The following is a 56,566-nucleotide window of genomic DNA, read 5'->3' on the forward strand; positions in this document are numbered from 1 at the left end:
GCGGATGGGTTTCTGCAGTGCGAATGATCTGTTTAATTGTCATTGATACTGCTCCAGCAAACCAGGGATGCCTTCCGGCGTCAGATGCACATGCGTGTCTTCATCCACCATCATCGTTGGCCCCTTATCGCAGTTACCCAGACAGCAGGTTGGCAGCAATGTAAAGCGGCCATCGGCAGTGGTCTGACCCGGTTTGATATTCAGTTGCTGTTCCAGTGCTGACTGGATGCCCTGATAACCGGTGATATGACAGACCACGCTGTCACAGTAACGGATCACATGACGGCCAACCGGCTGACGGAAGATCTGGCTGTAAAATGTTGCCACACCTTCAACATCACTCGCCGGGATACCCAGTACCTCGGCAATCGCATTGATGGCGCCGTCCGGCACCCATCCGCGCTGTTTCTGCACGATCTTCAGCGCTTCAATCGAGGCTGCACGCGCATCTTCATAGTGGTGTTTTTCGTGCTCAATGGCGTGATGCTCTTCCGCGCTCAGCACGAAGACCTCGTTAGGGTCGATCGTTTTAATGGCAATGTGTTGATCGTGCATAATTAGCGGTCCACGTCTGACATAACAAAATCGATACTACCCAGATATACGATCAGGTCGGATACCAGGCTGCCACGGATTACTGAAGGAATCTGCTGCAGATGCGGGAAGCTCGGCGTACGCACGCGGGTGCGGTAGCTCATGGTGCTGCCATCGCTGGTCAGGTAGTAGCTGTTGATCCCTTTCGTCGCTTCAATCATCTGGAACGACTCATTGGCTGGCATCACCGGCCCCCACGAAACCTGCAGGAAGTGCGTGATCAGCGTTTCAATGTGCTGCAACGTGCGCTCTTTCGGTGGCGGCGTGGTCAGCGGATGATCCGCTTTAAACGGACCCTCTGGCATGTTGTTGAGGCACTGCTCAAGAATGCTCAGCGACTGCCACATCTCTTCCATTTTCAGCATGACGCGGCTGTAAGCATCGCTGATGCCGTCGCCGACCGGGATTTCAAAATCGAAGTTTTCGTAGCCGGAGTAGGGACGCCATTTACGTACGTCAAAGTCGAGACCGGTAGCACGCAGACCAGCACCGGTAGTGCCCCACGCCAGCGCCTCTTCCATGTTGTAAGCAGCAACGCCTTTGGAACGGCCAATCAGTACGCTGTTGCGCAGTGCCGCTTTGTCATACTCTTTAAGACGTTTTGGCATCCAGTCGAGGAAGTCACGCAGCAGACGTTCCCAGCCTCGCGGCAGGTCATGCGCGACACCACCGATGCGGAACCACGCCGGGTGCATACGGAAACCGGTAATCGCCTCAACCACGTCATAGATTTTCTGACGGTCGGTAAAGGCAAAGAACACCGGCGTCATGGCCCCGACGTCCTGAATAAAGGTGGAGATATAAAGCAGGTGGCTGTTGATGCGGAACAGCTCAGAGAGCATCACGCGGATCACATTAACGCGATCGGGCACCACGATACCGGCCAGTTTCTCCACCGCCAGTACGTACGGCATTTCGTTTACGCAGCCGCCGAGGTACTCGATGCGGTCAGTGTAAGGAATGTAGCTGTGCCACGACTGACGCTCGCCCATCTTTTCGGCACCACGATGGTGATAGCCGATGTCAGGCACGCAGTCGACAATCTCTTCACCATCCAGCTGCAGAATGATGCGGAATGCCCCGTGCGCCGACGGGTGGTTAGGCCCGAGGTTCAGGAACATGAAGTCTTCGTTGGTGGTGCTGCGCTTCATGCCCCAGTCTTCAGGCTTAAAGGTCAGCGCTTCCATCTCCAGATCTTCTTTCTGTTTGGTCAGCGTAAACGGATCGAATTCGGTGGCGCGCGCCGGGTAATCTTTACGCAGCGGATGGCCTTCCCAGGTCGACGGCATCATGATGCGCGTCAGATGCGGGTGACCATCAAAGGTGATACCAAACATCTCCCAGGTTTCACGCTCATACCAGTTGGCATTCGGGAAAAGGCGGGTGATGGTCGGCAGATGCATATCGTTTTCAGAGAGTGCCACCTTGAGCATGATGTCGCGGTTGCGTTCAATCGACAGCAGGTGGTAGAAAACGGAAAAATCCGCCGCAGGCAGGCCTGCACGGTGGGTACGTAAACGCTCATCCACGCCATGCAGGTCATACAGCATGACGTAAGGTTTGGGTAATTTACGCAGGAACTCGATAATTTCCAGTATCTGTTCACGCTTCACCCACACCACCGGAATACCGGTACGGGTTGGCTGAACAGTGAAGGCATCCGGCCCAAAACGGTTACGCAACTCGCCGATCACCGGGTCATCAAGGTGATCACGGGTTTGCCATGAAGGCTGAGCGAGATCTTGCGTGGTCAAATCTGTCATACGTTACTCACCATTCCGGCCTGGTCTCAGGCACTCAAATGAAGGCGTCAGGATGGGGCCATGCATTAAATTGTGATGTTCTGCTGCAGGCGCTGTTTTCCATCCATACGGTTTTAAACTTCGTCCGGGCTGCGCAGGTTTGTGACTGCAATGCGCTCGCCGCGTTTTCTTTCACGCTCAGATGGCATGTTGGCGCGATAAACGCCCTGATCGCCAACCACCCATGAGAGCGGACGGCGCTCTTTGCCGATCGACTCCTGCAACAGCAGCAGTGCCTGCATATACGCTTCAGGACGTGGCGGACAGCCAGGAATATAAACATCGACCGGCAGGAATTTATCGACACCCTGCACCACGGAATAGATGTCATACATGCCGCCAGAGTTGGCGCAGGCACCCATGGAAATCACCCATTTGGGTTCCAGCATCTGATCGTACAAACGCTGAATAACCGGGGCCATTTTGGTGAACGGCGTACCGGCAATGACCATGAAATCGGCCTGACGTGGCGAAGCGCGCATAACTTCGGCGCCAAAACGTGCCACGTCGTGGACCGCGGTGAACGATGTTGTCATCTCAACGTAACAACAGGACAGGCCAAAGTTATAAGGCCAGAGGGAGTTTTTACGCCCCCAGTTCACCATGTCATGCAGGGCATTTTCGAGTTTGCCCATATAAACGCTGCGATGAACGTGCTGCTCCAGCGGATCGCTGACGATTTCCTGCTTTTGCAGAGGATAACGGTCGTTCTCACCACCGTTCGGGTCTATGCGGGTGAGCGTATAGTCCATCTTATTGCCTCTCTTTTACTGCTTATGAGGATTGGTGTGGCTGACCGTAGTGGTTTTGACCACCACGCGACGGCGAGCTGGAGCCCAGTCCAGTGCGCCAATGCGTACCAGATAGACCAGACCCGCCAGGAGCACCAAAATGAAAATTGCGGCTTCCACAAAGCCGATCCAACCGCTTTCACGGATTGAAGTCGCCCATGCGTATAAAAAGAGGGCTTCGACGTCGAAGATGACGAAAAACATCGCAACCAGATAAAATTTCGCCGACAGGCGGATATGGGTATCACCAACGGATTCAATGCCCGATTCGAATGGCGTGTCTTTGTAGCGGGCGCGCGCTCTGCCGCCAAGCAGCCATCCTCCGGTCAGCATGAAAGCACACAGGCCAAAGGCAATAACGATAAATACGATAAACGCCCAGTGCTGAGCGATGATTTCGGTGGTAGTTGACATACTCATTGCTTACTCATCAAAAGTGGCGCTGGCATCCTGCACGCGTTTCCCGCAGCAAACTGACCACATCGATTCAAGGGAAGGATAAAACCCTTTCAAATGTCGCTGTTATTACGTAATAAGCAGCTATTTTATGGGGTTTTTTACTCCTTTCTATAACCTTTTGTCAACTTTGACAAAAGTATCCAAACATTATTTCACACCTGCATCATATTATTAACAAATGATGCCCCGCTTTCCAGCTAAATCGCTTCAGTCTGTAGGGTTAATTTTAGTGTAGCGGGTATTCACATGCATGGATCGTGCATTTAACAAACATATTTTGACAGGTATCACTGAATTTTCCCTCCCCTTTCCAGGGCTATTTTTTTGATCCAGAACACACTTTTGCCCTTTATGCGTTAATTTTCCCCACCTGAAACGGTGATTCGGAACAAAGCGTTCGGTTTTTTGGTCTGGAAATTTCAATTCAGTAGGTGGTGAAATTTTTTTAGTCGGGTCTGAAGAGGCAGATGAGTCAGTAAGGGACATCGGGCGGGGGTCAGGCATAAAAAAAGCCTCTCGTTCTTTTCAGGGAAGGAGAGGCTTATTTATAAGCGTTTATTAAGGCAATCACGCAGGTATTGAGTACAACACGTTAGCGAAATTACTCTTCGTCATCCAGCAACAGTGAACCGTCGGGATTATTGCTCAGGTTATAAGGATCATTGGTGGACTGCATGGCATTGAAGATGGCCAGCGCCAGCTCATTATCGCTGTCAGGATTACGGCACAGCAGATATTGCGTATCCGGCAGTACCGGCAGTCCTTCAGCTGCACCCATAACACGCAGTTCCGGGCTCATCATCTCGACCGGACGTGCCGTCACGCCCAGTCCCGCTTTCACCGCTGCGCGTACTGCAGCCAGTGTGGAAGCGACATAAGAGATACGCCACGGGATGCCCGCTTCGTTGAGATGATCGATTGCCATATCACGATAAGGACTTGGCTCATCCAGCAACACCAATGGAATGGCTTCGCCACGCTGGAAGATATAATCCGCTGCGCAGTACCACAAGGTAGGTGAAGTACGCAGTACCTGATAGGTAAAATTGCCCGGGCTGGAAGTGGTCACAACCAGGTCCACTTCACCCTGATTGAGCATTTCCATCATAAACGGATTACGTTTAACCCGCACATCGATTGCCAGTTTCGGATAAACCGAGGTCACCCGGTTTAGCAGGAACGGCAGAATAGTGTCAGAGGTGTCATCAGAGGCGCCAATAGTCAGCACGCCCTGAATGTTGCTGTACATCAGAGATGTGCAGGCTTCGTCGTTAAAACGAAGAATTTTTCTCGCATAGCCTAAAAGCTGGATACCGTGCTCTGTCAGAAGCTTATTACGTCCATGTCTGGCAAACAGCTCTTTACCTACCAATTGTTCCAGACGCTGCATCTGCTGACTGACTGCTGACTGGGTTCTGCAGACCGCTGCAGCAGCAGCTGCAAAGGTATTCAAATCCGCAACGGCAACGAAGGTTCTCAGCAGATCGAGGTCGAGATTCAGTATCGGACGATTTGCATTAGTCATGTTTTTTCTTCACTTATAAGATTTTTACGAACTACTACCCTGGTGTTATCACAAGCTTATCAAAGTGATAAGCAGTAATGGTGCTCAATGACAGTCCTGTGTGAAGACTGACACAAAAAAAGTTTATGTGGATCCTGCACTGTTGACTCCTCTGAAGGGTCATAGTGCTATTCAAGACAGATACAACTTCTGAACCGATGGCGCTGGGTGCGCAAATGCAGGAAGCTGCGTAGTTGTCTTATTCCCACCAGAAAGAATCGTGTGGGATTGAAAGCGCACTTTACGGGCTATCAAAGCGAAGCGGCAAAGTGCACTAAATAATAAATTATACTTAATCATTTTTGACTTCAAAATGGAAATGATTTTGTGAAAAGCGCTGTAAATTTTGTGCTAAAGGCATTTCCAGACCCTTATGCCACATTATTGATCACTTTTTAAGCCTTCAGCGTTCTGAAATTTAGTGAGGAAGTGTTAAGTACGGCTCACAATCCTGCAATAAAGGTGCCATATGAAGCTCTGCTTTTGGCACTTTTCCGGCGAACACAAGGCCTTAAACACGCCACTCTTAAGCAGCGTTAAGGCGTAATCTTCAGGCACGCTCTAAAATCGTCCATAATTTGAACATTTATAAAATATCCTTTAACTATTTCTCTAAGTGTATATTTCAGGTGCAAAGAAAAGTTCCATTTCAATAACTTCCAGATAGCGTTCATGATGCTAAAGCCATATGTCGGTTCAGCAGCGCTTTGGACAAGTTAAAATCCTGCATTAATGCCAATTTATGGTTTTATTAACCAGTTTACGCGACAACAAATATTTTTTACGCTGCGCACCGGGCAAAAAGTTGTTGAACCCGCCAAAACGGGGCGGCGCCCTTCTTTTGTGACTGTCAGGAGAGTACATTGTGCTGGTTGGATTTCTGTGGCAGCCAAAAGGATTCTGCCCATTAAGGCGGTAACAATGACTTTTCAAATTGATAAATCCGGAAAACTCGATAACGTCTGCTATGACATCCGTGGCCCGGTACTGAAAGAGGCTAAGCGCCTCGAAGAAGAAGGTAACAAAGTTCTGAAGCTGAACATTGGCAACCCGGCGCCGTTTGGTTTTGAAGCACCGGATGAGATACTGGTCGATGTTATTCGTAACCTTCCCAGCTCTCAGGGCTATTGTGACTCCAAGGGTCTCTATTCCGCCCGTAAAGCGATCATGCAGCACTACCAGGCGCGCGACATGCGCGATGTCACCGTAGAAGATATCTACATTGGCAACGGTGTTTCAGAACTCATCGTGCAGGCGATGCAGGCGTTACTGAACAGCGGCGACGAAATGCTGGTGCCGGCCCCCGACTATCCGTTATGGACGGCTGCGGTTTCCCTCTCCAGCGGTAAAGCAGTGCACTATCTCTGTGACGAATCAGCAGGCTGGTTCCCTGACCTCGATGATATCCGCAGCAAGATAACGCCTCGTACCCGCGGCATCGTGATTATCAACCCGAATAACCCCACTGGCGCGGTCTACAGCAAAGAGCTGCTGTTAGAGGTGGTTGAAATTGCGCGTCAGCATAACCTGATTATTTTCGCCGATGAGATCTACGACAAGATCCTCTATGACGATGCACAGCATCACTGCATCGCAGCGCTGGCACCCGATCTGCTGACTGTTACCTTTAATGGCCTTTCTAAAACCTATCGCGTTGCCGGTTTCCGTCAGGGCTGGATGGTACTGAACGGGCCAAAGAAACATGCTAAAGGCTATATAGAAGGACTGGAGATGCTCGCCTCGATGCGCCTGTGTGCCAACGTACCGGCGCAGCATGCGATTCAGACGGCGCTGGGCGGCTACCAGAGCATTAGCGAATTTATCATGCCGGGTGGTCGTCTCTACGAGCAGCGGCAGCGCGCCTGGGAGTTGATTAATGATATCCCAGGCGTCAGCTGTGTGAAGCCGCAGGGCGCGCTTTATATGTTCCCGAAAATCGATGCCAAAAAATTCAACATTTTCGACGATCAGAAGATGGTGCTGGATTTTCTGTTACAGGAGAAGGTGCTACTGGTTCAGGGCAGTGCCTTTAACTGGCCATGGCCCGATCACCTGCGCATTGTTACGCTGCCACGTGTGGATGATCTTGAGATGGCGATCAATAAATTTGGCCGCTTCCTGCAAGGCTATCGTCAATAATCGGGCCCGCGTATACTGACGCTATTTGGGGAGAGCCAGAGCCTGTCTCTCCCCCGCCAGCCAACAGGAACGCTCATGACACAAAGCCACTTCTTTGCTCATCTCTCCCGTCTTAAGCTGATCAATCGCTGGCCGCTGATGCGCAATGTGCGCACCGAAAATGTCTCCGAACACAGTCTGCAGGTCGCTATGGTGGCGCATGCCCTGGCCGTGATCAAAAACCTTAAATTCAACGGGTCGCTTAATGCCGATCACATTGCCATGCTGGCGCTTTACCACGATGCCAGCGAAGTGCTCACCGGCGATTTACCGACTCCGGTAAAATATTACAACGCGCAGATCGCCCACGAATACAAGAAAATCGAGAAGATTGCTCAGCAGAAGCTGATTGAGATGCTGCCTGAAGAGTTTCAGGCGATCTATCGCCCGCTGATCGATGAGCATCTGCACAGCGAAGAGGAGCAGGCGGTTGTGAAACAGGCGGATGCGCTCTGTGCATATGTAAAATGTCTTGAGGAGTTGTCTGCCGGGAACAACGAATTTTTACTGGCCAAAGCGCGGCTGGAAAAGACCCTGGCACTTCGGCGTTCACCGGAGATGGATTACTTCGTTGAGGTGTTTATTCCGAGCTTCAGCCTGTCACTGGATGAAATCTCGCAGGATACGCCACTCTAAGCCCGGCGGTCTGGCCGCCGGGCCAGCCCTTAAGCCTGCTGACGGAAGGTAAAGCTGCCGTCAGACTCGCGGGTTATCACCAGTGACGCCAGTGAGTCGAGCTGAAGCGCTACCTCATCCAGCCGGGGTGTCTCCGCCGGCGCATTGATGGCAATCACCGCACAGCCAGCATTCAGGCCGGATAAGATTCCGGCAGGTGCATCTTCTGCAACCACGCACGATGTCGCCGCTAATCCCAGCTTCTCCGCGCCAAGCAGGTAGGGATCGGGCTCCGGTTTACCTTTAGCCACCTGTTCAGCGGTAATAAACACGGCGGGCTTCGGTAATCCTGCGGCTTTATGACGTGCATGTGCGACCGGGACTGAACCGGAAGTGACAATCGCCCAGGGAATCTGCAGTTCGTTCAGCTGGTTCAGCAACGCGTTGGCCCCTGGCAGCGCCTGCACACCGTCGGTGTCCGCCGCTTCAGCCTGCTCAAGCGCAACAAACTCCGCCTGAATAGCCTCTTCCGACTGGCCTGCCATGAAATGACGCAGAGAGGTGATCGCCTGTTTGCCATGAATGAAATCCAGAATCTCATCAGCCGCGATGCCATGACGGGCACCCCACTGGCTCCAGGCTCGTTCAACTGCTGGCAGTGAATCCACCAGCGTGCCGTCTAAATCAAATAGAAAACCTCTGTAGGTCACGCGCTCCTCCTCATCAGGCATTAATCACTTGCGCAATTTCGTTTGCACTTAAATGGTACTGGCGCGGACAAGTCTGCCACAAAGCTAACATCCGTTGATACTTTTCCCACATCGGGGTCTGCGCATTAAAACCATGGGTGCCGGAATCGAAGTGGGTATAACGCCCTTCTGTATTGACCATAAAACGGACATAACCCAGCAGGCGCGCTTCCGTTGCCGCATCGAAGCCCAGAAAGGCCAGACGCCGCTCTTCAAGCTCACCTTTCTCTTTAAGGTTCGACCAGGAGACGTGGAGAGCGTGATGCATTTCCATAATATCGATCACCGTCCGGCAGATCGCTTCGCTGAGTTCGCCAAACTCTTTGTCCAGCTCCCGCATCTGCAGCGCATAACCGCGTTCGATGATGGTCTGGTAACGACGAAAACGTTCCGCATTTTCCGGCTCAAGCATGGCCATCATTTTGTACTGATTAGTGAGAATCAAACGCTGCGCATGGGTCATTTCCATCATTTACTCCCGGTCAGAGACCGCTCAGTTAATCGACAATGGAGAAATCATTGCACAGCGTTAGCGACACGGAAATCGCCGTATCACCATTCTTTGATTTGGCCGCAGGTTAGCGGTAAATATTTTACCGCCAGCCTGGGATGGGTCAGAGATCGTCGAGGAAAGTGCGGTCGAGTTGTTTGAACGCCCGCTTTAGCAGATCGGCCAGCGCCTGATAGGTCGGCTTGCCTTCTACTGGCGCTGTCGCCTGCCCCGCTTCTTCCAGCCGGGCACGAACTTCATGAAACCAGTTAAGCAGCGTCGGCGGCAGCGGCGTTACAGAACGCTTTCCCAGCCACCATAATCCCTGCATCGGCAGGGTACAGGCAAACAGCGCGGTCGCCACGGCCGGGCCTAACTGACCGCCCATCGCGATCTGCCAGGTCAGCGTAAAAATCGCCAAAGGTGGCATAAAGCGAATAGCAAAACGCGTTGCCGATGAAACACGGTTTTCCGGGAACATGGGTGCCAGGCGCTTATCAGCCGGCCAGGTCTTCATATAGTGTTGGCCGCGCTGAAACATCCGAAACCAATTGGTACTGCCAGATTCATTCGCCATGGCTCACCTCAACTAATGCTGTAAAAATTAAAAAATAGTTATAACTACACAACTTTACGTGACATCCTTCAATTATTTTTGTCTTTAAAGGTGACTCCAGCTATTCTGACGCCGTTTTATCCCCTTTCCGGAAGCGGATTGCGCTTTTGGGAAGAGGCCTGAGCCAGGTTCAGACGAGGCAATCTTCAAATTTTCGCGTAAGATTGCCGAAATTTTTTGCGGAAATGCAGAATTCTGTCTACCGCATGATGTTTGTCATTAATCTACCAGCTTTCATGGGCTACGCTGTTAGTCTGATTGCGTTTTATTTAGCCACTCTCAAAAAATAGGTAATTCCATGTCGAGTAAGTTAGTTCTGGTTCTGAACTGTGGCAGCTCTTCCCTTAAGTTTGCCATCCTCAACCCTGCCAGCGGTGAAGAATTCCTGTCTGGCCTGGCGGAATGTTTCCACCTTCCTGAAGCCCGCATCAAATGGAAGCTGGAAGGCGAAAAACAGGAAGCGCCTCTGGGTGCTGGCGCAGCGCATAGTGAAGCGCTGAACTTTATCGTTAAAACCATTCTGGCACAAAAACCTGAGCTTTCGGCACAAATTGCTGCAATCGGCCATCGTATCGTTCATGGCGGCGAGAAGCTGACTCAGTCAGTCATCATCACTGAAGAAGTGGTACAGGGCATCAAAGACGCCTCTTCTTTTGCACCGCTGCACAATCCGGCTCATCTGATCGGTATTGATGAAGCGATGAAAAACTTCCCGCACCTGTCAGATAAGAATGTCGCGGTATTTGACACCGCTTTCCATCAGACAATGCCGGAAGAGTCTTATCTCTATGCGCTGCCGTACAAATTGTATAAAGAGCATGGCGTTCGTCGCTATGGCGCGCATGGTACCAGCCACTTCTATGTGACCCATGAAGCGGCCAAAATGCTCAACAAGCCACTTGAGTCACTGAATATTATTACCTGCCACCTCGGTAACGGCGGTTCTGTCTCTGCCATTCGCAACGGCGAGTGTGTGGACACCTCAATGGGCCTGACCCCACTGGAAGGCCTGGTGATGGGTACCCGCAGTGGCGACATCGACCCGGCAATTATCTTCTTCCTGCACGATACGCTGGGTATGAGCGTCGATGCCATCAATAAACTGCTGACCAAAGAGTCTGGCCTGTTAGGTCTGACTGAAGTCACCAGCGACTGCCGCTACGTGGAAGATAACTACACCACCAAAGAAGATGCGAAGCGCGCAATGGATGTCTTCTGTCATCGCCTGGCGAAATATATCGGCAGCTACACTGCGCTGATGGATGGCCGCCTGGACGCCGTGGTATTTACTGGCGGCATCGGTGAAAACGCCGCGATGGTTCGTGAACTCTCACTGAAAAAACTGGCACTGCTGGGCTTTGACGTCGATCACGATCGCAACCTGGCGGCCCGTTTCGGCAAGTCTGGTTACATCAATAAAGAAGGCACCCGCCCGGCGCTGGTGATCCCGACCAACGAAGAGCTGGTCATCGCCCAGGACGCCGCGCGTCTGACTGCGTAAACACTTCTCTCCGTCAGCTCAGGCTGACGGAGTTGTTTTTGACACCCTGCCATTACTGAGAGGTTCAAACGTGTCACGTACAATTATGCTCATTCCGACCGGCACCAGCGTCGGCCTGACCAGCGTCAGCCTCGGCGTTATCCGCGCCATGGAGCGCAAAGGCGTTCGGCTCAGCGTCTTTAAGCCGATTGCTCAGCCGCGTACCGGCGGCGATACGCCGGATCAAACCACCACTATTATCCGTAAGAACTCTTCGATTCCTGCCGCTGAACCGCTGCAGATGTCACGTGTTGAATCACTGCTGGGATCGAACCAGCAGGATGTGCTGATGGAAGAGATCATCTCCCGTTACCATGCCAACACGCAGAATGCGGAAGTGGTGCTGGTTGAAGGTCTGGTCCCTACCCGTAAGCATCAGTTCGCCAACGCGCTGAACTATGAAATCGCGAAAACTCTGAATGCGGAAATCGTCTTCGTGATGGCGCTGGGCAATGACTCTCCGGCACAGCTGAAAGAGCGCATTGAACTGACGCAGAGCAGCTTCGGCGGTCAGAAGAATAAAAATATTACTGGCGTGATCATCAATAAACTCAACGCGCCGGTCGATGATCAGGGGCGTACCCGCCCTGATCTGTCAGAAATTTTTGATGACTCGTCAAAAGCCAGCATCGCCAATATCGATCCTAAGCAGCTGTTCTCAGACAGCCCGCTGCCGGTGCTGGGCTGCGTGCCGTGGAGCTTTGATCTGATCGCCACCCGCGCAATCGATATGTGCCGCCACCTGGATGCGCGCATCATCAACGAAGGTGAGATTCAGACCCGCCGGGTTAAATCGGTCACCTTCTGCGCCCGTAGTATCCCGCACATGCTGGAGCATTTCCGTCCAGGCTCACTGCTGGTGACTTCCGCGGACCGCCCGGATGTACTGGTCGCCGCCTGTCTGGCCGCCATGAACGGCATTGAGATCGGCGCTATCCTGCTGACCGGTAATTACGAGATTGACGATCGCATCGCGCGCCTCTGTGACCGTGCCTTCCAGACCGGCCTGCCGGTGTTTATGGTGAAAACCAATACCTGGCAGACCTCTCTGAGCCTGCAGAGCTTTAATCTTGAAGTGCCCGCTGACGATACGCAGCGCATCGAGAAAGTGCAGGAATATGTTGCCAGCTACATTAATGCTGACTGGATTGAGTCACTGACCGCTACGTCAGAGCGCAGCCGTCGCCTGTCGCCACCGGCCTTCCGCTATCAGCTGACTGAGCTGGCGCGCAAAGCGGGCAAACGCGTCGTGCTGCCAGAGGGTGACGAGCCGCGTACGGTTAAAGCGGCCGCTATCTGTGCTGAACGCGGTATCGCCACCTGCGTACTGTTAGGCAACCCGGATGAGATTCAGCGTGTTGCTGCGGCTCAGGGTGTCGAACTGGGCAAAGGGGTTGAGATTGTTGATCCGGAACAGGTGCGTGAAAACTACGTGCCGCGTCTGGTTGAGCTACGTAAGAGCAAAGGGATGACCGAAGTGGTCGCCCAGGAACAACTGGAAGATAACGTGGTGCTGGGCACCATGATGCTGGAAAGTGGCGAAGTGGATGGCCTGGTTTCAGGTGCGGTTCACACCACCGCCAACACCATTCGTCCGCCTCTGCAGCTGATCAAAACTGCGCCTAACAGCTCACTGGTTTCATCGGTGTTCTTTATGCTGCTGCCGGAGCAGGTGCTGGTTTACGGAGACTGCGCGATTAACCCGGATCCCACCGCTGAGCAGCTGGCTGAGATCGCAATTCAGTCAGCCGACTCTGCTAAAGCCTTCGGTATCGATCCACGTGTTGCGATGATCTCCTACTCTACCGGCACGTCAGGTGCAGGCAGCGACGTTGAAAAAGTGCGTGAAGCAACGCGTATCGCGCAGGAAAAACGTCCTGATCTGGTCATTGATGGTCCGCTGCAGTATGACGCCGCGATCATGGAAGATGTGGCGAAGTCGAAAGCGCCAGATTCACAGGTTGCCGGTCGCGCCACCGTCTTTATCTTCCCGGATCTGAACACCGGTAACACCACGTATAAAGCGGTACAGCGTTCAGCCGATCTGATCTCAATCGGGCCGATGCTGCAGGGTATGCGTAAGCCGGTTAACGACCTGTCGCGCGGTGCGCTGGTTGATGACATCGTCTATACCATCGCCTTAACCGCCATTCAGTCTCAGCAGGCTGAACAAGGCTAAGCGTCAGGTAAGAACGCAAAAGGCATGCCCCAGGGCATGCCTTTTTTTTGCCGGTAACAGAGCCGGAGGCTTTAATGCGAATCGCTGAGACGCGTTAAAGCGCCCGTTTTCAGGCCCGGTTATCGCCGTTGCGGCTCATCCACAGAGAGAGCGCTTTCAGCGAATCGTCAGTGAACTCATCACAACGTGCGGTGATCTCATCGGGCGTCATCCAGATAATCTCATCGACTTCCGATTCCTGCATGGCGAATGGCCCATGTGACACACAACTGAACAGTCCGCCCCAGACGCGACAGTGCTGATCTTCGAAGTAGAATTTGCCATGCTCAGCAAACGGCACCGCGGCAATCCCTAACTCCTCTTCCGCTTCACGTCGCGCAGACTCCAGCATATCTTCACCGCTCTGCACCACGCCGCCTGCGGTTGCGTCCAGTTTGCCCGGCATAAAATCTTTTATCTCAGTGCGACGCTGCACCAGAATCTTGCCCATACCGTCATGAACCACAATATAGGTAGCGCGGTGACGCAGGCACTCAGCGCGCATCTGCGCACGTGTTGCCTGAGCAACAACTTCATTCTCTTCGTTTACGATATCGACCCACTCGATGCCGTCACCCGCAGTTTGATCCACCATCCGTAACCCTTTCCTGTTTGGCGTACACTTGGGTACGCAGTTTGCCACGTCTTTATTTTTATGTGGCGTAAGGTAATCACTTCCGGCAGCCTGAGCAAGCCCTGGCTGTTACCGATTTTTACCACTTTCTGCTAACCACAGCTGTACTGAGGCTCGCTGCCACTGAAACTCAGCATAATCCCGCAGACGCGCGGGCAAAGGATCGCCATGCAATACCAGCCGGTTAAGCATCACCGCCAGATCGGTATCCGCAATTGACCACTCGCCAAACAGGTTCTGTTGCCCGTCCGGCAGCAGGCGATCGACGGCCATAACCAGTTTATCCACCGCCTGCTGCGCTGATGCGGTCAGCGGCGCAAAGCGCTCACCGGCAAACAGCACTTCTGTGGGACGCTCCTGACGTATCCACAGGAAGTCACTGCGCAGCCAGGCCTGGATCTCTCTGGCGCGGGCACGCTTCTCGCGGTCGCGGGGATAGAGGCGCTCAAATTCGGGCGCCGGAAAGCGCTCTTCAAGATATTCGGTAATCGCCGAGGATTCGCTTAACAGGAACGCATCAATCTGCAGGGTCGGGACCCGGCAGGTCAGCGACAGCTCGCGGTAAGCCGCGGCGTATTGCTGATTCTGCGACAAATCGACGCGCTTCAGCTGGAAAGGGATCCCTTTTTCGGTAAGAGCAACATAGGCCGACATGGCGTAAGGACTGAAAAATGATGAATCTGACCACAGGGTGATGGACGGATAATTCATCGGTTACCTCAATTGGCTGTCAGGGTTGCATCATGTTTACCGATTTTTATTTGGGAAGGCAACGCTGAGCTGATCCGATCTCTGCCTCCGGAATAAGAAAGCGCGACGCGACTCACGATAGAGTGGCTCGACTCTTCTATGCTGAAAGATGCAAATAACAAAAACATCAAGGGAGCCGCAACATGCACATTCTTATTACCGGTGGCACGGGACTGATTGGCCGTCACCTGATTCCGCGCCTGCAACAGCTGGGGCATCAGATCAGTGTGGTGACGCGTGACGTGGTCAGCGCGCGTGAAAAACTGGGCGAAGAGGTCGCGCTCTGGTCAGGGCTGGCGCAACAGTCGAACCTGGATACGATCGATGCGGTCATTAATCTGGCGGGAGAACCTATTGCCGACAAACGCTGGACGGAGCCGCATAAACAGCAGCTGTGTGAAAGCCGCTGGCAGATAACCGAGCAGATCGTCTCACTGATCAACGCCAGCGCCACACCACCGTCCGTGTTGATCTCAGGTTCGGCAACCGGCTTTTATGGCAACACCGGCGATCTGGTGCTGACTGAAGAGGATCAGGGTCAGGATGAGTTTACTCATCAGCTCTGCGCCCGCTGGGAGCAGCTGGCGCTCGCGGCTGAAAGCGAACGCACCCGCGTCTGCCTGCTGCGAACCGGCGTGGTGCTGGCGTCTGAGGGCGGCGCACTCAGCAAAATGAAGCTGCCCTTTAAACTCGGCATCGGCGGGCCGATTGGCAGTGGTAAACAGTACATGCCGTGGATTCACATTGATGACATGCTAAACGCCATTATCTGGCTGCTGGAGCATGATGATCTGCGGGGTCCGTTCAATATGGTCGCTCCCTACGCGGTGCGTAACGAGCAGTTTGCCGCCACCCTGGGCCGGGTGATGCATCGTCCGGCCTTTATGCGCACGCCTGCCAGCGCCATTAAACTGATGATGGGCGAATCGTCGGTGCTGGTGCTGGGAGGACAGCATGTGCTGCCAAAACGGCTGGAAGCCTCAGGCTTTGGTTTCCGCTGGTACGATTTGCAGGAAGCGCTGCAGGATGTCGCAGGATAAACATACGGCGGCCCTGGGCCGCCGTATGTTTCGTTAGTTACGCTGCTCTGCTACACGCGACTTCACTACCTTCTCTTCACGCGTATGCCCCGGTTGTGGCACACGAATAATAAAGGTCAGCACGCCAGCGAACACGTATAGCCCGGTATAGGCCCATACCACACCGACAATGTCGAAGAACGGCAGCATGACTGAGGCGATAGCCGGTGCCACAAAGTTACTGAGTCCTGCGGAGAGGTTGTAAATAGAGACCGCAGCGCCTTTATGATGCGGTTCCAGCGTGGGAAATACAGCGGTCATCGGTACAAACGCGGCGACAAAAATGCCCAGCATTACCGCAGGGATTAATGCGACCCAGAAGTTATGACCCGCATACAGCGGCAGATAATAAAAGGTCAGGCTGGAGATGGCCATCCCCAGGCAACCAAACCAGCGCACCTGACGGATCCAGCCCAGCTTCTCTCCCGTGAGGCCCCAGAAGATATTCGTAAATATAGTGACAAAGAAGAACACCGCCCAGATTTGTAGCCATTCAGAGATGGTAAAGCCGAGACGATCGACAAACAGCAGTGGCATGATAATGGCGAAACCAAACAGCGACAGCGTGTTGATGATGCGAATCAGGCAGGCATAAAACACATTCTGATTGGTGAACAGGATGGTCACGGCACGCGCCATCTCTGTCATCTTGTCACGCATCGGCAAATTCACACGAGAGCGATCCACCGGTACCTTGCGCAGGCTGAAGTATGCGAGGATCCCACCACAGGCCACCCAGATAATAGCCAGCCACAGCGTCCCCGTTTCCCCCAGCATCGGAATGGTGAGACTTGGCAGATAGCTGCCAATCACCCCGATGCCGACAGAATACATCGCCCAGAACCAGCCGGTCGCCGCCGCCAGTTTTTCGCGCGGTAAGACCTGCACCAGCATCATCATGAAAGAGTAGATAAACAGCGGATAAGCCAGCCCGCGAATGCCGTAGAACAGCACCATCAGCGGATAGTTGCGCAGGCCAAGCCCCAGCGACATAAACAGCGTATGCATCACGATCCATAACACAAAGCCAATCATCATCGCGCGCTGCGGTGTGATCAACTCGGCTACCACGCCAGATGCCCAGGCCGCCAGGGCTGCCGCTAAGCCATAGAAGGTGAATACGACTGCAGACTGCGCGGGCGTAAAGCCCATATCGGTGATATGGCGCGACAGAAACGCCATTTCAAAGCCATCACCCGCCATAAAGATTGCGATAGCGAGGAAACCCCAGAACATCTTTTTCGGTAAGCCAAACCAGTATTCGTTCGATTGCATCACAATTACCTTCTGTCTGGTTAGTCGTTATGCAGGCAGCAAACTGCGCACCTGTTGTTGCTGGACGTAGAGTTCCCGGAACAGACATAGCCGCTTTTGCAGCACGGCACCGCGCGTCTCGTCCGGTTGGTAGCACGCCTGCACAGCCGGCTTCAGACACACCTCATGCTCAAGGCCGCCATCAGCCAGCCACGCTAAACGTGCCGCACCCAGCGCGCCAGATGCGCTGGCGGGATGGGTAACAATGGGCAGTTGCAGCACATCGGCAATCAATTGAGCCCACAATGTGCTACGTGCGCCACCACCGGTCAGGCTGCACTGCTGAATGTGATGCCTGGCATCGCCGAGCACACTCAACCCATCAGCCAGCCCAAATGCCACGCCTTCAACCACCGCATAGCCCAGCAAGGCGCGCGGGGTTTCATGGCGCAGATTGAAGAAAGAACCGGATGCGTCAGGATCGTTATGTGGTGTGCGTTCACCAGACAGATAGGGCAGGAAAACCGGGGCGCTACGCACTTGCTCATCACTGAGCTGGACCATCTCCTCCATCAGCTGGCTTTCACTGACCGACAGCAGATTGCACAACCAGCGCAGACAACTGGCGGCGCTAAGCATCACACTCATCTGGTGCCAGCGGCCCGGTAACGCATGGCAAAAGGCGTGCACCCCGCATTGAGGGTCAGCCCGTAAGCGGTCGTTTACGACAAAAATCACACCGGAGGTACCCAATGAGATAAACGCATCACCGGGATTCACCGCCCCCACACCGACTGCCGATGCGGCATTGTCACCGCCGCCACCCGCGACAGTAACCGCAGTAGATAAACCCCACTCGCTCGCCAGCGTCGGCTGCAGGCGTCCACTTATGGCACTGCCTTCTACCAGTTCAGGCATTTGGGCACGCTTCAGTCCGGTGATGGCCAGCAGTTCTTCCGACCAGTCACGCCGGGAGACATCGAGCCACAGCGTTCCGGCAGCATCCGAAGGCTCACTGACAAAGCGCCCGGTAAGACGCCAGCGCAGGTAATCTTTCGGCAGCAGGACCTTATCGATGCGGCTGAAAATTTCTGGCTCATTTTCCGCGACCCAGTGCAGTTTCGGCAAAGTGAAGCCGGGCATAATCATATTGCCGCTAATTTCCATTATCCGGGGATTGCTCTTCCGTAGCCTTTCACACTGCGGTGCACTGCGCGTGTCGTTCCAGAGGATACACGGACGCAGCACCTTCCCCCCGGCATCCAGCAACACGGCCCCGTGCATCTGTCCCGATAATCCAATAGCGCGAATCGCGGCCCATGCCAGAGGAAACTGATGACGTAATCCCGCCAGAACCTCGCTGCAGGCTTGCCACCAGCATTCAGGATCCTGTTCAGCCCAGTGGGGATGGGGACGCTGCACGCTCAGCGTGGCGTGCTGAGCCGCCACAATCTCACCGTGCGTATTGATGATCAGCGCTTTAAGCTCTGAGGTACCAATATCAATGCCGAGATACATAATTACACCGCCGCCAGTTCAGGCTGTTTCAGCCACTGCTGCAAACTCGCAACACGGCGGGTGACTAACTCATGAAACGCCTTATCAGATGCCAGTTCCGCAAACAGCGCGCTATCACTCAGGTATGCATGGAGCGGATCGGCGCTGGCGAACTGCTTACGTAGCGTATCGACCTGTAGCGCACCGTCCTGATAGCAATAGGGTAAATTGTCATCGGCCCATCGCTGCATAAACAGGAAGAACAGTGCCGGAATCACCGCCGTTGCGGTGGGCTGCGCACCGCGCTGGTAGCACTGTTGCAGGGTTGGCGTCACCATGCCGGGAATTTTGGATAAACCATCGGCACCGACGCGCTGATTGGTATCTTTAATGTAAGGATTACTGAAGCGGGCCAGCACCACGTCACGATAATCCGCTAAATCAAGCGGGCTGGGAGACAGAGAAGGAATGACATCCTGGGTCACATAGTCGTGAGCCAGTTGATAAATCGCCGGATGGCTGGTGCTCTCATCGATATAGTTCAGACCAATCAGTGTGCCCGCCCAGGCAATCGCAGCATGTGTCGCATTGAGGATGCGAATTTTCGCCTCTTCCCACGGCAGTACCGATTCCACTAGTTCAACACCGACCTTTTCCAGCGCCGGGCGCCCGGCAATAAAATCATCCTCAATGACCCACTGAATAAAAGATTCGGCCATTACTGCTGCGCCATCCTGTTTGCCGGTCGCCGCCTGCACGCGTTCTGCCACCTCCGGAGTAGGACGGGGTGTAATGCGATCAACCATGGTATTCGGTGAACGGGTTTGCGTGCGCACCCAGTCGGCCAGCGCGGTATCGCCTTTGGCCGTAAGAAACGCCAGGAAGGCGTCACGGAAACGTTCACCATTGTGCCGCAAATTATCGCAGTTCAGCAGCGTAACAGGCGGACCGCCTTGCGCAACACGCTGTGTCAGAATATGGCTGAGTGCGCCGTAGAGGGTGCGGATATCTCCATCCAGATCGGCCTTCACATCTGCCTGATTGAGATCCAGGGTAAACGCGGGCGTCAGGTAGTAACCCGCTTCGGTCACGGTAAAGCTAATCACACGCGTTTCCGCACTGGCCCCCTGCTCGATCAACGCACTGATATCACTGTCCCAGGGCAAAATTTTGCGCAGCGAAGTGATGGTTTCGTAGTCGCGCTTACCTTCAGGCGTCACGGTTTCCAGCACATATTCTCCCTGCTGCGCCGCGAGCTGATTGAGCAGCGGCACTGCGTCATTACGGATATTGCCGAGCGCGATGCTCCAGCTTTCATCACCCTGCTCACGCAGTTTATGCAGATACCACGCCTGATGTGCACGATGAAAAGATCCCGCGCCGATGTGCATCCACACTGATTGGTTGTTCATAATCGCCTCATTTAAACATTTGCCACACCTAAGGGCATTTGCCCGATGACCTGTAGCATAGTGCCTATTACGAAGATCCTTCTGCGAGCTGTGTCACAAATAATATTTTTGCTCCCATTCTGGGCTTTTGCTCAGTTAGTGCTTTTCGACCCGCACGGCGTTAAGATGTCCCCTCACATTCGACGGAACATCGTGATGAGCAGAGAAGAAAAAAAGCAGGAGCTGGCCGCACGTGCCGCATGGATGTATTACGTCGCAGGCGTGACACAGCAGGAGATTGCGCAGGCATTGGGATTGTCACGACAGGTAGCGCAGCGGCTGGTATCCAGTGCACGTGAAATGGGCATGGTGAACGTAAAAATTGATCATCCCGTCACACACTGTCTGCAGCTGGCGCGTGAGGTACAGGCGAAGTTTGGTCTGGATTTGTGCCGCGTTGTGCCATCTGCCAGTCTGAATGATGAGGCTATTCAACAAATGCTGGCAGTTGAAGGCGCGGCGGTGATGACACAATTCATCAATGAGGAAACGCCTCAGGTGTTCGGTATTGGTTCCGGTAAAACCCTGCGCTCAATGATCGATGCGCTACCCTGGGTTGATCGCCCGCAGCATCATTGCGTTTCCATGATTGGTGCCATCGCGCGGGATGATTCCGGTACACGCTATGACGTACCGTTGAAGATGGCCGAAAAGATGCAAGGTAAGTATTTCTTTATCCCCGCCCCCTTATACGCCGACACCCCAGAGGATAAAGCGATGTGGGTGCAGCATAAGGTTTACCAGCGCGTCATTGATCGCGCATTACAGGCGGACGTGGCTTTTGTGGGTATTGGCGAAGTGATGCCGGGCTGTCCTTTGAATGCCGAGGGATTCATCACAGATGCGCAGGTCGAGGCGCTAAATGGGCGCGGCGTGGTGGGCGAAATGCTCGGTCACTTTTTCAATCAGCAGGGTGAGCGGGTATGGGGCGAAACGGATGAGCTACTGACCAGCGTGCGACTGGAAAGCCGGACTCAGCGTAAAATTATTGGCTTTGCGGGTAGCGAGCGCAAGTATCCAGCAATCCGTGCCGCATTACAGGGCGGCTGGGTATCGGGACTGGTGACCGATGAGGATACGGCGCTGAAGCTACTGCAAAAGTGATATCTCAGCATGGATGCAGAGTGCGAGGGCAGAACGCAGAGATGACGCAAAATCTCAAACGCGGCTCGCACTTATTCTGCGCAGGGCACGTTACGCCGGTGCCCTGATTCCCTCGCCTTAACTAACATCTAACCGTTACTTCAGCGATCCCTTGAGGAACTGCTGTAAACGCGGGCTTTTCGGACTGCCGAACAGTTCCGCAGGCGGTCCCTGCTCTTCGATTTTACCCTGATGCAGGAAAATGACATGACTGGAGACGTGACGGGCAAACTCCATCTCGTGGGTCACGACCACCATGGTTTTGCCCTCCTCCGCCAGCTTCTGCATGATGCGCAGTACTTCCCCGACCAGCTCCGGATCAAGCGCCGAAGTGGGTTCGTCAAACAGCAATACTTCTGGCTCCATTGCCAGCGCGCGCGCAATCGACACACGCTGCTGCTGACCGCCGGAGAGGTGAACCGGATATTTTGCCTGTGCCCGCGCATCAATCCCGACTTTATCGAGGTATTTGATGGCACGCTCACGCGCCGCCGCTTTACTCAGCCCCAGCACCTGAATCGGGGCTTCCATCACGTTTTCCAGCACGGTCATGTGACTCCACAGATTAAAATGCTGGAACACCATGGTCAGGCTGGTACGTAACGCGCGCAGCTGCTCTTTGTCAGCCACTTTGAGCTGACCATCTTTGTCACGGACTAAGGTGATTTGTTGGTTATTCACCATGATGCTGCCTTCACTCGGTTTTTCGAGGAAGTTGATGCAGCGTAAAAAGGTACTTTTCCCTGAGCCGGACGATCCAATGATACTGATCACATCGCCCGCTTTAGCAGTTAACGAGACCCCTTTCAGCACTTCATGTTCACCGTAACGCTTATGCAATTCGGTGACGCTTAATTTATTGTCAGCCATAGTTCTACTCAATGCGATGAAGAGGGTTTCACGTGGGCCAGCCAGCGACGTTCCGCCAGGCGGAACAGGCTGATCAACACGTAAGAGATAATCAGGTACAACACAGCCGCCAGACCAAAGGCGGTAAACGGCTGATAGGTTGCCGAGTTAATATCGCGCGCGATTTTCAGCAGATCCGGCACGGTGGCGGTGAAGGCCAGCGCCGTGGAGTGCAGCATCAGAATCACTTCGTTGCTGTAGGCCGGCAGTGCCGTACGCAGCGCCGATGGCAGGATAATGCAGCGATAAAGTTTAAAAGTAGAGAAGCCGTACGCCCGTGCCGCCTCAATTTCACCGTGTGGCACCGAGCGAATCGCACCGGTAAAAATTTCCGTGGTGTAGGCGCAGGTGTTGAGGGTGAAGGCGAGCAGCGTACAGTTCAGACCACTGCGGAAAAAGGCATTCAGCAGTTCAGTGCCTTTCACAATCTCCAGCGTGTACATGCCGGAGTAGAACACCAGCAGCTGCACATAGAGCGGCGTGCCGCGAAAAACGTAGGTGAAGAGCCAGACCGGAAAGCTGATAAACCGGTTAGGGGAAACCCGCGCTATCGCCAGCAGGATTGCCAGACATCCGCCAATGGTGACCGAGAGGATCAGCAGCCACAGGGTGATAGCTACACCGGTAAAACGATAACCGTCAGTCCAGAGCAGCGATTTCCAGTATTCCTGAATAATATCAATCATAACTCGCCCTCTTCACACCCACCGTATAGCGCCGGTTCAGCCACCACAGCACACCGTTTGACAGCGTGGTGAATACCAGATAAATCACACCGGCCACAATGGCGAAGTAGAACGGCTGCCAGGTACTTTTTCCTGCCAGCTGCGTCGCCTTCACCACATCTTCCAGCCCCAGCAGCGAGACCAGCGCGGTGGCTTTCAGAATCACCTGCCAGTTGTTGCCGATGCCTGGCAGCGCGTAGCGCATCATGGCCGGAAACAGAATGCGGCGGAACACCTGCGCGCCGGTAAAACCAAACGCGGTTGCTGCTTCAATCTGCCCCTGAGGCACGGCCATAAAGGCGCCGCGGAACGTTTCGGTGAAGTAGGCACCATAGATAAAGCCGAGCGTGATGATACCGGCGACCATCGGGTCGATATCAAACTGCGCCATGCCCAGCGCATCGGTTATCTGGTTGAGGACAATCTGCAGACCGTAGAAGATCAGCAGCATCAGTACAAGGTCTGGCACGCCACGAATCAGCGTGGTGTAGCCTTCAAAAATCATCGCCAGTGGCCGGCTGCGCGACAGTTTCGCGCCTGCGCCAATCAGGCCCAGCAGCACTGCCAGCACGACGGAAGTGAGAGCCAGTTCCAGCGTCACCAGCGTGCCCCGAAGAATTACATCAGAATAGCCATACAGCATCGAGAGGGTCCTGTCGTGGGGTGAAAACGAAACGCTGCCCGCAAGCGAGACGGGCAGTTTAGCTTTACCTCTCTGTTGCAGATGCCATCCGCCATTAGCGGAAAAGAACCCGATTCTGCACCTGGCAGAACCGGCTCAGACCCGGCAAAACGGACACAGAGGGTAAAGCGACAGGATGGTTAGTCGCCGTACACGTTGAAATCGAAGTATTTCTTCGCAATCTTGTCGTAGGTGCCATCTTTACGCATGTCAGCAAAGGCTTTGTCGATGGCGGCTTTCAGTTCGCTGTCATCTTTACGCAGTCCCATGCCGGTACCGACGCCAAAAATCTTGTCATCTTTCACGGCCGGACCGGCGAAGGCGTAATTTTTACCGACCGGCTGCTTCAGGAATCCTTCGCTGGCCTGCACTTCATCCTGGAAGGCAGCATCAATACGACCGGCATTCAGATCCTGATAGACCAGATCCTGGTTTGCATAAGGCGTGACGTTCACCCCTTTTGGCCGCCAGTTCTGATTGGCGTAAGTTTCCTGCGTGGTGCCCTGCAGCAGACCGATATTTTTGCCTTTCAGGGACTCAATGGTCGGCTCAATTTTCGATCCCTTCGGCGCGACTAAACGCGCGTTAGCGGCGTAGAGTTTTTCCGAGAAGGCGATCTCTTCCTGACGTTTCGCTGTGATGGAAAGTGAGGAGATGATGGCATCAATTTTCTTCGCTTTCAGCGAAGGGATCAGCGCATCAAAGTCGCTCTCTACATAGGTACATTGGGTATGAATACGTTTACAGATTTCGTTAGCGAGGTCGATATCGAAGCCCACTAACTTGCCTTGCGCGTTTTTCGACTCAAACGGTGGGTAAGTTGGATCTGTGCCGATACGGATTGAACCCGGAACCGCCGCGAAGACGCTGGCAGCACTGGATAAGCCCAGCATCAGGGAAAGAGCCAGAACACGCTTTTTCATAGATTACCCTCAAGTGAAGTGCTTTTTGTTATGTGGTTCGTGATGTGTTTGCGCAAAGTAATTTGCATGTTTCATGCCAGTTCTGCAAGTTAACCACGCTGTTAGCGTGATGTCAGACAGGCGAAAACGCTGTGTTTGTGAGGGGAATATAGCAGTGAAGTAAAAGAGAAAAAGCGACGTTGTTAACTTTTGGTGCGTCAAATGCACGAAGAGTGATCCGAGGCGCGCTTATGCACTAAATAAGTGCGCCAGCGGAACTTTATGCACCCTGCCAGCGCGTGAAGAGATCTTCCGATAATTCGATATCAAACTGGTCGATCACCCGGTTAACGGTCTGATCGATCAGCTGATCGATCGTTTCAGGCCGATGATAGAATGCCGGCACGGGTGGCATAATAATGGCACCCAGCTCTGCGGCAGTGGTCATCATTCGCAAATGGCCAACATGCAGCGGGGTTTCGCGCACGCACAGCACCAGCTTACGCTGCTCTTTTAACACCACGTCAGCCGCACGGGTCAGCAACGAGTCACTGTAACTGTGGACGATGCCAGAGAGCGTTTTCATTGAGCAGGGTAAAATCGCCATGCCCAGAGTTTTAAACGATCCAGATGAGATATTTGCTGCAATATCGCGCACGTCATGCACCACATCGGCCAGCGCCTGCACGTCACGCAGCGAATAATCGCTCTCCAGCCCCAGCGTCTGACGCGCCGCCTGACTCATAACCAGATGCGTTTCTACTTCTTCCACCTGCTGCAACACCTGCAGCATGCGCACGCCATAGATCACCCCGCTTGCGCCAGAGATGCCAATGATGAGTCGTTTCATATTCCAACCTTATGTCAGCCAATGGGCCATCATACGCGGCCTGCGGGTTTCTGAAAACAAACAGGGCGGGATTGCTCCCGCCCTGTTTTATGCTGCCCGCCTGCTGAAGGTATCAGCCTTCGTTGTGCAGCTCGAGGTTTTCGACTTCGTTCTGCCGCTGAAGCGCTTTGGCATCATCATTACGCAGCGACTCAAGATACTCCAGATATTGCTGATCGACATCTTTCGTCACGTAAATGCCGTTGAACACCGAGCACTCAAATTGTGCAATGTCCGGATTCTCTTCGCGAACCGCTTCGATCAGATCGTCCAGATCCTGGAAGATCAGCGCATCGGCTTTAATCAGCTGGCGAATCTCTTCCACTTCACGGCCATGCGCAATCAGTTCCGTGGCGCTAGGCATATCGATACCGTAGACGTTCGGGAAACGAATTTCCGGCGCCGCTGACGCCAGATAAACCCTTTTTGCGCCCGCTTCACGCGCCATCTCAATAATCTGCTCTGAGGTGGTACCGCGAACAATAGAGTCATCCACCAGCAGCACGTTTTTATCACGGAATTCGGCGCGGTTAGCGTTGAGCTTGCGGCGCACCGCGCTGCGGCGTAACTGCTGGCCCGGCATGATAAAAGTACGGCCAACGTACCGGTTCTTCACGAAGCCCTGGCGATAGGGTTTGTCGAGAATACGTGCAATTTCCAGCGCGATATCGGTGGAGGTTTCAGGAATCGGAATCACAACGTCGATATCGAGATCTTCCCACTCGCGCGCAATTTTCTCACCCAGCTTGGTGCCCATACGAACACGGGCGCTGTAGACCGAGATTTTGTCGAGGAAGGAGTCGGGACGCGCAAAATAGACATACTCGAACAGGCACGGATTGCTTTTCGGATTTTCAGCGCACTGGCGGGTAGACAGCTGGCCCGCCTCAGTCACATAAACCGCTTCACCCGGTGCAACGTCACGGATGAACTCAAAGCCCAGCGTATCCAGCGCCACGCTCTCGGAGGCGACCATATATTCGGTGCGGCCATCAGCGATAACGCGCTTGCCCAGCACCAGCGGACGGATACCGTTAGGATCACGGAAGGCGACCATGCCGTGGCCGATAATCATCGACACTACCGCATAGGCTCCGCGCACCTGCTGATGCACGGCAGCAACCGCAGCAAAGATGTTGTCGGCTGTCAGCGGATCGTTTTGGAAACGATCTAACTCCTGCGCAAAGATGTTCAGCAGGATTTCAGAATCTGAGGTGGTATTAACGTGACGGCGGCCCTTTTCAAACAGGTGCTTACGCAGCACATGGGCGTTGGTCAGGTTACCGTTGTGCGCCAGGGTGATGCCATACGGGGAGTTTACATAGAATGGCTGCGCTTCAGAGGCACTGGAGCTTCCCGCGGTTGGATAACGCGCGTGACCGATCCCCATATTGCCCTGCAGACGCTGCATGTGGCGTGCTTCGAAAACGTCGCTGACCAGGCCGTTTGCCTTTCGCAGGCGAAAACATTTCAGCGCATCGATAGTACAAATGCCTGCGGCATCCTGCCCGCGGTGCTGGAGCACCGTTAACGCGTCATAGATCGACTGGTTGACCGGCATGAAACCGGTGATACCGACAATACCGCACATGTTGTCATTTCCTCATTAAGCCGCACTCCCGGTCACATCACCGGGGTAAAAAACTCGACGTGCTTTTCAGGTAATCAAAAAACCACCTGATTATATAACTGAACTCGGGAATGAGTTGAGACTGTTGCCAGTCCGGACTTTTGGAAAACCCAGTGAATGTATCGAGGAAGAACAGCAAAGCGGCTACGATCAGCACACCACGCAATGCCCCGAAACAGACGCCCAACACCCGGTCGGTTCCCGACAGGCCGGTTTTTTCCACCAGCGTGCCGATAACGTAGTTCACAATGGCCCCCACAATCAGGGTTGCCACAAACAGCACACCGATGGCGATACCGTTACGAACCAGTTCGTCGTCAAAACCTGTAAACCAGACTGCAAGGTAGGCGTAGTAATGACTGGCGACAAAAAACGCGCATCCCCAGGTAACAAGAGATAAGGCTTCCCGGACAAACCCACGGACCAGGCTGACCAGAGCCGAAAAACCAACTACCGCAATAATGACGTAATCAATCCAGATCATGAACTCTTCCAGCGCCAGTGCAATTGCACCCCTGCATCCAGTTCGGGGCGCATTCTAACAGAAAAAGAAAACGTTTGCGTAGCGGTTTTCTTTTTCTGCATCCATAAAAAAGGCGATGAAAAAAAACGCTATCGCCCGGGTGATTCTCAACCGGACAGGCCGTTGAAAATCGTCAATTTTTTTCGCGGCAGCGCGCATTAAACGCGCTGTCTGAGGGGTAAAAGACGCTGCCTGTTACTGCTATCGGCAGCGCCAATCGCCCGTTTTAGCGGGCGCTGTATGGCTTCACGACACCGCCCAGTCCTGAGATACTTTTCAGCTCGCCAACCGCACTCTGCATTTTGGCTTTCGACGCATCAGGCCCAACGTAAATGCGGGTGATCTGACCCTGTACCGGCGTTGAAGGCACGGTAAAGGCGCGATAGCCCGACAGCCGCAGCTGCGCGACAATCTCATTCACTTTGCTGGCGTTTTTCAGCGCACCTAACTGCACCACATAAGCCTGCCCTGCCGGCGCTGTCGTCTCTGCTGATTTTGGCGCCTCTTCCTGCTTCGGCTGTTCGACCACTTTAGGCTGTTCAACCGGTTTAGGTTTAGGCTGCTCCACGGCTTTTGGCTTCTGCTGTTCGACCGGCTTCTGCTTAGGCTGTTCTGTTACTTTCGGTTTCTGCTGCTCAACGACCTTCGGCTTCGTCACCGTCTGTGCGGGCACAGACTGATGGACCGGCGGCGGCGAGACCACTACCGGATCGCTCTCGTCTTCCGGTTGAGTCCGACCCTGCTCTGCCGTAGCGTTGGTTTTACCGTTGCCATTGCCATTGCTGCTGCTGACCGCATTGCCCGCGCCTTCCGGCGGCTGTGCCGGCAGCGACTGGGTTACCGGCGGCACCATTTCGCTGTCCTGCTGATCGTCAGGTTTCGGCACCAGCGGAATGGCGGCGAACTCCTCTTTGTAATGCTTTTTCTGACCATCCAGCAGCCCTGGCAGCACAATCACGCCAACGGCGACCAGAATAACGGTGCCGACTAAACGGTTCTGAAACTTACTTGCCACGTCCTTTCTCCGTTTCAATCGATTCCATGACCTGTGCAACGGTGTGGAATGAACCACAGACCAGCACAATGTCCTGCGGCGCTGCCCGCTGGCGTGCCTGCTGCCAGGCCAGCTCAACCGAACTAAAAGCCTCGCCCTGCGACAGGTTGTTCAGCAGTTGCTCAGCACTGGCGCCACGCGGGCCCTCGAGGGGCGCGCAGTACCAGGTATCGACCACCGGTGCCAGCGCCGCCAGCGTACCGGCGATATCTTTATCATGCAGCATACCCACCACGGCATGCACTTTGCCGCGTTTCGGCAGTGACGACAGCCGCGACGCCAGATATGCTGCCGCATGCGGGTTATGGGCGACATCCAGAATAATGCGTGGTGATTCGCTGAGGGTCTGAAAACGGCCTGGCAGCATCGCCAGCGGCAGGCTGGCGCGAATCTGCGCCTCACTGACCTCAAGCCCGGAGACCCGCAGCGCCACCAGCGCGGTCGCCGCGTTAGGCAGCGGCACCTGCGGCAGCGGCAGATCGTTCAGCTCACCCGTCGCATCACGCAGTGACCAGCTTTCTGCCTGCGCATGCCACGACCAGTCACGGTTGCGCTGCAACAGCTGCGCACCTTTTTCCTGTGCGACCACGGCAATACTCTGCGGCATATCCGGTTCACCCACTACCGCAGGTTTCCCCGCCCGGAACACACCCGCTTTTTCACGCCCGATGCTTTCGCGATCCGGGCCAAGCCAGTCGGTGTGATCGAGCGCAATGCTGGTGACCACCGCGACATCGGCATCCACGATGTTTGTCGCATCCAGCCGTCCGCCGAGGCCGACTTCGAGGATCACGACATCCAGCTGCGCCTGGCGGAACAGATTCAACGCAGAGAGCGTGCCAAATTCAAAATAGGTCAGCGAAATATCTGCACGTCCGGCTTCAATCTCCGCAAAGCTGGCGCAGTGCTGCGCTTCACTCAGCTCCTCTCCCTGAACCCGCACGCGCTCGGTATAGCGCACCAGATGCGGTGAGCTGTACACGCCAACGCGGTAGCCCGCGGCGATCAGCAGCGTTTCCAGGGTGCGACAGGTGGTGCCTTTGCCATTGGTACCGGCCACGGTAAAGACAAAAGGAGCGGGTTTCAGCAGGTCGAGACGAAGCGCTACCTGACGAATACGGTCCAGACCCAGTTCAATGGCCTGAGTATGCAGGTGCTCAAGATAATAAAGCCACGTGGCCAAAGGCGACGTGGCTTGGGGAAGGTGAAGATTGTCCATATGTCCCGTTTTGCTTATTTATACCTGGCAGGCTGCTGCTGCGGTATACGGTGCATTGGTAAGAGGTGCTTTGGACGCACCTCTCTATCTCCTGTCAGGCCTCGTTGCTTTCCGATTCAGTCGTCGCCGGAGCGGACTGTTCACCGTCATGCAGCGGTGCCGGCAGGTTCATCATTTTTGCCAGCAGGCTTGCCAGTTTGTAGCGCATTTCCGGACGGCGAATGATCATATCAATCGCGCCCTTTTCAATCAGGAACTCACTGCGCTGGAAGCCCGGCGGCAGTTTTTCACGCACGGTCTGCTCAATAACGCGTGGGCCGGCAAAGCCGATCAGTGCTTTAGGTTCCGCGATATTGAGGTCGCCCAGCATGGCAAAACTGGCCGAAACGCCACCCATGGTCGGGTCAGTCAGCACGGAAATATAAGGCAGACCGCGCTCACGCATTTTTGCCAGTGCCGCACTGGTTTTCGCCATCTGCATCAGCGACTGCAGCGCTTCCTGCATACGCGCCCCGCCGCTGGCGGAGAAGCAGATCAGCGGGCAGTTATCTTCTAACGCCTGCTCAACCGCACGTACAAAACGCGCACCGACCACAGAGCCCATTGAACCGCCCATAAAGGCAAATTCAAAGGCTGCCGCAACAACCGGCATGCCGTGCAGCTGACCTTTCATGACCACCAGCGCATCTTTCTCACCGGTGTCTTTCTGGGCCGCGATCAGACGATCTTTGTACTTTTTGGAGTCACGGAACTTGAGCAGATCTTTAGGTTCAAGTTCACTACCCAGCTCAACCATCGTGCCCTGATCGAGGACACTGCCGAGGCGCTCACGTGCGTGCATCCGCATGTGATGGTCACACTTCGGGCAGACCTCAAGATTACGCTCCAGCTCGGCGCGGTAGAGCACCTGACCACAGCTGTCACACTTGGTCCAGACCCCTTCCGGGATACTGGCTTTGCGCACAGGCGTTCCGGTGCTTTTATTAAGAATGCGTTCAATCCAGCTCATTGATGACCTTTCTGTTTAAAACTGACCTGGTCCAGTCGTCTTGATACTGCTGAAAACCGCTTCAGCAGACGGTAAATGTCGCTCATTAAACCACAACCTGTTCAGACTGTGGATAAAAATCTGGTCTTACCCCTGAGCGCAGCCTTACGGCTGCTTCTGCTGCTTAGCCTGACGGCGATGACGCCAGACTTCAATCACACCTGGCAGAATCGAGACCAGGATAATGCCCACAATCAGCAGCTTCAGGTTTTCCTGCACCACCGGCAGATCGCCAAACAGGTAGCCGGCATAGGAGAACAGCAGCACCCAGAGCAGCGCACCCGTTACGTTGAACAGCGCGAAGTGGCGATAGGACATATGGCCCATACCGGCAACAAACGGCGCAAAGGTTCGCACGATCGGCACGAAGCGCGCCAGGATAATGGTTTTTCCACCATGACGGGCATAAAACGCATGGGTTTTATCCAGATGGCTGCGACGGAAAATCTTCGAGTTCGGGTTACTGAACAACCTTTCGCCAAACAGGCGGCCAATGGTGTAGTTCACTGCGTCGCCCAGAACCGCGGCCACCACTAATAATGCCACCATCACATGCACATTAAGATCGTTACCCGGCAACGCCGCCAGTGCGCCCGCCACAAACAGCAACGAGTCACCCGGCAGGAAGGGCGTCACCACCAGACCGGTTTCGCAGAACAAAATCAGGAACAAAATAGCGTAAATCCAGATACCGTACTGTGCAACCAATTCGGCAAGATGCACATCAATGTGCAGAATAAAATCAACCAGAAAATGGAGAAACTCCATGGCGCGCCCTTTTAAGTCCTGAAAGTGAATTAATCCGCGAGGAACAACGGTCCCATCGACGGCTGTGGTAACGCAAAGTGGGATGGGTAATCCACCGCCACCAGATACAACCCCTCTGCCCGGGCTGTGGCTGCGGCTAATGTCCGATCCTTCGCCGCCAGCAGCGTTGCCATCCATGACTCCGGCTTATTGCCGCAGCCTATCTCCATCAGGCTGCCCACGATATTGCGCACCATGTGATGCACAAAGGCATTGGCTTTGATATCCACAATCACGTAGGGACCCTGACGCGTCACGTTGAGGTGAATCACGTTGCGCCACGGTGTACGCGACTGGCACTGCACCGCGCGGAATGAGGTGAAATCATTCTCGCCTAACAAACATTGCCCGGCTCGCTGCATTTTCTCTGCATCCAGAGGATGGTAAAAGTGCGTCACGCCCTGCGCCAGCACCGCCGGACGCAGACGCTGATTGTAGATCAGGTAGCGATAGCGTCGGGCCGTGGCGCTGAAGCGGGCATGAAATTCATCCGGCACCGCTTTCACCCAGCGCACCGCAATATCCGGCGGCAGATTAGCGTTGACGCCCAGCGTCCAGGCGCCATCAGGCCGCTGCGAGGTGGTCTCGAAATGGACCACCTGCCCCGTCCCGTGTACGCCTGCATCGGTGCGGCCAGCACAAAAAATGCTGACCGGATGATCGGCGACTTTCGACAGCGCGCGTTCTACCTTCTCCTGCACGCTGCGGACTTCATTCTGACGCTGCCAGCCGTAGTAACGGCTACCGTCATACTCGATGCCGAGCGCCAGTTTTTGCGTCTGACCATCGGACATGGTTACAGATACTCCTGAACCAGTTTCTCAGCGGTTTTCACCGCCATCAGCGCGCCGCCAAAACGAATGTTGTCCGCTACTGACCAGAACTGCAGCAGCTCCGGGATACCGTAGTCGTTGCGCACAGCGCCGATGCTCAGTTCGCCGTTGCCTGAGGCATCCGTGACCGGCGTCGGCACTTCATCCTCTTCGCTCAGACGAATATCTGACGCCAGCGCCAGTTCGGCACGCGCTTCTTCCGCAGAGAGCGGGCGCAGGTTTTCGATATGCACAATCTGCGCATTACCGTAGAACACCGGAGCCTGTACGCTGCTGACCGCAATCGGTAAGCCTTCGTCCTGCAATACCTTACGCACCTGATCAATCAGGCGACGCTCACTCTCCACGCTGCCTTCTGCGTCGGCCTGTTGTGGCATCAGGTTAAACGCCAGCTGACGACCAAAATGGTGTTCATCGGCCGGAATACCGTTCAGCAGGCGGGCACTTTCCCCGGCCAGCGCATCGACAGCCACTTTGCCGTAGCTGGAGACTGAGATCAGGTTAGTCACCTGTAAACGACTCAATCCGGCCGCATCCACCAGCGGTTTAATTGCGGTCAGCAGCTGGCTTACCAGGTTGTCCGCCACGCTGATGATGTTGCGATTGCGATAATCTGCCAGCACCTGCGGATTCACATCTGGCACCACCAGCGGCACATCGGGTTCCAGCGCAAACAGCTCGCTGCTGTCGATCACCAGACAACCGGCATTGGCCGCTTCATCGGCAAAGCGCGCCGAGGCGTCACGTCCCGCCACGAAAAAGGCCAGCTGCGCCTGTGACCAGTCGAACGTCTCCGCATTTTCGACCCGCACCGAGCGGCCTTCGAAACGTTTGATTTCGCCCGCGCTGTTTTCGCTGGCCAGCAAATATAATTCACCAACCGGGAACTGGCGTTCCGCCAGCAGTTCCAGTACAGCGTTCCCTACTGCGCCTGTCGCGCCAAGTAGCGCAATATTCCAGCCGTCAGACATGTTGGTTTACTCCAGACAATGACATAAAAACAGAAGGCGGTGATATTCACCGCCCAGGGATTCAGATTTATCCCCGTCGTCTTTCACGTTGCATCTTTGTTGGCTGCGTTCACTCACCCGAATCACTTACCTGAGTAAGCGCATCGGGATTCGTTCTCTTGCCGCCTCAATGCAACCCGAAATCCATTGGGTATATCCCCCCAGAACCCGCCGTCATGCAGACATGCCAGCAGCGCCCGCCTTCCGTTCACTGATTAATTCAGTGCGGAAACCGCGCCAGGGCGCCTGACCTGCAGCGCCCGCTATTCCGGGGAGATGATTGCGTTAAAGCCCAGCTGGTTCAGCAGCTCAGCGGTTGTGGCGTCATCGCAGTTCACCTGCAGCGATGACCACTCGCGGCGCTCCTGATACTGCTTGCGCAGGCGATCAAACTCGCCGGGTTTCGCCGCCACTTTACGCAGGGGGGCATCATCGCGGCGCACATCATACACCAGATGCGCCAGGCGTTTCAGCGTTGGCTGATCCAGCGGGCCATTCAGGGTGATTTCACTGAATTCCGGCACCGGCAGTAAGGTGCTGAGCGGCACCTGCTGCGGCTGACCAATAAAGTCGCACCAGGCTTCAAACACCTGGGTGGTGCCGCGCGCTTTGCCTTCCAGCGTGTAGCCCGCGATGTGCGGCGTGGCGATATCGACCTTATCCAGCAGCGCCAGCGACAGATCCGGCTCCGGCTCCCAGACATCCAGCACGACGCTAAGATCGTGCCGCATTTTCAGCACCTCCAGCAGCGCGCTGTTGTCCACCACCGGGCCGCGACAGGCGTTGATCAGAATAGTATTAGGCTTTAGCGCCATCAGCAGCGCCGCATCCGCCAGATGCCAGCTTTTATACGGGCCCTCTTTAAACAGCGGCGTATGGAACGTCAGAATATCAGCCTGCTCTGTCACAGCCTCCAGCGACAGGAAATCCCCCTCATCACCGCGATCGGCGCGCGGCGGATCGCACAGCAGGGTTTTGATGCCCCAGGCCTCAAGACGCTTTTGCAGTCGCCCACCGACGTTACCGACGCCAACGATGCCGACAGTGCGGTCACGCAGCTGGAAACCATCGCGTTCCGCCAGCAGCAACAGCGCAGAAAAAACATACTCCACCACCGCAATGGCGTTACAGCCGGGTGCGGCAGAGAACGCAATGCCCGCCTGCTGCAGCCAGTTCTCGTCGATATGATCGGTGCCCGCCGTGGCGGTTCCGACAAATTTCACCGGCTTTCCTGCCAGCAGGGCCTCATTAACCTGGGTGACTGAGCGCACCATCAGGCCATCGGCATCGGCCAGTTCAGCCACCGGCAGCGGACGCCCCGGCACCGCGACCACGTCGCCGGTACGGCTGAATAGCTCACGGGCATAAGGCATATTTTCATCGACCAGAATTTTCACCACGGCTTTCCTGTCAGTTACATATCAGGCAATTATTCTGGCACAAAGCGACGCGTTAGCCTAACCGCGCACGGTAGCGTTCGGGCGTGGTTCCCGCCTGTTGCTGGAACATCACAATCAGCGCCGAAGCTGAACTGTACCCCAGCTCATGGGCGATGCTCTGCACGCTTTCCCCCTGCTCCAGCAGCACAATGGCGCGCAGAAACCGCAGCCGCTGCCGCCACTCGCCAAAGGTCATATGAAGCTGCTGCTGGCAGCGCCGCGCCAGCGTCCGTTCGGTGGTAAAGACCCGCGCCGCCCAGCCTGCCAGCGTGGTGTTATCGCCCGGATGCGCTTCCAGCGCATGTAACACCGGCGCCAGAAATTTATCGTCAGAGGTGGGCAGATAACTCTCCTGTACCTGCGCCAGCTGCAGGCGATCGCGCAGCACCTCGCACAGCCGCCACTGCGCATCCGTTTCGGGTTGCTCGATTTGCTGCTCAGCAAACTCATCCATAATGGCATGTGCAATGGGATCGACCAGCAGCAGGCAGGCGCGCCGGGGCAGATCGGCGCATAACGGGGCCGCCAGATTAAAGGTACGGAACTGTGCCTGACGATGGTTATAGCTACTATGAAGCTGACCCGGTGGGATCCAGACCGGAATATCTGCCGGTGTCAGCAATCGCTCACCCTCGACCTGCATCTCCAGTACGTGGCTTTTCACCATAATGAGCTGACCCCAGGCATGCGCATGCGGCAGATATTCGGTGCGGGCATTGGCCTGCTCATAACGCATAAAGTAGCGCAGTTGCGGCGCGTCAAGGGGCGGCTGGTAGATCACTTTCAGGGTCATTCTGTCCGCTCCACAACTAATTTTGTCCGATATTAACTATCTGAATAAATCCGGACAAGCGTACACTGCGCCTCATTATGGCGTGTGGAGAGTCAGCATGTTTTTCCTGTACCCGCTCTTTGCGGTAATAATCTGGTCGATCAACTCAATTGTCAGCAAACTCTCGGCGGATGCGATCGATCCGGCGGCGATCTCATTCTACCGCTGGTTACTGGCGCTGCTGGTGCTGACGCCCTTTGTGCTGCCCGGCGTCTGGCGCACGCGTCAGGTCATTAAACCGCACCTCTGGCGGCTGGCGATCCTTGGCCTGCTCGGCATGGTGCTCTATCAGAGTCTCGCCTACTACGCAGCACAAAGTGTCAGCGCACTCTTTATGGGCATTATCGGCGCCCTCATCCCCCTGCTCACCGTGCTGCTGAGCGTGGTGATCCTACGGATTGCGCCGACGCTGGGCATCCTGCTCGGCAGCATCATCTCCTTTACCGGTCTGGTGTGGCTGGTCAGTGAGGGCAACGTGATGCAGCTGCTGAATCACGGTCTGGGCAAAGGTGAACTGCTGATGCTGGCCGCCTCCGCCGCCTATGCGCTGTATGGCGTGCTGACACGACGCTGGGCACTGCCGCTGCCGATCTGGCAAAGCCTGTATGTGCAGATTTTATTTGGCGTCGTTCTGCTGCTGCCTGGTTTTCTGCTGGCCCCCGAGGTGGCGCTTAACCGGCACAACCTGCCGCTGGTGGCCTTTGCCGGTCTGTTTGCTTCGATCATCGCGCCGTTCCTGTGGATCCACGGTGTGCAGCGTCTGGGTGCCAGCACCACCAGTATCTTTATGAATCTGATCCCGGTATTTACCGCGGTGATCGCGGTGATTTTTCTGCATGAGCAACTACACAGTTACCACTGGATTGGCGGCGGTCTGACGCTTGGCGGTGTGATACTGGCGCAGCGGCTGCGTACCCCCTTAACCCGCCGTAAACCGGTGAGTCACCCGCTGCCCTGAATAGCGCGGCCGGCAGATTACGGGTAGCGGCTGTGGCGAGTGAGGGTACTGTTGAGGATGGCAGTGAAGAGAGTCTACAGCTGAAGCGTAAATCTCGCGCCGAAACGCATGTCCCCCGTGGGATTTCCCGGGGGCTTTTGCTATCATGGCCTATTCATTTTCCGGCGCACCCCACGCTGTTCTGTTTTCCCAAGGAATCCGCCATGCAACCACTCAGCGGCCCCGGTGTGCCGGTCGGCGATCGTTCATCTGTCAATCCGCAAACTGGCGTAACGCGTCACGGTTCAGTGGCCGGTGAACAGCCCCTCTCCCCTGCGCAGCGCACAACGTTAGAACGCCTGATCGTGCGTATCTCATCGCTCAGTAATCTTAAAGCGCCTGAACTGTGGGCGGGCGTACGCCATGAAGTGGGCGTAAAAAGTGAAGCGGAGTTGCAATCGCGTCATTTTCCGGCAGCGGAACAGTACCTTAATGGCCGCCTTACGCAGACGCAAAATGGGCATGCCACACGCCAGCTGATGACCCAGCTCACCGATCTGCTGCCGAAAGGGAATAACCGTCAGGCCGTCAGCGACTTTATCCGTCAGCAATTTGGTCAGACCGTACTGAGCGCGCTGAGCCAGGATCAGCTGCGCCAGGTGCTGACGATGCTGCAGAACGGGCAGATGACCATTCCTCAGCCGCAGCAGATCCGCGTCAGCGATCGCACGCTGCTGCCTGCCGAGCACCATACGCTGAATCAGCAGGTGGTACGCCTGGCCGCTGCCACTGGCGAATCCACCGGTAAGCTGTGGACGGCTGCGCTGAAACTGGTCAATCTGACCAGCGGTGATCCCATCCCGTCGCGCCACTTCCCACTGCTGACACAGTATCTGCAGGTACGTCAGACGTTGAGTCAGCACAGCGCACCGACGCTGCAATTGCTGGAAGCGTCCCTGAAACAGCCGCTTGATCAGCAGGAGCGGCAGCAACTGGAGGATTACAGCCAGCAGCGTTTCCAGGCCACGCCGCAGACGGTGCTCACCGTAACGCAGACCCAGGATCTGCTGAACTTCCTGTTCAGCCGTCGCGCCGACCGGGCAGAAAAACTTCTCGAACAGCCTCTGGCAGCCAGCGAGATTAAACCGCAGCCGATCTGGTCGCCCTTTGTTGCGTCGCTGCCGCCCGCGATTCAGCCTCTGGCAGAGCGCCCCCTGCTGGGCTTCTTTGTCGCTCTGGTCGTCATCACCCTTTTACTCTGGGTGGTCCTCTGAGTTAACAACCACAGAATGCTTTGGGCGCGGCGACTGGCCATTCGCCCGGTGCATCACCCCAGGTCAGCGGATGACCGTCACGTTTCCAGAAATCCAGCCCGCCAATCAACTCCTTCACCTGAAATCCCAGCGAGGCCAGTTTCCAGGCCGCTTTCGTCGAGCCGTTACAGCCAATGCCGTCACAATACGTGACATAAACTTTGCTGCGATCGAGCCGGGCCGTGGTAGTGGCATCCATCTCGCGATGCGGAAAGTTGATCGCGCCGCAAATATGCCCTGCGCGATAAGCCTCCGGCGCGCGAGCATCGATTACCACGATATCCGGGATTTGCTGCCCCAGATCTTCCGCCAGATCCCAGGCGTCGGTGTAAAAAGCGAGTTTTGCCTGCAGATAGTCGAGGCTTTGCTGCGGGGTGGCGGCCGGAATTCGTAAAACCGATGACATAGCGATTCTCCTGTTGTGGTGAGTCTGCAGTTTACGGCAAAGTGGACTGCTTACTGATACCCATTCCCCATCAGGTATAAGACCCATATGTCTTCACCGTTATTACAACTTTTTCAGCATCAGACCAGTGGCGGCGTGCGCGAGCGGCTCTGCTCTACCCTGCGACTGGCGATCAACCGGCACCATCTGCATGCTGGTCAGCAGTTGCCGTCCAGTCGTCAGCTGGCGCAGGATCTGCGTCTGTCACGTGTGACGGTGGAAGCGGCCTACGGACAGCTGGAAAGTGAAGGCTATCTGCGACGCGAGACCGGTCGCGGTACTTTTGTTGCCATCATCATCCCCACCCACTCATCATCATTTCCAGCCCGGCCTCAGCCCGTCCGTTTCTCGGCGCGGGGCCAGCAGGTACTGGCAACCGGTGGCTGTCAGGATCCCCCTTTTCCCCATGCATTCGCCGCCGGTTCACCGGAGTTACGCGCTTTTCCCCATGACACGTGGCGACGCCTCGGCAGCAGCGTGCAGCGTTCACTGGGCAGTGCCGCAATGGGATACGGCGATCCCTGCGGCTACCTGCCGTTACGCAGCGCACTCGCGGATTATCTGGCACTTTCCCGGGGCGTGGCATGCCAGCCGGAACAGGTGATCATTCTGACCAGTTCACAACAGGCACTGCAGTTACTGGCAATGATGTTCGTCGATCCCGGTGATGAGGTATGGATGGAGGAGCCGGGCTATCCTGGTGCGCGTAACGCCTTTCTGGCTGCCGGCGCACAGGTGCGCGGGATTGAGGTCGATGCCGAAGGTGCCATCCCCGCCAGCGGCAGTGCAAAACTGATGTATCTGACGCCATCGCATCATTACCCTACCGGCGTGACGCTGAGCCTGACGCGACGCCTGGCGTGGCTGGACTGGGCGCAGCGCAACCGGTGCTGGCTGATCGAAGACGATTATGACAGCGAATTTCACTACGACGAACGTCCTATCCCTGCGCTACAGGGACTGGATCGCCATCAGCGGGTGATTACGCTGGGTACCTTCTCGAAGTCGCTGTTTCCCTCCCTGCGGCTGGCCTGGATGGTGGTCCCGCCCGCGCTGATTACCCCCATAGGCCAGGCACGCAGCGTGCTGGATGGACACAGCGCCCTGCTGCCGCAGGCTGTCACCGCCGCCTTTCTGCAACAGGGACATTTCGCCAGCCATCTGCGGCTGATGCGTCAGCTCTATCGCAGCCGTCGCGATCTGCTGCTGACGCTAATCGCTCAGCAACTGTCGCCGTGGATCACGCCGATTGTCAGCAGCGGCGGATTGCAGGTAACTGTCAGACTGCAACAGGATGAAGCGCGATTAAGCGCACTGGCGGCTCAACAGGGTTTGCTGCTGCCGCGTCTGAGTCCGCTTTATGCCGGGCCTTCGTCTCAGCAAGGCTGGATGCTGGGCTTTGCCGCACTGACGCCTGACGAGATTGTGGCAGGATGCGATACATTGCTGCGGCTGCTGCAGCGGGAGGGCTAAAACGGAGGGTTGAACGAGGTAAAGCGGATGGGCTGTAAAACAAAAAGGGCCGGCAAGCCGGCCCTTCAGAGTGCTGACGTAATAATTACGCCTGATATTTACGCATGGTCAATGTGGCGTTGGTACCGCCAAAACCAAAGCTGTTAGACATCACGGTAGTCAGCTCTTTTTCCATCGGCTCAGTGACGATGTTCATACCGGTTGCTGCCGCATCAAGCGAGGTGATGTTGATGCTTGGCGCGATAAAGCCATGCTCCAGCATCAGCAGCGAGTAGATCGCTTCCTGCACGCCAGCCGCACCCAGAGAGTGGCCGGTCATCGCTTTCGTTGCTGAGATGTATGGCGTGTTATCGCCAAACACTTCACGAATCGCACCCAGCTCTTTCACATCACCCACCGGGGTAGAGGTTCCGTGGCTGTTCAGATAGTCAATCGGGGTATCGACACCGTGCATCGCCATCTTCATGCAGCGCACTGCGCCTTCACCTGATGGAGCAACCATGTCTGCACCGTCTGAAGTGGCACCATAACCGACGATTTCGGCATAGATATGCGCACCACGTGCCAGCGCATGCTCCAGCTCTTCAACGACGACCATGCCACCGCCACCGGCGATAACAAAGCCGTCGCGCTCATTGTCATAAGTGCGTGACGCTTTTTCTGGCGTGTCGTTGTAACGGGTAGAGAGCGCGCCCATGGCGTCGAACTCACAGGCCATTTCCCAGCACAGCTCTTCGCCGCCGCCCGCAAAAACGATATCCTGTTTGCCAAGCTGGATCTGCTCAACGGCGTTACCGATACAGTGCGCAGAGGTGGCACAGGCGGAGCTAATCGAGTAATTTACGCCATGAATTTTGAATGGCGTTGCGAGGCAGGCAGAGACGCCAGAGGCCATCGCTTTGGTGACCACATAAGGGCCAACCGCTTTCAGGCCGCGTGGGCTGCGCATTGCGTCAGCACCAAATACCTGGAAACGTGGGGAGCCGCCGCCTGAACCCGCAATCAGACCCACACGTGGGTTGCTCTGATACGCTTCAGCGCTAAGGCCAGAATCTTTAATCGCTTCTTCCATGGAAAGATAAGCATAGATGGACGCATCACTCATAAAGCGCACAACTTTGCGATCGATGAGGCCGGTGGTATCTAATTTAACGTTACCCCAGACGTGACTACGCATGCCGGAATCTTTCATCTCTTCAGAAAAGGTGATGCCAGAGCGTCCTTCACGCAGAGATGACAGCACCTCCTGCTGGTTATTACCAATACTGGAAACGATCCCTAAGCCAGTAATCACAGCACGTTTCATTCAATCTTCCTCATCCACTTCTTCTTAATTGGCATGCACTCTAGCGTACACTTGTACGCCGAACAAGTCCGATCAGCTATTTCCTTTTGTAAATTTGCGTCATGTCACGCGGGTCGCTAGAATCGCGCCACTGCCTGAAAAACGAGCCTTTACCGTGAAATTGACCCCGGTTGAACATGCAAAGCTAAACTGGAATGAACAGGGTACACCTGTTTCCCGAGCGTTTGGCGATGTCTATTTCTCTAATGACAACGGTCTGGAAGAGACACGCTATGTCTTCCTTGGCGGCAACGGTTTTCCCCAGCGTTTTGCTGAGCATCCGCGCGATCTGCTGATCGTGGCGGAGAGCGGTTTTGGCACCGGTCTTAATTTCCTGACGCTGTGGCAGGCGTTCGATGCGTTTCAGCGCGAACAGCCCGACGCCACTTTAAAACGTCTGCATTTCATCAGCTTTGAGAAATTTCCGTTAACCCGTGAAGATTTAACTGCGGCGCAGCAGCACTGGCCCGAACTGGCCCCCTGGGCGGAGGCGCTGCAGGCGCAGTGGCCCGCTGCCCTGCCCGGCTGTCAGCGTCTGCTGTTTGATGGCGGCCGCATCACGCTCGACCTGTGGCTGGGCGATATTAACCTGCTGATGGATCAGCTGGATGAGAGCCTGAATCGTCAGGTAGATGCCTGGTTTTTGGATGGGTTCGCGCCCTCAAAGAACCCGGATATGTGGACGCCGGAGCTGTTCGGCATGATGGCAAAACTGGCGCGGCCGCAGGGGACCTTCGCGACTTTTACGGCTGCAGGTATTGTCCGGCGCGGTCTGCAGCAGGCGGGCTTTGCGGTCATCCGCCGCAAAGGATTTGGTCCGAAGCGCGAAATGCTATGCGGGCCGTTGCAGGATGCGCCTCCGCTGCCCGCCGCGCAGCCCTGGTATCATCGTCAATGTGCGGAGCAGCGTGATGTGGCTCTTATTGGCGGCGGCGTCGCCAGTGCCACCCTGGCGCTGGCGCTGCTGCGTCGCGGCTGGCGGGTAACGCTTTATTGCGCCGATGAGGCGCCCGCGCTGGGCGCATCCGGCAACCGTCAGGGAGCGCTCTATCCGCTGCTCAATCAGCACGACCCGGCACTTGCCACTTTTTTCCCCTCGGCCTTCAGCTTTGCCCGGCGGCTCTATGATCAATTAACCGTCACCTATGAGCATCACTGGAGCGGTGTGCTGCAGCTGGGCTGGGATGAGAAAAGCCGTAAGAAGATCGATCAGATGCTGGCGATGGACCTGCCTGAAATCATCGCCTGTGGCGTCGATGTGGCAGAAGCTGAAAAACGGGCAAATGTTGAACATGGCTGTGGCGGCATTTTCTATCCGCAAGGCGGCTGGCTCTCACCGGCAGAGCTGACCACCGCGATGCTGGCGCATGGCGAAACCCAGGGATTGCGCATTCACTGGCTGCACCGGGTGAGCGCGCTTTCCCGTGAGGATGATCACTGGATGCTGACGTTCAGCGATCGTCCGGCGGTACGTCATCCGACCGTCGTACTGGCAAACGGTCATGCGATTGCTGACTTTGCGCAAAGCGCCCCGCTGCCGACCTATCCGGTGGCCGGTCAGGTAAGCCATGTTCCCTCCACGCCGGGCCTCAACGCGCTGCAAACGGTGCTCTGTTACGACGGCTATCTGACGCCTGTCAGCCCGCAGTTTGGTACGCACTGTATCGGGGCCAGCTATCACCGTGGCGATACCGCAACCGCGTATCGGGAGGAGGATCAGCAGGAGAACCGCAGCCGCCTGCTGCATTGCCTGCCTGACAGCAGCTGGGCCGAAACGGTGGATGTCAGTGACGGAGAGGCAAGAATGGGGGTGCGCTGCGCCACCCGGGATCACCTGCCGATGGTGGGCGGCGTGCCGGATTATGCTGCTACGCTGGCGCAGTATGCTGATTTACCGGCACAGCAGGCGGCAGGCAGCGATATCGCTGACGCACCCGATCTTGCGGGCTTGTATCTGTTTGGGGCGCTGGGATCGCGCGGCCTGTGCAGTGCGCCGCTGGCGGCCGAAGTACTGGCAGCTCAGCTGGCGGGCGAGCCGCAGCCTCTGGATGCCAGTACCCTGGCAGCACTCAATCCGAATCGTTACTGGGTGAGGAAATTACTGAAGGGAAAAGCCGTTTAGCGGACGCTAAGGGCGGCACGCCGCCCTGCACCACTACGCGGAGAGCTGGCGTGCCTGAACAAACAGGTTATCCCACATCCCGACCACTAATGCCTGATCGCGCGGCGAGAGTTCTCCGGCAGCAATGGCATTTTGCAGACTGCGGGTCACCTGAATCTGCAGCGCTTCTGGCGTATGTTCGCCCAGTTGCTCCACTTCAGCGACGGCCAGTGTCAGATGCCCGCGCAGATAACCGCTGGCGAACAGCTCATCGTCACTGGCATGCTCGACCATGTCGTCAATCAGGGCCAGAATACGCGCTTCAAATTCTGCGATCATCTCAATTCCTCTTTTAATAATGCCTTTCTGCATCACAGATCGTCCGGCCAGGGAAACTGCGATGCTGTTAATGAAGGCCTGCCATAAAATTCCGCCAGGGCGGTAATAAAACGCGCGGGACGGTCGGGAATGCCCGACGTCAGATAGCTCATGACCTGAGCATGCACTTTACGCTGGAACGCAATGCGATCCGGCTCACAATCTCCGTCGAGATTGTCACAACTCACGTTGAAGGGAAAGCCTGCCGCCGTACAAAACATCCATTCCAGCGCCTGTGGCTTCACTTCCACCGCTTCAAACTGACTCTGGGTCAGCGCATCGCGGCCATCCGGACAGTACCAGTAGCCAAAATCGACCAGTTTGCGGCGCGCTTCACCGGCGATGCACCAGTGAGAGATCTCATGCAGGGCGCTGGCGTAGAAGCCGTGAGCAAAGACCACACGGTTCCACGGCGATTCGGCATCAGCAGGAAGATAGATCGGTTCATCATCGCCTTTAATTAGACGGGTCTGAAATTCATCGCTGAAACAGCGATCAAACAGCGTGATCAGCTGTTCATAATGATGTGTCGGGTTCATGACGGTATCAGGTTTTAGGTTACGATTGCAGCGTGGCAAGCCAGGCCATAACGGCGCTGCCATGGCTGTCCCACAGTAATTTAATGCTCATGACGGCAGACACAATCACCACCATCGGGCGGATCAGCTTCTGTCCGCGGCTCAGCACCAGTCTTGCGCCCAGACGCGCGCCGCAGAAAGCGCCGAGCATCATGATCAGGCCGGTTCCCCACACCACTTTGCCGCCGAACATAAAGAACAGCAGGCTGCCGAGGTTCGAGGTGAAATTGAGGACCTTGGCATGGGCGGTCGCTTTGGCAAGGTTGTAGCCGCAGAGCGTGACGAAAGCCAGCGCATAAAAAGAGCCTGCGCCCGGTCCGAAAAATCCGTCATAGAATCCCACAGCTCCGCCGCCGACCAGTGCAAAGGCCAGACCATGCAGACGGCGCGCGCGATCCACTTCGCCGAGTCGCGGCATCAGCAGGAACCACAAACCGATAGCGATTAAAAACAGCGGCAGCATCTGGCGCAGGAAATCCGCCTGCAGGCGCTGAATCAGTATCGCGCCCAGCACGGAACCCAGCAGCGTCATGGCAATGTTCAGCCACTGTTCATTCAGATTGACCGCACCACGCCGGATAAAGTAGAGACTGGCGGAAAACGATCCACCGACCGATTGCAGTTTATTGGTCGCCAGCGCCTGGGCCGGAGAAAGGCCCGCCGCCAGCAACGAAGGTACCGTAAGTAATCCCCCGCCACCCGCGATTGAATCAATAAAACCGGCGAGCATGGCGATTAAAAACAGCAGCCCGACGAGCAGCGGGCTGACCACAAACCAATCCATGGAATCCCTTACAGTAGATGTTTATCCAGCAGGGCCTGACAGGCAGGCGGTAATGGCGGCGGCTCACGTTTCACCGGTGCGCCCGAACCAGGCTGTTTCGGCAGGAACCAGCTCTGCAGCTCTGCGCCGCAGCCATCGCCAGCAGGCGGTGCGGGCTGATCTTCACAGCCGATACTGCCCGCCGGGCAGCGCAGGCGCACATGCATATGGGCCCGGTGAGCAAACCACGGGCGCACTTTACGCAGCCAGTCACGATCGTTACCCGCATCGGCACAAAGCTGCTTTTTAATCGCCGGATTGACGAAGATCCGTGTCACATCATCATCTTTGGCGGCCAGTTTAATCAGGCTGTCGATTTCTGGCTGCCAGTGACGCGCAATCACATTTTTGTCACCCGGCCCGACCAGATCGAGCGGCTGCGGCTTCAGCAGTTGCTGGGCGCTCCAGCGGGTTTTCGGCAGTTGCAGCCAGATATCGACATCCAGCCCGGTCTGATGGCTGGCGTGACCGCTGCTGAAACGTCCGCCTGCTGCCATGCCCATGTCACCAATCAGCACGTTGCCCAGTTGCAGGTTATGCACCTGCGTACTGAGCCGCTGAATAAACTGAATCAGATCGGGATGACCAAAGTAGCGCCGCTGATCCTGACGCATCACCTGATAGTGCGGTGAATTCAGCGGCAGCGCCTCGGCGCCAACAATACAGCCGTTGGCAAAGCCACCGATTGACTGCGGTGCGCCGGTGATCGGCTGCTGGATGCGTTGCCACGGCGTCGCCGCCAGGCTGGAGGCGCTGATCAACAGCGCACTCAGGGTAAGCAGAAGAGCCTTCATGGTATCACCAGCGCGGTACGGAGCTGTTAACGTCACCGTTCTGCGCCCGCTGGCGCAGCAGATGATCCATCAGGACGATCGCCATCATCGCCTCGGCGATCGGCACTGCGCGGATCCCGACGCAGGGATCGTGGCGGCCTTTGGTGATCATCTCCACTTCTTCGCCGTCGCGGGTAATGGTTTTACCCGGCACGGTGATGCTGGAGGTTGGTTTCATCGCCAGATTGGCGCTGATGGTCTGGCCGCTGCTGATGCCGCCCAGAATGCCCCCGGCGTGGTTGCTCTGGAAACCATCGTGGCGGATCTCGTCGCGATGCTGGCTGCCGCGCTGGTTAACCACCGCAAAGCCGTCGCCGATTTCAACGCCTTTAACGGCATTAATACTCATCAGCGCATGCGCCAGATCGGCATCCAGCCGGTCAAATACCGGCTCGCCCAGGCCTGGCGGCACGTGATCTGCCATGACCGTGACTTTAGCGCCAATGGAGTCGCCCTCTTTTTTCAGGCCGCGCATCAGTTCATCCAGCGCCTCCAGCTTGTCCGCATCCGGGCAGAAGAACGGATTCTCTTCCACGATGCTCCAGTCTTTCAGCTCACAGGCGATGTCACCAATCTGTGACAGATAGCCGCGCACCACGACACCGTGTTTCATCTGCAGGTATTTCTTGGCAATCGCACCGGCCGCCACGCGCATCGCGGTTTCGCGCGCCGACGAGCGGCCACCGCCACGGTAGTCGCGCTGACCATATTTCTGCTCGTAGGTGTAATCAGCATGGCCCGGACGGAAGAGATCTTTGATAGCGCCGTAATCCTGCGAACGCTGATCGGTATTTTCAATCAGCAGGCCAATCGAAGTACCGGTAGTCACACCCTCAAAGACACCGGACAAAATTTTCACCTGATCCGGCTCGCGGCGCTGCGTGGTATAGCGCGATGTGCCAGGACGGCGGCGATCGAGGTCATGCTGAATATCCGCTTCGGTCAGCGGAATACCTGGCGGCACACCATCAACGATACAGCCCAGCGCAAGCCCATGGGACTCGCCAAAGGTAGTTACTCGAAAAAATTGCCCGATGCTGTTTCCGGCCATGCTGTTTCCTTCTCAGGGTTCGGCGGGCGATGCTTCGCCCCACTTTTAGTCTTTGTAAAAAGAGAAATGGTGTTTTGCGTCGACAATCTGCTGGCGCGTCAGCGTAAAGACGCCGTCACCGCCGTTGTCGAATTCCAGCCAGGTAAAGGGCACGTCGGGATACTGTTCGATCATGTGCACCATGCTGTTGCCCACTTCGCAGACCAGTACGCCCTGCTCGCTGAGATAATCCGGTGCACAGGCCAGAATGCGACGCACCAGCTTCAGGCCGTCGCTGCCTGCCGCCAGCCCAAGCTCCGGTTCGTGGCGATATTCGTTCGGCAGATCATCCATATCTTCCGCATCAACATACGGCGGATTGGTGACGATCAGATCATATTTCAGCGGTGGCAATTCGCGGAACAGGTCAGCGCGAATCGGCGTAACCTGATGAATCAGACCATGTTCTTCAATGTTCTGCTCGGCAACCGCCAGCGCACCGGTGGAGATATCCACCGCGTCCACTTCCGCTTCCGGGAAGGCATAGGCGCAGGCAATCGCAATACAGCCGCTGCCGGTACACATATCCAGAATATGATGGGGTGGCGTGCTGACCAGACCGGCAAAGCGGTTCTCAATCAGTTCGCCAATCGGTGAACGCGGCACCAGCACGCGCTCATCAACAAAGAATTCGTGGCCGCAAAACCAGGCTTTATTGGTCAGATAGGCGACCGGAATGCGCTCGTTAACGCGACGAATGACGCGCTCGACGATCAGAAGACGTTCGCTGGCGGTCAGACGCGCATTGCGCATATCTTCAGGAATATCCAGCGGCAGCCAGAGTGACGGCAGGACCAGTTGAACGGCTTCGTCCCAGGGATTGTCTGTGCCATGTCCGTACCAGATTCCGGCAGCGGAAAAGCGGCTGACCGCCCAGCGCAGCATGTCCTGAATGGTGTGCAGTTCGTTCACTGCCTCATCGACGAAAATTTTGTCCACGTAGCCCTCCGCAGGCCTTTTGCTAAATCGGCCAGTAGTGTGCCATGAAGCCGGGGAGAATTCAGCGCAGCGAGGTGAAAAAGCTGACATTTAATGACGCTTAACGGTAAGGTATCGGCTCTGCTGTGTGACAGCCTTTTCTGATATGACTGACCTGCCATGAGTAAAAAAACACCACTAAGCCCGGATGACCAGGCGCTGTTTCGCCAGTTGATGACGGGTACACGCCAGTTAAAACAGGACACGTTTGTCCACAAAGCGCCGGTTAAAACCCGCCACATCCCGGTAAAGCGTCTGCTTTCAGAGCAGGCGGACAACAGTCATTACTTTTCGGATGAGTTTCAGCCACTGCTCTCAACGGAAGGTGCCACCCGTTATGTGCGCGCCGATGTCAGCCATTTTGAGCTGAAAAAATTACGTCGTGGCGACTATACGCCAGAGATTTTCCTCGATCTGCACGGCTTAACGCAGCAGCAGGCCAAGCAGGAACTGGGGGCACTGATCGCCGCCTGCCGCCGTGAACATCTGTTCTGCGCCAGCGTCATGACCGGTCATGGAAAGCATATCCTGAAGCAGCAGACGCCGCTGTGGCTGGCCCAGCATCCGTGGGTGATGGCTTTTCATCAGGCACCCAAAATGTTTGGCGGTGACGCCGCGCTGCTGGTTTTGATTGAGATTGAGGAGTGGCAACCGCCTGAATTGCCCTGAGAGGGGCCGGAATGATCGGCCCACAGACGTCAGATTGCTTTAGCCAGCTTTTTGGGACTGACCTGCCACAGCAGTTTACCGGCACTCGCCGCGGGATCGAATTCCACGCAGGCAATAGCGGAAGTGGCAAACATTGGCGGTGCTTCCTGCGGGCACAGTTCAGAGACTAAATACCCCACCAACGGTAAATGTGAGATCACCAGAGCCGATTTCACGCCTTCATTCGCCAGGGCCTGCAGATAACACCCGACCATCTCCGGATCGCCGCCCGGCGTTAATTCCGGCAGAACGTCCTGGCTTTCCGGCAAGGGAAAGGCTTCACGCACGGTCGCGAGCGTTTGCTGCGCGCGTAAATAGGGACTCACCAGGACACGCTCAATGTCCGGCGTCTGGCTGTTAAGCCAGTTGGCCATCTGACGTGATTCATTGCAGCCACATAAGGTTAAAGGCCTGACTGAATCACTGGCTGCTTCCAGAGCCGCATCGCCGTGACGCATGATAAAAACTTGCATAAAGCACCGCTGTTGTTTGTCGACATCGCCCGACGCGTAGCGCCTGACTCTTCACTCTGCGAATGAACGCTGTGTTTTACCCTAATGGCTTTAGTATAGTCAACCGGTTGTTTATTAAATAAGCACTTCTCAGAATCATGCTGCGCCGCACACTCTGGCGGCGCTTTTCTAAGCCGCTGAATCGGATTGGTTATTCCATATTCAGCAGAAATGTAAAATTTCGTCTATTTTGCAGCCGCCTGAATCAGCGCCTCACAGGGTGTGAATCGTTCGCCATGCTGCTGCGCAAGCCGGGTTAATCTGTTGACCACTTCCGCCGCGCCCAGTTTGTCCATGTAGTGGAACGGGCCGCCTAAGAAAGGCGGAAAACCGATGCCAAACACCGCACCGATATCCCCATCGCGGGCGCAGCGAACCACCTGCTCATCAAGACAGCGTGCGGCTTCGTTCAGCATCATCATCACGCAGCGTTCAGCAATCTGCGCGTCACTCTGCCTGGCCTGCGGCGAGACCTTCAGCAACGTATACAGCGAAGCGTCCGGTTTTTTACGCTGCCAGCGCGGCTGGTCATAGCGATAAAAGCCTTTGCTGTTTTTACGTCCCTTACGGCCATCTTTCAGCACCGCATCAAAAGCGGCTGGCGCGGCAAAGCGTTCACCATAAGCCTGATGCAGGATGGGACTGATTTTGCTGCCAACGTCGATACCGACCTCATCCAGCAGCTGAATCGGGCCGACCGGGAAACCAAACTTCACCAGCGCCCGATCAATATGGTCAATCGGTTCGCCCTCCAGCAGGCAGCGCATCGCTTCATTTATATAGGGCGTCAGGATGCGGTTAACATAGAAGCCAGGCTTGTCCGCCACCACAATCGGGGTTTTACCCTGGCTGCGCGCCAGCGCCACAATCGTCACCAGCGTCGCGGTAGAAGTATTCAGATGAGGAATCACCTCCACCAGCGGCATTTTCTCTACCGGACTGAAATAGTGCAGCCCGATGACGTTCTCAGGACGCTGGGCGCCGGCGGCGATCGCCTCAATCGGCAGCGAAGAGGTATTTGAGGCAAACAGCGTATGCGGCTGACAGTGTGCCTCCACTTCGCTGACCATCTGCTGCTTCAGGGCTAAATCTTCGAATACGGCTTCAATTACCACGTCGCGCAGTGAGAAGCCCTGATAATCGATGCCGCCCGTAATACGTGCCATCTGCTGCTGACGCTGTGCCGGAGTGAGCTGGCGCCGTTTAACCTTTTTGCTCAGCAGTTCCCAGCTGGTTTTCAGCGCATGGTTTACCCCTTCCAGGCTGATATCTTTAATGCGTACCGGCAACCCGGCGTTGATTGCAGTGACGCTGGCGATGCCGCCGCCCATCAGGCCGCCGCCGAGGATACCAACACGCTTAACGGTGCCGGGTTCCGCTTCACCGCCCCGCTCCTTTTTCATAGCCGTAGTCGCGAAAAAGATCCCGCGCAGCGCAACAGATTCTGGCGTCATCGCCAGCTCACCAAAAGCGCGTGCTTCAGCCTCATGTCCGGCCCGACTGCCCTGCTCCAGCCCGATGCGCACCACCTCAATAATGCGTTTTGCTGCCGGATAGTTACCCTGCGTTTTGGCTGCGGTCTGTCGGGTCGCCAGCGCAAACAGCGCCTGACGGCCAACCGGACCATGTAGCAGACGATCGCGCAGCGGCAGCGTTCGTCCACTAACCTTGCCCTTTTTCACCCGGGCAATGGCGGTCTCCAGCAGAATCGCCTGCGGCACCGCGTCATCGACCACGCCCAGCTTACGGGCCTGTTTCGCCCGCAGGGCTTTGCCAGTCAGAATCAGTGGCAGCGCCTGCTGCACGCCGATTAAGCGTGGCAGCCGCTGAGTGCCGCCAGAGCCTGGCAGTAAGCCGAGTTGCACTTCCGGCAAACCGAGGCGGGTTTTATCATCCAGCGAGCAGATACGGGCATCACAGGCCAGCGCCAGTTCCAGCCCGCCACCGAGGCAGGCGCCGTGGATTGCCGCGACCACCGGGAACGGCAGCGCGTCGAGCGCAGCCATTACTTCCTGGCCCTGTTTTGCCAGCGCTTCGGCTTCCTGCGCGCTCTTACAGCGGTCAATCATGCTGATGTCTGCGCCCGCGATGAAGTTGTCCGCTTTACCGGAAATCAGCACCAGGCCAGCCAGTTGCGGATCGCGTCGCGCTTCCGCAATGATGGCGGTGATCTGCCCGGCAAATTCCGCTTTCAGGGTGTTCATCTTCTCACCAGGGACATCGATCGTAATGATGCCGACGTGATCCAGTCGCATCTTCAGATGAAACGCATTCTGCTCCATTATTCGGCCTCCAGAATCATTGCCGCACCCAGGCCGCCTGCCGCGCAGGCCGTGACCAGTCCTAACCCGCCACCGCGACGGCGTAATTCATTCAGCGTCTGGGTGATCATGCGCGCACCCGTGGCGGCAAAAGGATGACCATAGGCGATCGATCCGCCCAGCACGTTAAAGCGCTCTTCATTCACTTCGCCCAGCGCGTGTGGGCGATTCAGCACCTCACGGGCAAAGCGCTCGTCGCGAAACATGTGCAGGTTGCTCAGCGTCTGGGCAGCAAAAGCTTCATGCATATCGATCAGCGTCAGATCGGCCAGGGTTATGCCGGCGCGATCCAGTGCCAGTGGTGAAGCGTACGCCGGGCCCAGCAGCATATCCTGCTGCACACCAATGGCGGTAAAGGCGTAGCTGCGCAGATAGCCCAGCGGCCTGATGCCCAGTTCACGGGCGCGGCCCTCGCGCATCAGAATCACTGCCGCCGCGCCGTCGGTGAGAGGCGTGCTGTTGGCCGCGGTGACGCTGCCGTGCTGGCGATCAAATGCCGGACGCAGTCGGGCGTAATCCTCCGCTTTGGCGTTCATCCGCACGTTATTGTCCTGATCGATGGCGCTTTTCCACGGCGGCACAAAGGCTGCCATGACTTCCTGATTCAGTACCCCGGATTGCCAGGCCCTTGCGGCATGCTGATGGGATCGCAGCGCCAGCGCATCCTGTGCTTCGCGCGTGATGCCGTTACTCTTAGCCATCTGCTCCGCAGTGTCGCCCATGCGCAGGCCGGTCGAATACTCCGCCACTGCGGGCGGGACCGGCAGCAGATCACGCGGACGCAGACGCCGCAGAATGTGCAGTTTTTGACCGAAGCTGCGGGCTTTATTGAGATCCACCAGCGCGCGGGCCAGCGTTTTACTGACCCCAATCGGCAACACCGACGAAGAGTCTGCGCCACCGGCAATACCGGCAGAGATGGTGCCCGCCAGCAGACTTTCTGCCACATTCGCTACCGCCTGAAAGCTGGTGGCGCAGGCACGGCTGACGCTGTAGGCATCGGTATGCACACTCAACCCGCTGCTTAATACAATTTCACGCGCAATGTTCGGCGCTTCCGGCATCTGCACCACCTGCCCAAAGACCAGTTGCTCGATCACCTCAGCCGGCAGTTCACTGCGCGCCATTAATTCGCTGACCACCATACGTCCCAGCTCAATGGCGGGAATGCCATGGAAGCCGGTCGCCTGGCGTAAGAAAGGGGTGCGTAATCCGTGGGTTATTGCGATGCGTTCACCATCACGCGTCAGCAGCGGCTGCGCTTTGCTCATTGTTCTCACCTGTGGCTGGGACTGTGGCATCATTGCCTGAAGAGGTCTGACCTGATCAGTGTTAACCACAAGCGGGTGAGCCGCCAATATCGGAAGGGAAAAAGTGCGAAGGGAAACACGAAAATGAAAAACGCCGCAGTGACGCGGCGTAATGGGACTTAACGCAAACCGAGTTGAAAAATCATGGTTTCAGCCTGGCAGCTGAAGGTGAAATCGATATCCAGCTGCACTCCCTGATCCACTTCGCTGAAGCGCGATTCAATCAGACAGGGTTCTGATTCAACCTCGCGGGCACGTTCGGTCAGTTGCGCTAATTTCGCTTCCGCATCGGCACGCTGCGCAAACCATTCTGACCAGCTGGCGGTGCAATCGGTGTTATCCATTACCGTGCCGACATCAACACAACAACAGGCTGCGGTTTCGGTCGCACTGCATTTTTTAATGGCATCAGTCATTTCATTCTCCAGACCAGCAATTGCATAGGTTGAGCGATTTTATGGACGAAATCTTACCTGCTCGCTGAAAGATGCGCCACGCACCTGTTGCTAAGTGACGAATATCACAATAAAAATTGATCCAGAACAAACTGGAATGGTTATGCTGTCCAGGATCAGGGGCTTTTTGTTATGCAGATCGAATTTTAAGCGATCAAACCTGAAATATTTTAAAAACAATATTGCAACATGCACACAGGTCGGACCTATACTCTCCGCACTGGTCTGATATGTGCGCTTTACATCAGTCCCTACAATCCGCCGTCCTTTGTTACGCGACGTTATAGCGTTAAATAATAATTCACATGAGGTTGTGGTCATGAACCATAAAAACCTGTTTGCAAAGTCAGCCGTGGCGGCTGCAGTGGCGCTTGTCTCTTCCCACGTTTACGCTGCTGGGTTTCAGTTAAATGAATTCTCTTCGATTGGTTTAGGTCGCGCATATTCAGGCGAAGGGGCAATGGGTGATACCGCGGCGTCTGCCAGCCGTAACCCGGCGACAATGGCGTTAATGGATCGCCCGGAATTTTCTATCGGGGCTGTCTATATTGCGCCGGATGTAAATATCAGTGGTCGCAGTCCCAGTGGCCGCAGCCTGGATGCGAATAATATTGCCCCTAATCAGTGGGTACCCAATATTCATTACGTCCAGCCCATCAACGATCAGTGGTGGATTGGCGCATCTGCAACCTCAAACTACGGCTTAGCAACAGAGTTTAATAATGGCTACACCGCTGGCGGTTACGGCGGTAAAACTGACCTGATGACCGGCAATTTAAATCTCAGCACCGCTTATCGGTTTAATGAACATTTTAGTGCAGGCATCGGTTTTGATGCGGTTTACGCTAAAGCCAAAATTGAGCGTTATGCCGGTGAGTCAGGCGCGCGTCTGGGGGTTCCGGCTGATACGCAGGTTGCCCATCTGAAAGGCGATGAGTGGGGCTACGGCTGGAATGCTGGCATCCTGTATGAAGTGGATGAAAATAACCGCTTCGGCTTTACCTATCGTTCAGAAGTGAAAGTTGATTTTGATGGCGATTACAAGAGTAATCTCTCATCCCGGCTGAATGCGGTGAATAATCCGGAAGTGTCAGGCGTACCTTTTGGCACCAACGGCACCACCGTTCCAGGCGCGTTAACGCTGAATCTGCCAGAGATGTGGGAAGTGTCGGGCTGGCATAAAGTGGCACCGCAGTGGGCGGTTCACTACAGCATGGCTTACACCAGCTGGAGCCAGTTCCAGGAGCTGAAAGCCACTGGCTCTAACGGCCAGACGCTGTTCTATAAAGATGAAAGCTTCCACGATGCCTACCGCATTGCACTGGGCACAACCTATTCCTACGACAAGAACTGGACGTTCCGTACCGGTATTGCGTTTGATGACAGCCCGGTTCCGGCCGATAAGCGCTCTATCTCCATCCCGGACCAGGATCGTTTATGGCTGAGTGCCGGTACTTCTTACGCCTTTAACGATGATGCCTCGGTTGATTTAGGCATCTCTTATATGCACGGACAGAAAGTGACGGTGAAAGAAGGTCCTTATACCTTTACCTCTGAAGGCAAGGCCTGGCTCTACGGCGCGAACTTTAACTACAAGTTCTGATTGGATAGCACGATTAAAAAGGGCGACTCTGGTGAGTCGCCCTTTTTTGTGGACGTGGATCGCTTAATGGCTCAGGGAGCATACGCCCTGCGCAAAGAGGCAAAAACCGCCATCCCTGGCGGCTCAGCGCGGGCGATTACTCGGCGTCAATATCCTTAAGGTCATCCTGAATCGCGGCTGCGTTAGGATTATCTTCCGGCTTGAGCTTGCCGCCGCGCGCCAGGAAGTCGTGACGCTGGAAGTAAGCGTTACGGATGAAGGCGTACGGATCGCTCTGCTGTTTCAGGATTGCATCAGAGTCCAGCAACTGCGCGCGGGTCTCAATCCCTTCAAGCGTCCATTTACCAATCGACATTGGCCAGGTCAGCCAGCCAAGTATCGGATAAAGCGTATCAACGTAGTCGCCGCCATCCTGACGCACCGTGAAGCTGCCGTAAGCAGGCAACTCAACGTAAGGCCCGTAGCCGACACCATAGTGACCGAGCGTGGTACCGAATCGGTGCGGCTCTTCACGCGCCAGTTCCGGATTCGCCTTACCGGCAACGTCAATGAAACCGCCCAGTCCCAGCACGCTGTTCAGGAAGAAACGGGTAAAGTGCACACCCGCATCGCGCCCGTTGCCGACCAGGATGGCGTTGACCATGCTGGCAGGTTCTTCCAGGTTGCCGAGGAAGTTGCTCAGGCCGGTACGTGCCGGCACCGGCACATAATCACGCCAGGCCACAGCGACCGGACGCAATACATACGGATCCAGCACGTTGTAGTTAAAGTTAAACATCGTGCGGTTAAAGCCTTCGAACGGATCGCTGCGCTGAGCAGGATCGCTATTCGCCGGCTTTGAACTGGCACAACCTACCAGAAGGACGCTGGCGACAGCCAGGCTGGTCAGGCGATAATTCATTCCAATCTCCCTGTGCGGATGAAAAAGGTCTACCCATCGTTCAGGTCACAGCCCGGTATCGTATCGACTTACCCGATGAGCATAGCTGACTTTGTGCCAGAGGCAGCAGGCAATGGCACGCATCATCCTGAACGCGGTCAGTTGATGCGTTCAGGGAAGCTGCTGATTAATCTCTACCGCGATCGGCTGATGCCCATCCCAGGGCGTCACTGCGCTCAGGCCCAGCCAGTCACCCGGCCGGGGATTGGCGCTGCCATCGCGGGAGATTCGCACCCGGACCTCGACCTGATGCTGCGCCGAAAGCAGGCGATCCAGCATCATGGCGTTGCTGTCATCCAGCGTCAGCGACAGCGGGAAGTGACTGAGCGGCATCCGCTTAACAGCCACCGGCACCGGTGAAGCACCGTCAGAAACCGAAATATACAACACTCCGTCCTGCGGTAACATTTTTTCTGCCTTAGGTGCCAGCGTCACGGTCAGCGCCAGTTGACGACTCTGTTGCCCGGCGGCACTTCTGGCCTTTTCAATGCTGCGGG

General features: G+C 55.8%; 55 protein-coding genes (2 of these 55 cut by a window edge). 12 read left to right on the forward strand and 43 right to left on the reverse strand.

What is annotated here, in order from left to right:
* The 6 genes from nuoF to lrhA all read right to left on the reverse strand — a co-directional run.
* Positions 1 to 37, reverse strand: the 5' portion of a protein-coding gene (nuoF, locus tag AC6I8B_RS13445; protein WP_029519446.1) for an NADH-quinone oxidoreductase subunit NuoF. 1,304 nt of this gene lie to the left of the window's left edge; the window shows 37 of its 1,341 coding nt (coding positions 1-37); it begins with the start codon at positions 35 to 37; its stop codon lies beyond the left edge, outside the window.
* A 2-nt stretch (positions 38 to 39) separates the two neighbouring features.
* The gene (gene nuoE / locus AC6I8B_RS13450) at positions 40 to 555 is read right to left on the reverse strand and encodes an NADH-quinone oxidoreductase subunit NuoE (protein WP_010258066.1); all 516 of its coding nucleotides are present in this window, start codon (positions 553 to 555) and stop codon (positions 40 to 42) included.
* 2 nt (positions 556 to 557) lie between these two features.
* The gene (gene nuoC / locus AC6I8B_RS13455; protein ID WP_157352668.1) at positions 558 to 2,357 is read right to left on the reverse strand and encodes an NADH-quinone oxidoreductase subunit C/D; all 1,800 of its coding nucleotides are present in this window, start codon (positions 2,355 to 2,357) and stop codon (positions 558 to 560) included.
* 113 nt (positions 2,358 to 2,470) lie between these two features.
* Positions 2,471 to 3,148, reverse strand: a complete 678-nt coding sequence (locus AC6I8B_RS13460; RefSeq protein WP_003854245.1) for a NuoB/complex I 20 kDa subunit family protein — start codon at positions 3,146 to 3,148, stop codon at positions 2,471 to 2,473.
* Positions 3,149 to 3,163: 15 nt separating this feature from the next.
* Complete coding sequence (locus AC6I8B_RS13465) at positions 3,164 to 3,607, reverse strand: NADH-quinone oxidoreductase subunit A (protein WP_010258058.1); 444 nt, start codon at positions 3,605 to 3,607, stop codon at positions 3,164 to 3,166.
* A gap of 640 nt (positions 3,608 to 4,247) precedes the next feature.
* Positions 4,248 to 5,171, reverse strand: coding sequence for a transcriptional regulator LrhA (gene lrhA / locus AC6I8B_RS13470; RefSeq protein WP_010258055.1), 924 nt, complete (start codon positions 5,169 to 5,171; stop codon positions 4,248 to 4,250).
* 960 nt (positions 5,172 to 6,131) lie between these two features.
* Here lrhA and AC6I8B_RS13475 point away from each other — a divergent pair.
* Both AC6I8B_RS13475 and yfbR read left to right on the forward strand, forming a co-directional pair.
* Positions 6,132 to 7,349, forward strand: a complete 1,218-nt coding sequence (locus AC6I8B_RS13475; RefSeq protein WP_010258051.1) for a pyridoxal phosphate-dependent aminotransferase — start codon at positions 6,132 to 6,134, stop codon at positions 7,347 to 7,349.
* 75 nt (positions 7,350 to 7,424) lie between these two features.
* On the forward strand, positions 7,425 to 8,024 hold the full coding sequence (gene yfbR / locus AC6I8B_RS13480; protein ID WP_010258048.1) for a 5'-deoxynucleotidase: 600 nt from the start codon (positions 7,425 to 7,427) through the stop codon (positions 8,022 to 8,024).
* Positions 8,025 to 8,053: 29 nt separating this feature from the next.
* Here yfbR and AC6I8B_RS13485 read toward each other — a convergent pair whose 3' ends face one another.
* The 3 genes from AC6I8B_RS13485 to yfbV all read right to left on the reverse strand — a co-directional run bounded on the left by AC6I8B_RS13485 (position 8,054) and on the right by yfbV (position 9,819).
* Complete coding sequence (locus tag AC6I8B_RS13485) at positions 8,054 to 8,713, reverse strand: sugar phosphatase (protein ID WP_250488629.1); 660 nt, start codon at positions 8,711 to 8,713, stop codon at positions 8,054 to 8,056.
* Between the two features lie 13 nt (positions 8,714 to 8,726).
* The gene (locus AC6I8B_RS13490) at positions 8,727 to 9,221 is read right to left on the reverse strand and encodes a YfbU family protein (protein ID WP_010671451.1); all 495 of its coding nucleotides are present in this window, start codon (positions 9,219 to 9,221) and stop codon (positions 8,727 to 8,729) included.
* Positions 9,222 to 9,366: 145 nt separating this feature from the next.
* Positions 9,367 to 9,819, reverse strand: coding sequence for a terminus macrodomain insulation protein YfbV (yfbV, locus tag AC6I8B_RS13495; protein ID WP_010258042.1), 453 nt, complete (start codon positions 9,817 to 9,819; stop codon positions 9,367 to 9,369).
* A 337-nt stretch (positions 9,820 to 10,156) separates the two neighbouring features.
* Here yfbV and ackA point away from each other — a divergent pair, with 337 nt between their 5' ends.
* Both ackA and pta read left to right on the forward strand, forming a co-directional pair.
* Positions 10,157 to 11,359, forward strand: a complete 1,203-nt coding sequence (ackA, locus tag AC6I8B_RS13500; protein WP_010258040.1) for an acetate kinase — start codon at positions 10,157 to 10,159, stop codon at positions 11,357 to 11,359.
* 85 nt (positions 11,360 to 11,444) lie between these two features.
* Positions 11,445 to 13,577 carry a phosphate acetyltransferase gene (gene pta / locus AC6I8B_RS13505; protein ID WP_031292718.1) on the forward strand — a complete coding sequence of 711 codons (2,133 nt, stop codon included), beginning with the start codon at positions 11,445 to 11,447 and terminating at the stop codon, positions 13,575 to 13,577.
* A 109-nt stretch (positions 13,578 to 13,686) separates the two neighbouring features.
* On the opposite strand, the gene yfcD is transcribed toward pta, so the two are convergent.
* Together yfcD and yfcF are read right to left on the reverse strand one after the other, a co-directional pair.
* Positions 13,687 to 14,211 (reverse strand): NUDIX hydrolase YfcD, encoded by a 525-nt coding sequence (gene yfcD / locus AC6I8B_RS13510; protein WP_010258035.1) that lies wholly within the window; start codon positions 14,209 to 14,211, stop codon positions 13,687 to 13,689.
* 108 nt (positions 14,212 to 14,319) lie between these two features.
* Positions 14,320 to 14,961 carry a glutathione transferase gene (gene yfcF, locus AC6I8B_RS13515; protein ID WP_010258032.1) on the reverse strand — a complete coding sequence of 214 codons (642 nt, stop codon included), beginning with the start codon at positions 14,959 to 14,961 and terminating at the stop codon, positions 14,320 to 14,322.
* A gap of 182 nt (positions 14,962 to 15,143) precedes the next feature.
* Between yfcF and AC6I8B_RS13520 the strand changes: the two genes are divergently transcribed.
* Positions 15,144 to 16,040: a TIGR01777 family oxidoreductase gene (locus AC6I8B_RS13520; RefSeq protein WP_010258028.1), complete on the forward strand. Its 897-nt coding sequence runs from the start codon at positions 15,144 to 15,146 to the stop codon at positions 16,038 to 16,040.
* A gap of 33 nt (positions 16,041 to 16,073) precedes the next feature.
* Here the strand turns inward: AC6I8B_RS13520 and AC6I8B_RS13525 are convergent, their stop codons facing one another.
* Genes AC6I8B_RS13525 through dalD form a run of 3 tightly spaced genes read right to left on the reverse strand, consistent with a single transcriptional unit; the run spans position 16,074 to position 20,242 of the window.
* On the reverse strand, positions 16,074 to 17,354 hold the full coding sequence (locus tag AC6I8B_RS13525) for an MFS transporter (protein WP_010258025.1): 1,281 nt from the start codon (positions 17,352 to 17,354) through the stop codon (positions 16,074 to 16,076).
* Between the two features lie 27 nt (positions 17,355 to 17,381).
* Positions 17,382 to 18,851, reverse strand: coding sequence for a xylulokinase (xylB, locus tag AC6I8B_RS13530; RefSeq protein WP_033778732.1), 1,470 nt, complete (start codon positions 18,849 to 18,851; stop codon positions 17,382 to 17,384).
* Positions 18,852 to 18,853: 2 nt separating this feature from the next.
* Positions 18,854 to 20,242, reverse strand: coding sequence for a D-arabinitol 4-dehydrogenase (gene dalD, locus AC6I8B_RS13535; protein ID WP_157352672.1), 1,389 nt, complete (start codon positions 20,240 to 20,242; stop codon positions 18,854 to 18,856).
* 195 nt (positions 20,243 to 20,437) lie between these two features.
* Here dalD and AC6I8B_RS13540 point away from each other — a divergent pair, with 195 nt between their 5' ends.
* Positions 20,438 to 21,385 carry a sugar-binding transcriptional regulator gene (locus AC6I8B_RS13540; RefSeq protein WP_010258017.1) on the forward strand — a complete coding sequence of 316 codons (948 nt, stop codon included), beginning with the start codon at positions 20,438 to 20,440 and terminating at the stop codon, positions 21,383 to 21,385.
* 135 nt (positions 21,386 to 21,520) lie between these two features.
* On the opposite strand, the gene hisP is transcribed toward AC6I8B_RS13540, so the two are convergent.
* From hisP to AC6I8B_RS13615, 15 genes are all read right to left on the reverse strand, one after another.
* On the reverse strand, positions 21,521 to 22,294 hold the full coding sequence (gene hisP / locus AC6I8B_RS13545; protein ID WP_010258014.1) for a histidine ABC transporter ATP-binding protein HisP: 774 nt from the start codon (positions 22,292 to 22,294) through the stop codon (positions 21,521 to 21,523).
* Positions 22,295 to 22,302: 8 nt separating this feature from the next.
* Positions 22,303 to 23,019 (reverse strand): ABC transporter permease, encoded by a 717-nt coding sequence (locus AC6I8B_RS13550; RefSeq protein WP_157352674.1) that lies wholly within the window; start codon positions 23,017 to 23,019, stop codon positions 22,303 to 22,305.
* Positions 23,012 to 23,701 (reverse strand): histidine ABC transporter permease HisQ, encoded by a 690-nt coding sequence (locus AC6I8B_RS13555; protein ID WP_010258006.1) that lies wholly within the window; start codon positions 23,699 to 23,701, stop codon positions 23,012 to 23,014. The genes AC6I8B_RS13550 and AC6I8B_RS13555 overlap by 8 nt, the downstream gene beginning before the upstream one ends.
* Positions 23,702 to 23,880: 179 nt before the next feature.
* On the reverse strand, positions 23,881 to 24,663 hold the full coding sequence (argT, locus tag AC6I8B_RS13560) for a lysine/arginine/ornithine ABC transporter substrate-binding protein ArgT (RefSeq protein ID WP_010258004.1): 783 nt from the start codon (positions 24,661 to 24,663) through the stop codon (positions 23,881 to 23,883).
* Positions 24,664 to 24,922: 259 nt separating this feature from the next.
* Positions 24,923 to 25,492, reverse strand: a complete 570-nt coding sequence (locus tag AC6I8B_RS13565; RefSeq protein WP_010258003.1) for a UbiX family flavin prenyltransferase — start codon at positions 25,490 to 25,492, stop codon at positions 24,923 to 24,925.
* 112 nt (positions 25,493 to 25,604) lie between these two features.
* A complete protein-coding gene (purF, locus tag AC6I8B_RS13570) occupies positions 25,605 to 27,122 on the reverse strand; it encodes an amidophosphoribosyltransferase (protein WP_010258001.1) in 1,518 nt (505 codons plus the stop codon).
* A 37-nt stretch (positions 27,123 to 27,159) separates the two neighbouring features.
* The gene (cvpA, locus tag AC6I8B_RS13575; protein ID WP_003854265.1) at positions 27,160 to 27,645 is read right to left on the reverse strand and encodes a colicin V production protein; all 486 of its coding nucleotides are present in this window, start codon (positions 27,643 to 27,645) and stop codon (positions 27,160 to 27,162) included.
* Positions 27,646 to 27,910: 265 nt separating this feature from the next.
* Positions 27,911 to 28,699, reverse strand: coding sequence for a cell division protein DedD (gene dedD, locus AC6I8B_RS13580; RefSeq protein WP_031590598.1), 789 nt, complete (start codon positions 28,697 to 28,699; stop codon positions 27,911 to 27,913).
* Positions 28,689 to 29,957: a bifunctional tetrahydrofolate synthase/dihydrofolate synthase gene (folC, locus tag AC6I8B_RS13585; protein WP_157352678.1), complete on the reverse strand. Its 1,269-nt coding sequence runs from the start codon at positions 29,955 to 29,957 to the stop codon at positions 28,689 to 28,691. The genes dedD and folC overlap by 11 nt, the downstream gene beginning before the upstream one ends.
* A gap of 94 nt (positions 29,958 to 30,051) precedes the next feature.
* Positions 30,052 to 30,966, reverse strand: coding sequence for an acetyl-CoA carboxylase, carboxyltransferase subunit beta (accD, locus tag AC6I8B_RS13590; RefSeq protein WP_010257992.1), 915 nt, complete (start codon positions 30,964 to 30,966; stop codon positions 30,052 to 30,054).
* A 144-nt stretch (positions 30,967 to 31,110) separates the two neighbouring features.
* Complete coding sequence (locus AC6I8B_RS13595; protein WP_010257990.1) at positions 31,111 to 31,773, reverse strand: DedA family protein; 663 nt, start codon at positions 31,771 to 31,773, stop codon at positions 31,111 to 31,113.
* A 29-nt stretch (positions 31,774 to 31,802) separates the two neighbouring features.
* Positions 31,803 to 32,606: a tRNA pseudouridine(38-40) synthase TruA gene (gene truA / locus AC6I8B_RS13600; protein WP_008926481.1), complete on the reverse strand. Its 804-nt coding sequence runs from the start codon at positions 32,604 to 32,606 to the stop codon at positions 31,803 to 31,805.
* 2 nt (positions 32,607 to 32,608) lie between these two features.
* Positions 32,609 to 33,616, reverse strand: coding sequence for an aspartate-semialdehyde dehydrogenase (locus AC6I8B_RS13605; RefSeq protein ID WP_022625082.1), 1,008 nt, complete (start codon positions 33,614 to 33,616; stop codon positions 32,609 to 32,611).
* A gap of 302 nt (positions 33,617 to 33,918) precedes the next feature.
* Positions 33,919 to 35,052 carry a 4-phosphoerythronate dehydrogenase PdxB gene (pdxB, locus tag AC6I8B_RS13610; RefSeq protein ID WP_033778724.1) on the reverse strand — a complete coding sequence of 378 codons (1,134 nt, stop codon included), beginning with the start codon at positions 35,050 to 35,052 and terminating at the stop codon, positions 33,919 to 33,921.
* A gap of 55 nt (positions 35,053 to 35,107) precedes the next feature.
* Positions 35,108 to 35,887, reverse strand: coding sequence for an AraC family transcriptional regulator (locus AC6I8B_RS13615; RefSeq protein ID WP_010257982.1), 780 nt, complete (start codon positions 35,885 to 35,887; stop codon positions 35,108 to 35,110).
* Between the two features lie 97 nt (positions 35,888 to 35,984).
* On the opposite strand from AC6I8B_RS13615, the gene AC6I8B_RS13620 reads away from it, so the two are divergent.
* Together AC6I8B_RS13620 and flk are read left to right on the forward strand one after the other, a co-directional pair.
* Complete coding sequence (locus tag AC6I8B_RS13620) at positions 35,985 to 36,884, forward strand: DMT family transporter (protein WP_010671444.1); 900 nt, start codon at positions 35,985 to 35,987, stop codon at positions 36,882 to 36,884.
* Positions 36,885 to 37,087: 203 nt separating this feature from the next.
* Positions 37,088 to 38,137, forward strand: coding sequence for a flagella biosynthesis regulator Flk (gene flk, locus AC6I8B_RS13625; protein WP_010257977.1), 1,050 nt, complete (start codon positions 37,088 to 37,090; stop codon positions 38,135 to 38,137).
* A gap of 1 nt (position 38,138) precedes the next feature.
* Here flk and AC6I8B_RS13630 read toward each other — a convergent pair whose 3' ends face one another.
* The gene (locus tag AC6I8B_RS13630) at positions 38,139 to 38,582 is read right to left on the reverse strand and encodes a rhodanese-like domain-containing protein (protein ID WP_111534457.1); all 444 of its coding nucleotides are present in this window, start codon (positions 38,580 to 38,582) and stop codon (positions 38,139 to 38,141) included.
* 87 nt (positions 38,583 to 38,669) lie between these two features.
* On the opposite strand from AC6I8B_RS13630, the gene pdxR reads away from it, so the two are divergent.
* Positions 38,670 to 40,094 (forward strand): MocR-like pyridoxine biosynthesis transcription factor PdxR, encoded by a 1,425-nt coding sequence (pdxR, locus tag AC6I8B_RS13635; protein WP_033772309.1) that lies wholly within the window; start codon positions 38,670 to 38,672, stop codon positions 40,092 to 40,094.
* 85 nt (positions 40,095 to 40,179) lie between these two features.
* Here pdxR and fabB read toward each other — a convergent pair whose 3' ends face one another.
* Complete coding sequence (gene fabB, locus AC6I8B_RS13640; protein WP_010257968.1) at positions 40,180 to 41,400, reverse strand: beta-ketoacyl-ACP synthase I; 1,221 nt, start codon at positions 41,398 to 41,400, stop codon at positions 40,180 to 40,182.
* Positions 41,401 to 41,554: 154 nt separating this feature from the next.
* On the opposite strand from fabB, the gene mnmC reads away from it, so the two are divergent.
* Positions 41,555 to 43,561: a bifunctional tRNA (5-methylaminomethyl-2-thiouridine)(34)-methyltransferase MnmC2/FAD-dependent 5-carboxymethylaminomethyl-2-thiouridine(34) oxidoreductase MnmC1 gene (gene mnmC / locus AC6I8B_RS13645; RefSeq protein WP_332837853.1), complete on the forward strand. Its 2,007-nt coding sequence runs from the start codon at positions 41,555 to 41,557 to the stop codon at positions 43,559 to 43,561.
* A gap of 33 nt (positions 43,562 to 43,594) precedes the next feature.
* Here mnmC and AC6I8B_RS13650 read toward each other — a convergent pair whose 3' ends face one another.
* Genes AC6I8B_RS13650 through prmB form a run of 6 tightly spaced genes read right to left on the reverse strand, consistent with a single transcriptional unit; the run spans position 43,595 to position 48,181 of the window.
* On the reverse strand, positions 43,595 to 43,879 hold the full coding sequence (locus AC6I8B_RS13650) for a YfcL family protein (RefSeq protein WP_010257960.1): 285 nt from the start codon (positions 43,877 to 43,879) through the stop codon (positions 43,595 to 43,597).
* A gap of 32 nt (positions 43,880 to 43,911) precedes the next feature.
* A complete protein-coding gene (locus AC6I8B_RS13655; RefSeq protein WP_003854284.1) occupies positions 43,912 to 44,457 on the reverse strand; it encodes an elongation factor P hydroxylase in 546 nt (181 codons plus the stop codon).
* A gap of 19 nt (positions 44,458 to 44,476) precedes the next feature.
* Complete coding sequence (locus tag AC6I8B_RS13660; protein WP_010257955.1) at positions 44,477 to 45,280, reverse strand: sulfite exporter TauE/SafE family protein; 804 nt, start codon at positions 45,278 to 45,280, stop codon at positions 44,477 to 44,479.
* An 8-nt stretch (positions 45,281 to 45,288) separates the two neighbouring features.
* Positions 45,289 to 46,113, reverse strand: coding sequence for a penicillin-insensitive murein endopeptidase (gene mepA, locus AC6I8B_RS13665; RefSeq protein WP_010257953.1), 825 nt, complete (start codon positions 46,111 to 46,113; stop codon positions 45,289 to 45,291).
* Positions 46,114 to 46,117: 4 nt separating this feature from the next.
* Complete coding sequence (aroC, locus tag AC6I8B_RS13670; protein ID WP_010257950.1) at positions 46,118 to 47,203, reverse strand: chorismate synthase; 1,086 nt, start codon at positions 47,201 to 47,203, stop codon at positions 46,118 to 46,120.
* Positions 47,204 to 47,248: 45 nt separating this feature from the next.
* Positions 47,249 to 48,181, reverse strand: a complete 933-nt coding sequence (prmB, locus tag AC6I8B_RS13675; RefSeq protein ID WP_010257947.1) for a 50S ribosomal protein L3 N(5)-glutamine methyltransferase — start codon at positions 48,179 to 48,181, stop codon at positions 47,249 to 47,251.
* A 159-nt stretch (positions 48,182 to 48,340) separates the two neighbouring features.
* Between prmB and smrB the strand changes: the two genes are divergently transcribed.
* Positions 48,341 to 48,889: an endonuclease SmrB gene (smrB, locus tag AC6I8B_RS13680; protein ID WP_010257944.1), complete on the forward strand. Its 549-nt coding sequence runs from the start codon at positions 48,341 to 48,343 to the stop codon at positions 48,887 to 48,889.
* Positions 48,890 to 48,918: 29 nt separating this feature from the next.
* Here the strand turns inward: smrB and sixA are convergent, their stop codons facing one another.
* The 4 genes from sixA to AC6I8B_RS13700 all read right to left on the reverse strand — a co-directional run bounded on the left by sixA (position 48,919) and on the right by AC6I8B_RS13700 (position 53,487).
* Positions 48,919 to 49,401, reverse strand: coding sequence for a phosphohistidine phosphatase SixA (gene sixA, locus AC6I8B_RS13685; RefSeq protein WP_010257941.1), 483 nt, complete (start codon positions 49,399 to 49,401; stop codon positions 48,919 to 48,921).
* 224 nt (positions 49,402 to 49,625) lie between these two features.
* On the reverse strand, positions 49,626 to 51,722 hold the full coding sequence (gene fadJ / locus AC6I8B_RS13690; protein WP_157352682.1) for a fatty acid oxidation complex subunit alpha FadJ: 2,097 nt from the start codon (positions 51,720 to 51,722) through the stop codon (positions 49,626 to 49,628).
* Positions 51,722 to 53,032, reverse strand: coding sequence for an acetyl-CoA C-acyltransferase FadI (gene fadI, locus AC6I8B_RS13695; protein ID WP_157352686.1), 1,311 nt, complete (start codon positions 53,030 to 53,032; stop codon positions 51,722 to 51,724). Before fadI ends, fadJ begins: the two co-directional genes overlap by 1 nt.
* Positions 53,033 to 53,190: 158 nt before the next feature.
* Positions 53,191 to 53,487 carry a YfcZ/YiiS family protein gene (locus tag AC6I8B_RS13700; RefSeq protein ID WP_010671435.1) on the reverse strand — a complete coding sequence of 99 codons (297 nt, stop codon included), beginning with the start codon at positions 53,485 to 53,487 and terminating at the stop codon, positions 53,191 to 53,193.
* A 358-nt stretch (positions 53,488 to 53,845) separates the two neighbouring features.
* Between AC6I8B_RS13700 and fadL the strand changes: the two genes are divergently transcribed.
* Complete coding sequence (fadL, locus tag AC6I8B_RS13705; RefSeq protein WP_010671434.1) at positions 53,846 to 55,129, forward strand: long-chain fatty acid transporter FadL; 1,284 nt, start codon at positions 53,846 to 53,848, stop codon at positions 55,127 to 55,129.
* Positions 55,130 to 55,265: 136 nt separating this feature from the next.
* On the opposite strand, the gene mlaA is transcribed toward fadL, so the two are convergent.
* Positions 55,266 to 56,030, reverse strand: a complete 765-nt coding sequence (gene mlaA, locus AC6I8B_RS13710; RefSeq protein ID WP_022625091.1) for a phospholipid-binding lipoprotein MlaA — start codon at positions 56,028 to 56,030, stop codon at positions 55,266 to 55,268.
* Between the two features lie 150 nt (positions 56,031 to 56,180).
* Positions 56,181 to 56,566, reverse strand: partial view of a c-type cytochrome biogenesis protein CcmI gene (gene ccmI, locus AC6I8B_RS13715; protein ID WP_497817471.1) — the final stretch only. The gene runs 826 nt beyond the window's last position; the window shows 386 of its 1,212 coding nt (coding positions 827-1,212); its start codon lies beyond the right edge, outside the window; its stop codon occupies positions 56,181 to 56,183.

Source organism: Pantoea sp. X-Soil-ISGK-285, from assembly GCF_059730815.1.

Excerpts from the sequence above, each read along its gene's own strand:
- nuoE (WP_010258066.1), bottom strand. The coding sequence starts at position 555 with ATGCACGATCAACACATTGCCATTAAAACGATCGACCCTAACGAGGTC.
- nuoC (WP_157352668.1), bottom strand. The coding sequence starts at position 2,357 with ATGACAGATTTGACCACGCAAGATCTCGCTCAGCCTTCATGGCAAACC.
- AC6I8B_RS13460 (WP_003854245.1), bottom strand. The coding sequence starts at position 3,148 with ATGGACTATACGCTCACCCGCATAGACCCGAACGGTGGTGAGAACGAC.
- AC6I8B_RS13465 (WP_010258058.1), bottom strand. The coding sequence starts at position 3,607 with ATGAGTATGTCAACTACCACCGAAATCATCGCTCAGCACTGGGCGTTT.
- lrhA (WP_010258055.1), bottom strand. The coding sequence starts at position 5,171 with ATGACTAATGCAAATCGTCCGATACTGAATCTCGACCTCGATCTGCTG.
- AC6I8B_RS13475 (WP_010258051.1), top strand. The coding sequence starts at position 6,132 with ATGACTTTTCAAATTGATAAATCCGGAAAACTCGATAACGTCTGCTAT.
- yfbR (WP_010258048.1), top strand. The coding sequence starts at position 7,425 with ATGACACAAAGCCACTTCTTTGCTCATCTCTCCCGTCTTAAGCTGATC.
- AC6I8B_RS13490 (WP_010671451.1), bottom strand. The coding sequence starts at position 9,221 with ATGGAAATGACCCATGCGCAGCGTTTGATTCTCACTAATCAGTACAAA.
- yfbV (WP_010258042.1), bottom strand. The coding sequence starts at position 9,819 with ATGGCGAATGAATCTGGCAGTACCAATTGGTTTCGGATGTTTCAGCGC.
- ackA (WP_010258040.1), top strand. The coding sequence starts at position 10,157 with ATGTCGAGTAAGTTAGTTCTGGTTCTGAACTGTGGCAGCTCTTCCCTT.
- pta (WP_031292718.1), top strand. The coding sequence starts at position 11,445 with ATGCTCATTCCGACCGGCACCAGCGTCGGCCTGACCAGCGTCAGCCTC.
- yfcD (WP_010258035.1), bottom strand. The coding sequence starts at position 14,211 with ATGGTGGATCAAACTGCGGGTGACGGCATCGAGTGGGTCGATATCGTA.
- yfcF (WP_010258032.1), bottom strand. The coding sequence starts at position 14,961 with ATGAATTATCCGTCCATCACCCTGTGGTCAGATTCATCATTTTTCAGT.
- AC6I8B_RS13520 (WP_010258028.1), top strand. The coding sequence starts at position 15,144 with ATGCACATTCTTATTACCGGTGGCACGGGACTGATTGGCCGTCACCTG.
- AC6I8B_RS13525 (WP_010258025.1), bottom strand. The coding sequence starts at position 17,354 with ATGCAATCGAACGAATACTGGTTTGGCTTACCGAAAAAGATGTTCTGG.
- xylB (WP_033778732.1), bottom strand. The coding sequence starts at position 18,851 with ATGTATCTCGGCATTGATATTGGTACCTCAGAGCTTAAAGCGCTGATC.
- dalD (WP_157352672.1), bottom strand. The coding sequence starts at position 20,242 with ATGAACAACCAATCAGTGTGGATGCACATCGGCGCGGGATCTTTTCAT.
- AC6I8B_RS13540 (WP_010258017.1), top strand. The coding sequence starts at position 20,438 with ATGAGCAGAGAAGAAAAAAAGCAGGAGCTGGCCGCACGTGCCGCATGG.
- hisP (WP_010258014.1), bottom strand. The coding sequence starts at position 22,294 with ATGGCTGACAATAAATTAAGCGTCACCGAATTGCATAAGCGTTACGGT.
- AC6I8B_RS13550 (WP_157352674.1), bottom strand. The coding sequence starts at position 23,019 with ATGATTGATATTATTCAGGAATACTGGAAATCGCTGCTCTGGACTGAC.
- AC6I8B_RS13555 (WP_010258006.1), bottom strand. The coding sequence starts at position 23,701 with ATGCTGTATGGCTATTCTGATGTAATTCTTCGGGGCACGCTGGTGACG.
- argT (WP_010258004.1), bottom strand. The coding sequence starts at position 24,663 with ATGAAAAAGCGTGTTCTGGCTCTTTCCCTGATGCTGGGCTTATCCAGT.
- AC6I8B_RS13565 (WP_010258003.1), bottom strand. The coding sequence starts at position 25,492 with ATGAAACGACTCATCATTGGCATCTCTGGCGCAAGCGGGGTGATCTAT.
- purF (WP_010258001.1), bottom strand. The coding sequence starts at position 27,122 with ATGTGCGGTATTGTCGGTATCACCGGTTTCATGCCGGTCAACCAGTCG.
- cvpA (WP_003854265.1), bottom strand. The coding sequence starts at position 27,645 with ATGATCTGGATTGATTACGTCATTATTGCGGTAGTTGGTTTTTCGGCT.
- folC (WP_157352678.1), bottom strand. The coding sequence starts at position 29,957 with ATGGACAATCTTCACCTTCCCCAAGCCACGTCGCCTTTGGCCACGTGG.
- accD (WP_010257992.1), bottom strand. The coding sequence starts at position 30,966 with ATGAGCTGGATTGAACGCATTCTTAATAAAAGCACCGGAACGCCTGTG.
- AC6I8B_RS13595 (WP_010257990.1), bottom strand. The coding sequence starts at position 31,773 with ATGGAGTTTCTCCATTTTCTGGTTGATTTTATTCTGCACATTGATGTG.
- truA (WP_008926481.1), bottom strand. The coding sequence starts at position 32,606 with ATGTCCGATGGTCAGACGCAAAAACTGGCGCTCGGCATCGAGTATGAC.
- AC6I8B_RS13605 (WP_022625082.1), bottom strand. The coding sequence starts at position 33,616 with ATGTCTGACGGCTGGAATATTGCGCTACTTGGCGCGACAGGCGCAGTA.
- AC6I8B_RS13615 (WP_010257982.1), bottom strand. The coding sequence starts at position 35,887 with ATGACCCTGAAAGTGATCTACCAGCCGCCCCTTGACGCGCCGCAACTG.
- AC6I8B_RS13620 (WP_010671444.1), top strand. The coding sequence starts at position 35,985 with ATGTTTTTCCTGTACCCGCTCTTTGCGGTAATAATCTGGTCGATCAAC.
- flk (WP_010257977.1), top strand. The coding sequence starts at position 37,088 with ATGCAACCACTCAGCGGCCCCGGTGTGCCGGTCGGCGATCGTTCATCT.
- AC6I8B_RS13630 (WP_111534457.1), bottom strand. The coding sequence starts at position 38,582 with ATGTCATCGGTTTTACGAATTCCGGCCGCCACCCCGCAGCAAAGCCTC.
- pdxR (WP_033772309.1), top strand. The coding sequence starts at position 38,670 with ATGTCTTCACCGTTATTACAACTTTTTCAGCATCAGACCAGTGGCGGC.
- fabB (WP_010257968.1), bottom strand. The coding sequence starts at position 41,400 with ATGAAACGTGCTGTGATTACTGGCTTAGGGATCGTTTCCAGTATTGGT.
- AC6I8B_RS13650 (WP_010257960.1), bottom strand. The coding sequence starts at position 43,879 with ATGATCGCAGAATTTGAAGCGCGTATTCTGGCCCTGATTGACGACATG.
- AC6I8B_RS13655 (WP_003854284.1), bottom strand. The coding sequence starts at position 44,457 with ATGAACCCGACACATCATTATGAACAGCTGATCACGCTGTTTGATCGC.
- AC6I8B_RS13660 (WP_010257955.1), bottom strand. The coding sequence starts at position 45,280 with ATGGATTGGTTTGTGGTCAGCCCGCTGCTCGTCGGGCTGCTGTTTTTA.
- mepA (WP_010257953.1), bottom strand. The coding sequence starts at position 46,113 with ATGAAGGCTCTTCTGCTTACCCTGAGTGCGCTGTTGATCAGCGCCTCC.
- aroC (WP_010257950.1), bottom strand. The coding sequence starts at position 47,203 with ATGGCCGGAAACAGCATCGGGCAATTTTTTCGAGTAACTACCTTTGGC.
- smrB (WP_010257944.1), top strand. The coding sequence starts at position 48,341 with ATGAGTAAAAAAACACCACTAAGCCCGGATGACCAGGCGCTGTTTCGC.
- sixA (WP_010257941.1), bottom strand. The coding sequence starts at position 49,401 with ATGCAAGTTTTTATCATGCGTCACGGCGATGCGGCTCTGGAAGCAGCC.
- fadJ (WP_157352682.1), bottom strand. The coding sequence starts at position 51,722 with ATGGAGCAGAATGCGTTTCATCTGAAGATGCGACTGGATCACGTCGGC.
- fadI (WP_157352686.1), bottom strand. The coding sequence starts at position 53,032 with ATGAGCAAAGCGCAGCCGCTGCTGACGCGTGATGGTGAACGCATCGCA.
- AC6I8B_RS13700 (WP_010671435.1), bottom strand. The coding sequence starts at position 53,487 with ATGACTGATGCCATTAAAAAATGCAGTGCGACCGAAACCGCAGCCTGT.
- fadL (WP_010671434.1), top strand. The coding sequence starts at position 53,846 with ATGAACCATAAAAACCTGTTTGCAAAGTCAGCCGTGGCGGCTGCAGTG.
- mlaA (WP_022625091.1), bottom strand. The coding sequence starts at position 56,030 with ATGAATTATCGCCTGACCAGCCTGGCTGTCGCCAGCGTCCTTCTGGTA.